The sequence below is a fragment of the Ensifer sp. LC384 genome (assembly GCF_001695865.1).
GTDB lineage: Bacteria > Pseudomonadota > Alphaproteobacteria > Rhizobiales > Rhizobiaceae > Ensifer.
Genome location: NZ_MBST01000003.1, coordinates 171,835 through 214,762, shown reverse-complemented (window position 1 = coordinate 214,762; position 42,928 = coordinate 171,835). Strand labels below are relative to the sequence as shown.

General features: G+C 62.0%; 42 protein-coding genes and 2 pseudogenes (1 of these 44 cut by a window edge). 26 read left to right on the top strand and 18 right to left on the bottom strand.

Annotated elements, in window-relative coordinates:
• Nucleotides 1-182: aldehyde dehydrogenase family protein (locus BC363_RS05195; RefSeq protein WP_141690221.1), on the bottom strand; the 182-nt coding region annotated here is incomplete at its 3' end.
• A 271-nt stretch (nt 183-453) separates the two neighbouring features.
• On the opposite strand from BC363_RS05195, the gene BC363_RS05190 reads away from it, so the two are divergent.
• The 8 genes from BC363_RS05190 to BC363_RS05155 all read left to right on the top strand — a co-directional run bounded on the left by BC363_RS05190 (nt 454) and on the right by BC363_RS05155 (nt 8,896).
• Nucleotides 454-1,488: an ABC transporter substrate-binding protein gene (locus tag BC363_RS05190; protein ID WP_065785862.1), complete on the top strand. Its 1,035-nt coding sequence runs from the start codon at nt 454-456 to the stop codon at nt 1,486-1,488.
• Nucleotides 1,489-1,492: 4 nt separating this feature from the next.
• Nucleotides 1,493-2,305, top strand: coding sequence for an ABC transporter ATP-binding protein (locus BC363_RS05185; protein WP_065785838.1), 813 nt, complete (start codon nt 1,493-1,495; stop codon nt 2,303-2,305).
• Complete coding sequence (locus tag BC363_RS05180; protein WP_065785837.1) at nt 2,305-3,141, top strand: ABC transporter permease; 837 nt, start codon at nt 2,305-2,307, stop codon at nt 3,139-3,141. Before BC363_RS05185 ends, BC363_RS05180 begins: the two co-directional genes overlap by 1 nt.
• 112 nt (nt 3,142-3,253) lie before the next feature.
• Nucleotides 3,254-4,609 (top strand): FAD-dependent oxidoreductase, encoded by a 1,356-nt coding sequence (locus tag BC363_RS05175; protein ID WP_202618539.1) that lies wholly within the window; start codon nt 3,254-3,256, stop codon nt 4,607-4,609.
• Complete coding sequence (locus tag BC363_RS05170) at nt 4,606-5,763, top strand: CoA transferase (protein ID WP_065785835.1); 1,158 nt, start codon at nt 4,606-4,608, stop codon at nt 5,761-5,763. Before BC363_RS05175 ends, BC363_RS05170 begins: the two co-directional genes overlap by 4 nt.
• A complete protein-coding gene (locus BC363_RS05165) occupies nt 5,760-6,533 on the top strand; it encodes an enoyl-CoA hydratase-related protein (protein ID WP_065785834.1) in 774 nt (257 codons plus the stop codon). Before BC363_RS05170 ends, BC363_RS05165 begins: the two co-directional genes overlap by 4 nt.
• Nucleotides 6,534-6,578: 45 nt before the next feature.
• A complete protein-coding gene (locus tag BC363_RS05160) occupies nt 6,579-7,502 on the top strand; it encodes a LysR family transcriptional regulator (RefSeq protein WP_065785833.1) in 924 nt (307 codons plus the stop codon).
• Nucleotides 7,499-8,896, top strand: a complete 1,398-nt coding sequence (locus tag BC363_RS05155; RefSeq protein ID WP_065785832.1) for an amidohydrolase family protein — start codon at nt 7,499-7,501, stop codon at nt 8,894-8,896. The genes BC363_RS05160 and BC363_RS05155 overlap by 4 nt, the downstream gene beginning before the upstream one ends.
• On the opposite strand, the gene BC363_RS05150 is transcribed toward BC363_RS05155, so the two are convergent.
• Nucleotides 8,881-9,768: a dihydrodipicolinate synthase family protein gene (locus BC363_RS05150; protein ID WP_065785831.1), complete on the bottom strand. Its 888-nt coding sequence runs from the start codon at nt 9,766-9,768 to the stop codon at nt 8,881-8,883. The two genes, BC363_RS05155 and BC363_RS05150, sit on opposite strands and share 16 nt — an antisense overlap.
• A gap of 26 nt (nt 9,769-9,794) precedes the next feature.
• Nucleotides 9,795-10,133, bottom strand: a complete 339-nt coding sequence (gene fdxA / locus BC363_RS05145) for a ferredoxin (RefSeq protein WP_065785830.1) — start codon at nt 10,131-10,133, stop codon at nt 9,795-9,797.
• A 34-nt stretch (nt 10,134-10,167) separates the two neighbouring features.
• On the opposite strand from fdxA, the gene BC363_RS35045 reads away from it, so the two are divergent.
• Complete coding sequence (locus BC363_RS35045) at nt 10,168-10,335, top strand: hypothetical protein (RefSeq protein WP_161952437.1); 168 nt, start codon at nt 10,168-10,170, stop codon at nt 10,333-10,335.
• 131 nt (nt 10,336-10,466) lie between these two features.
• Here BC363_RS35045 and BC363_RS05135 read toward each other — a convergent pair whose 3' ends face one another.
• From BC363_RS05135 to BC363_RS05120, 4 genes are all read right to left on the bottom strand, one after another.
• The gene (locus BC363_RS05135; protein WP_065785828.1) at nt 10,467-11,498 is read right to left on the bottom strand and encodes a 2Fe-2S iron-sulfur cluster-binding protein; all 1,032 of its coding nucleotides are present in this window, start codon (nt 11,496-11,498) and stop codon (nt 10,467-10,469) included.
• A 13-nt stretch (nt 11,499-11,511) separates the two neighbouring features.
• Nucleotides 11,512-11,778 (bottom strand): glutaredoxin family protein, encoded by a 267-nt coding sequence (locus tag BC363_RS05130; protein ID WP_065785827.1) that lies wholly within the window; start codon nt 11,776-11,778, stop codon nt 11,512-11,514.
• Nucleotides 11,779-11,939: 161 nt separating this feature from the next.
• Nucleotides 11,940-12,389, bottom strand: coding sequence for a Cu(I)-responsive transcriptional regulator (gene cueR / locus BC363_RS05125; RefSeq protein ID WP_065785826.1), 450 nt, complete (start codon nt 12,387-12,389; stop codon nt 11,940-11,942).
• A gap of 62 nt (nt 12,390-12,451) precedes the next feature.
• Complete coding sequence (locus tag BC363_RS05120) at nt 12,452-14,956, bottom strand: heavy metal translocating P-type ATPase (RefSeq protein WP_065785825.1); 2,505 nt, start codon at nt 14,954-14,956, stop codon at nt 12,452-12,454.
• Nucleotides 14,957-15,118: 162 nt separating this feature from the next.
• Here BC363_RS05120 and BC363_RS05115 point away from each other — a divergent pair, with 162 nt between their 5' ends.
• From BC363_RS05115 to BC363_RS05075, 8 genes are all read left to right on the top strand, one after another.
• Complete coding sequence (locus BC363_RS05115; RefSeq protein WP_065785824.1) at nt 15,119-15,328, top strand: heavy-metal-associated domain-containing protein; 210 nt, start codon at nt 15,119-15,121, stop codon at nt 15,326-15,328.
• Nucleotides 15,328-15,732 carry a DUF305 domain-containing protein gene (locus tag BC363_RS05110; protein WP_065785823.1) on the top strand — a complete coding sequence of 135 codons (405 nt, stop codon included), beginning with the start codon at nt 15,328-15,330 and terminating at the stop codon, nt 15,730-15,732. The genes BC363_RS05115 and BC363_RS05110 overlap by 1 nt, the downstream gene beginning before the upstream one ends.
• 101 nt (nt 15,733-15,833) lie before the next feature.
• Complete coding sequence (locus BC363_RS05105) at nt 15,834-17,375, top strand: multicopper oxidase family protein (RefSeq protein WP_065785822.1); 1,542 nt, start codon at nt 15,834-15,836, stop codon at nt 17,373-17,375.
• Nucleotides 17,376-17,835: 460 nt separating this feature from the next.
• Nucleotides 17,836-18,231 (top strand): metalloregulator ArsR/SmtB family transcription factor, encoded by a 396-nt coding sequence (locus BC363_RS05100; protein WP_083223657.1) that lies wholly within the window; start codon nt 17,836-17,838, stop codon nt 18,229-18,231.
• Between the two features lie 228 nt (nt 18,232-18,459).
• Nucleotides 18,460-21,108: a heavy metal translocating P-type ATPase gene (locus BC363_RS05095; protein ID WP_083223656.1), complete on the top strand. Its 2,649-nt coding sequence runs from the start codon at nt 18,460-18,462 to the stop codon at nt 21,106-21,108.
• A gap of 294 nt (nt 21,109-21,402) precedes the next feature.
• Nucleotides 21,403-22,665: an efflux RND transporter periplasmic adaptor subunit gene (locus BC363_RS05085; RefSeq protein WP_065785819.1), complete on the top strand. Its 1,263-nt coding sequence runs from the start codon at nt 21,403-21,405 to the stop codon at nt 22,663-22,665.
• Nucleotides 22,662-25,838 carry an efflux RND transporter permease subunit gene (locus tag BC363_RS05080; protein ID WP_065785818.1) on the top strand — a complete coding sequence of 1,059 codons (3,177 nt, stop codon included), beginning with the start codon at nt 22,662-22,664 and terminating at the stop codon, nt 25,836-25,838. The genes BC363_RS05085 and BC363_RS05080 overlap by 4 nt, the downstream gene beginning before the upstream one ends.
• 291 nt (nt 25,839-26,129) lie before the next feature.
• Nucleotides 26,130-26,339 (top strand): heavy-metal-associated domain-containing protein, encoded by a 210-nt coding sequence (locus BC363_RS05075; protein ID WP_065785817.1) that lies wholly within the window; start codon nt 26,130-26,132, stop codon nt 26,337-26,339.
• Nucleotides 26,340-26,459: 120 nt separating this feature from the next.
• Here the strand turns inward: BC363_RS05075 and BC363_RS05070 are convergent, their stop codons facing one another.
• The 6 genes and pseudogenes from BC363_RS05070 to BC363_RS05050 form a co-directional block, all read right to left on the bottom strand.
• Nucleotides 26,460-27,770 carry an adenylate/guanylate cyclase domain-containing protein gene (locus BC363_RS05070; RefSeq protein WP_065785816.1) on the bottom strand — a complete coding sequence of 437 codons (1,311 nt, stop codon included), beginning with the start codon at nt 27,768-27,770 and terminating at the stop codon, nt 26,460-26,462.
• Nucleotides 27,771-27,890: 120 nt separating this feature from the next.
• Nucleotides 27,891-28,175, bottom strand: a complete 285-nt coding sequence (locus tag BC363_RS05065; RefSeq protein ID WP_065785815.1) for a copper-binding protein — start codon at nt 28,173-28,175, stop codon at nt 27,891-27,893.
• 305 nt (nt 28,176-28,480) lie between these two features.
• A pseudogene (locus BC363_RS33245) lies at nt 28,481-28,875 on the bottom strand (hypothetical protein); the annotation flags it as partial.
• Nucleotides 28,876-28,954: 79 nt separating this feature from the next.
• Nucleotides 28,955-29,194, bottom strand: a complete 240-nt coding sequence (locus BC363_RS05060) for a 4-oxalocrotonate tautomerase family protein (protein ID WP_065785814.1) — start codon at nt 29,192-29,194, stop codon at nt 28,955-28,957.
• A gap of 84 nt (nt 29,195-29,278) precedes the next feature.
• Nucleotides 29,279-29,992 carry an SDR family oxidoreductase gene (locus tag BC363_RS05055; protein ID WP_065785813.1) on the bottom strand — a complete coding sequence of 238 codons (714 nt, stop codon included), beginning with the start codon at nt 29,990-29,992 and terminating at the stop codon, nt 29,279-29,281.
• Nucleotides 29,993-30,133: 141 nt separating this feature from the next.
• Nucleotides 30,134-31,066, bottom strand: a complete 933-nt coding sequence (locus BC363_RS05050) for a LysR family transcriptional regulator (RefSeq protein WP_065785812.1) — start codon at nt 31,064-31,066, stop codon at nt 30,134-30,136.
• 140 nt (nt 31,067-31,206) lie between these two features.
• Here BC363_RS05050 and BC363_RS05045 point away from each other — a divergent pair, with 140 nt between their 5' ends.
• The 3 genes and pseudogenes from BC363_RS05045 (at nt 31,207) to BC363_RS05035 (ending at nt 34,966) form a co-directional block, all read left to right on the top strand.
• Nucleotides 31,207-32,163 carry an enoyl-CoA hydratase/isomerase family protein gene (locus BC363_RS05045; protein ID WP_244519803.1) on the top strand — a complete coding sequence of 319 codons (957 nt, stop codon included), beginning with the start codon at nt 31,207-31,209 and terminating at the stop codon, nt 32,161-32,163.
• Between the two features lie 366 nt (nt 32,164-32,529).
• Nucleotides 32,530-32,721, top strand: a pseudogene (locus BC363_RS05040) (glyoxalase); the annotation flags it as partial.
• Between the two features lie 133 nt (nt 32,722-32,854).
• On the top strand, nt 32,855-34,966 hold the full coding sequence (locus BC363_RS05035; RefSeq protein WP_244519802.1) for a methyl-accepting chemotaxis protein: 2,112 nt from the start codon (nt 32,855-32,857) through the stop codon (nt 34,964-34,966).
• 119 nt (nt 34,967-35,085) lie between these two features.
• On the opposite strand, the gene BC363_RS05030 is transcribed toward BC363_RS05035, so the two are convergent.
• Nucleotides 35,086-35,514: a helix-turn-helix domain-containing protein gene (locus BC363_RS05030; RefSeq protein WP_065785859.1), complete on the bottom strand. Its 429-nt coding sequence runs from the start codon at nt 35,512-35,514 to the stop codon at nt 35,086-35,088.
• A gap of 85 nt (nt 35,515-35,599) precedes the next feature.
• On the opposite strand from BC363_RS05030, the gene BC363_RS05025 reads away from it, so the two are divergent.
• The 5 genes from BC363_RS05025 (at nt 35,600) to BC363_RS35040 (ending at nt 39,014) form a co-directional block, all read left to right on the top strand.
• A complete protein-coding gene (locus tag BC363_RS05025) occupies nt 35,600-36,013 on the top strand; it encodes a mercuric transporter MerT family protein (RefSeq protein WP_065785809.1) in 414 nt (137 codons plus the stop codon).
• Nucleotides 36,014-36,034: 21 nt separating this feature from the next.
• On the top strand, nt 36,035-36,328 hold the full coding sequence (gene merP, locus BC363_RS05020; protein ID WP_065785808.1) for a mercury resistance system periplasmic binding protein MerP: 294 nt from the start codon (nt 36,035-36,037) through the stop codon (nt 36,326-36,328).
• 1 nt (nt 36,329) lies between these two features.
• Nucleotides 36,330-36,494: a hypothetical protein gene (locus BC363_RS05015; protein ID WP_244512950.1), complete on the top strand. Its 165-nt coding sequence runs from the start codon at nt 36,330-36,332 to the stop codon at nt 36,492-36,494.
• 68 nt (nt 36,495-36,562) lie between these two features.
• Nucleotides 36,563-38,839 carry a bifunctional organomercurial lyase/mercury(II) reductase MerBA gene (merBA, locus tag BC363_RS05010; RefSeq protein WP_065785807.1) on the top strand — a complete coding sequence of 759 codons (2,277 nt, stop codon included), beginning with the start codon at nt 36,563-36,565 and terminating at the stop codon, nt 38,837-38,839.
• 10 nt (nt 38,840-38,849) lie between these two features.
• Nucleotides 38,850-39,014 (top strand): hypothetical protein, encoded by a 165-nt coding sequence (locus tag BC363_RS35040; RefSeq protein WP_161952436.1) that lies wholly within the window; start codon nt 38,850-38,852, stop codon nt 39,012-39,014.
• 108 nt (nt 39,015-39,122) lie between these two features.
• On the opposite strand, the gene BC363_RS05005 is transcribed toward BC363_RS35040, so the two are convergent.
• The 4 genes from BC363_RS05005 to BC363_RS04990 form a co-directional block, all read right to left on the bottom strand.
• Complete coding sequence (locus tag BC363_RS05005; protein WP_244519807.1) at nt 39,123-39,560, bottom strand: DoxX family protein; 438 nt, start codon at nt 39,558-39,560, stop codon at nt 39,123-39,125.
• Nucleotides 39,561-39,642: 82 nt separating this feature from the next.
• On the bottom strand, nt 39,643-40,437 hold the full coding sequence (locus BC363_RS05000; protein ID WP_065785806.1) for a DNA-binding domain-containing protein: 795 nt from the start codon (nt 40,435-40,437) through the stop codon (nt 39,643-39,645).
• Nucleotides 40,430-41,356, bottom strand: coding sequence for a DUF692 domain-containing protein (locus tag BC363_RS04995; protein WP_083223654.1), 927 nt, complete (start codon nt 41,354-41,356; stop codon nt 40,430-40,432). The genes BC363_RS05000 and BC363_RS04995 overlap by 8 nt, the downstream gene beginning before the upstream one ends.
• Nucleotides 41,357-41,496: 140 nt before the next feature.
• On the bottom strand, nt 41,497-41,820 hold the full coding sequence (locus BC363_RS04990; RefSeq protein ID WP_065785805.1) for a DUF2282 domain-containing protein: 324 nt from the start codon (nt 41,818-41,820) through the stop codon (nt 41,497-41,499).
• Nucleotides 41,821-42,265: 445 nt separating this feature from the next.
• On the opposite strand from BC363_RS04990, the gene BC363_RS04985 reads away from it, so the two are divergent.
• Nucleotides 42,266-42,928: the beginning of an extracellular solute-binding protein gene (locus BC363_RS04985; protein WP_065785804.1), read on the top strand. The gene runs 684 nt beyond the window's last position; only the first 663 of its 1,347 coding nucleotides appear in the window; it begins with the start codon at nt 42,266-42,268; the stop codon falls past the right edge of the window.

Here is a 42,928-nt window from a genome sequence, read left to right as displayed (position 1 = left end):
TCGAGAATGCCGGAGCGCGACCAGGCCGGAAACGCTGCCTTGGCGGCGGCAATCGCCGCCTTGGCATCCTCGGCCGAGGCGCGGGCATAGTCCCCGATCACGTCGTTGGTGTCGGACGGGTTGATGTTGTGGACCACTTCGCTGCCGGTGATCCATTCCCCATCGATCAGGTTCCTGTGCATGATATCTGTCCTCCGCGGCGATGAGCGCTTGAAATCTGTATTGGCTTATCCGACGGGAGAGGGCGCGAACAAAGAACAATCTTTCGAGCCCACAATTGCCGAAACGGCAAACCTCGGCGAAACCTGGGCGTTGCCATATCGGCAATGCCAACCGCTAAAAATTGTGCTTTATGAGATGCCGAATTCCATCATCATCGGTCCCGGCGATGAGGCGGCATCTAACCCTGAGCAGCAAGATCTCATCGCTCCCATAACAAGCAAGGGGAACGATATGTCTCATTTCATCATGAACCGCCGGGGTTTCCTTTCAAATGCCGCTGCGATAGGTGCGATTGCCGCGACCCACAGCCTTGTCAATGTTTCGGTCGGCCGGGCTGCCGATCCCGCCACGATTCGAATGCAGCTCGGTTGGCTGCCCTCAAACGGGCTTCTCGGAGAACTCGTCGCTCGCAAGAAGGGCTACTACACCGAGAACGGTGTCGAGCTGGAAATCGTACCCGGCGGACCGAATGTCGACGGCGTCGCCGGCGTCGCGGTCGGCCAGTCGACGATCGGCCAGATTTCCTCCAGCCCGTCGGTCATGCTGGCCCGTTCGGCCGGCGCGCCGATCAAGGCATTCGCGGCCGGCTACCAGAAGCATCCCTTCGCCTATTTCTCCCGCAAGGCAAATCCCATCGCCAAGCCCGAGGACATGATCGGCAAGACAATCGCTGCGATCCCTACCTCGGTTATCCTTCTGCGCGCACTTCTCGCCAAGAACGGCATACGGGAAGACCAGGTCAAGATCGTCAACATGGGTTCGGACATGAACCAGCTGGTGACCGGTCAGGCCGATGCGGTCTGTGGCTGGCTCACCAATGTCAATGCCCTGAAGGTTCTGGGGGACGACCGGGTCGACCTGACGCTTTGGGACGGCGGCATCCGGCTCTATGCCAACGTCTATTATACGACGGACGATCAGCTGGAAAATCACGCCGACCATCTTGCAGCATTCGTATCAGGTGCGGCACGCGGATGGGGGTATGCGCGCGACCACCAGGAGGAGGCCGTCGACATCCTGCTCGAAGCCTATCCGAACCTCGACAAGGCAAGCGAACTCGAGGCAATCGGGCCGCTGATGAAGTTCGTATTCAACGACACCACCGCTGCCGTCGGCTGGGGCGGCATGGAGCGGGCGAACTGGGAGGAGCAGATCAAGACCTATGCGGACCTCGGCCAGTTCAAGGGCCCGGTCCCCAATGCGGACGATGTCTACACGATGGCAATCCTCGATGCCACGGCCGATGTCCGCAAGAGCGTAGGGTAAGGCGATGCTGGAAACGCTTAGCAGATCCAAGCAGGCGTCGGTCGGTGCCGCCAGTGGCTCGGCGGTATCAGTGACGAACCTTCATATTCGCTTCGGCGCGAATGATTCCAGCTTTACCGCACTCTCCGACGTTTCGGTCGAGATACCGGCCGGTTCGCTCGTAACCATGCTCGGCCCTTCCGGTTGCGGTAAGTCGACGTTGTTGCGAACGGTCGCTGACCTCGTGCATATCAGCGATGGGTCGGTATCCGTGCATGGACAGACGCCGCGCAAGGCACGCGAGGGCCGCGACTTCGCCTTCGTCTTCCAGGAAGCGACGTTGCTGCCATGGCGCAATGTGATCGACAACGTGCGCCTGCCGCTGCTGGTGGGAAAGCGCGAGGCAGGCGCGACCTACGCCGATCCGGAAGAATTGATCGCCCTCGTCGGACTGAAGGGGCGCGAAAAGGCGATGCCGCACGAACTGTCGGGCGGTCAGCGCCAGCGCGTGGCGATCGCCCGCGCGCTGGTCACCCGCCCCCGTATCCTGTTGATGGATGAACCGTTCGGAGCGCTCGACGAGATTACGCGCGACAAGCTGAATGAGGAATTGCTGCGCCTCTGGCAAGAAACAGGGACCACGATCCTGTTCGTTACGCATTCGATCCCGGAGGCAGTCTTTCTCGGTCAACACGTCCTGATGCTTGCGGCCCATCCCGGCCGCGTCAAGGAGTTCATGACGGTCGACCTGCCCTATCCGCGATCCCTTGTGATGCGCGACACGGTCGAGTTCATTCGCGTTACCGCCCACCTGCGCACACTTTTGGGAGAATGCTGATGGCAAATGTGCTTCCTTCGCAAGCGGAAGGCCGCGCTTTGGTAGACGGCAACAGGTTTAAGATGCTCGATGCCGCCGCTGGTGCAGCCCTGCGTCACCTGCCGGCCACGCTCGCGATCCTCGGCTGCATCCTGCTGTGGCAACTCGTTGTTTGGGGCTTTTCGGTGCCAACGTTCATGGCGCCCGGTCCGCTCGACGTGATCAAGGCGTTCGGCGAAAACGCCGGCGTACTGTGGGCGAATTTCTGGCCGACGTTGATGGAGGCAGTTCTCGGTTTCGTGTTCGGTAACGTCGTTGCCGTCCTGCTGGCGGTCTGGTTCGTCCACAGCCCGCTCGCCGAGCGAGCGTTCTATCCGATCGCCGTGATCATCAAGTCGATACCGATCATCGCGCTTGCGCCGATCCTGGTGTTGCTCGTCGGTAACGGCATTGCGCCGAAGATCATCATCGCGGGCCTGATCTGCTTCTTCCCGACGCTCGTCAACATGGTGCAGGGACTGAAGTCGGTGAGCCCGGTAATGCTCGATCTCATGCGCATCCTGTCCGCCAGCAACTCCGAGATTTTCTGGAAGGTTCGTCTCCCAAGCTCGCTGCCCTTTCTTTTCGCGGCGCTGAAGATCGCGGCAACCAGCAGCGTGATGGGTGCTATCGTCGCGGAGTGGATCGGATCCAGCTACGGCCTTGGCGCTCTGATCATCGAGGCGACCTATAATTTCCGCTCGCCGCTGCTTTATGCGACCGTGGTGATCGCCGCCTCGCTTGCCGTGGTTCTCTTCTTCGCCGTTTCGTTTGCGGAATCGAAGATCGTCCGCTGGAAGCCGACGACGGACCACTGACCCCCAAACACTCGCTGCCGGACCTGGATATTCAGGTCCGGCCAACCGACGAAGTCACTGGCTGTGAACTCCTTCACATTTCGCCGGATACTTCCCCTATGGAGGAACGATAATGGAAACAATCAGGGAACCTTCGCGCAACGCCAGGATCGTAGACCGCTCGGACGTGGTCGTCGTCGGCGGTGGCCCGGCAGGGATCTCCGCCGCCGTGTCGGCGGCGCGCACCGGGGCCAGCGTCACTCTTCTTGAGCGTTATCCCTATGTCGGCGGACTTGCCTCAGGCGGCATGGTTCTGGTGCTCGACGATATGGTCAATGGGGTTGAAATCACCGTGCGCGGCATCTGCATGGAGATGATCGAACGGATGAAGACGCTCGGTCTCTGCGTCACGCCGACGGATGGTGACCGCCAGCTCGACCTTCGCGATACGCCGGAGGCCTGGCGCCGGTGGGCACGCTGGGGGTTGTTCGATTTCCACACGCCGACCGCGCCGCATCCGATCTGCTACGCGGCCGCATTCGATCCCGATGCTTTCAAGCGCGTCGCCTATGACGTCCTGCGCGAATCCGGTGTGAAACTCAGGACGCACAGCTGGTTCTCGTCGGCGATCGTCGAGAACGGTGCGATCAAGGGCGTGGTCTGCCAGACGAAATCAGGCCGGGAGGCGATCATGGGTGACGTGGTGATCGACGCGTCGGGCGACCTCGACGTCGCCGCCGATGCCGGCGCTCAGCATACGGACGGCAACTTCATCCTGACCACGGTTTCCCGCTGGGGTGGTATCGACACCGACGCGGCCGAGCGGTTCGAATTCGAGGAACCGGAAAAGTTCAAGGCGCTCGATCATGAGGCCAAGCGCCTGATCGGCGGTTGCTGGTCGTTTTGGTGGCTGAAGACGCCGCTGCCGGGCATCATCTGGCTGAACTGCCCGCATATGCCGAAGCTCTCCGGTCTGAGCGTCGAGGACCTGACCTATGCGGAACTCGAGGGCCGCGCCCGTATCGCCCGCCTGCTCGAATTCGCTCGGGTGAACTTGCCGGGCTTCGAAAATGCCCATGTCATCGATTTCGCGCCACAGACGGGCGTGCGCCAGTCGCGACTGCTCCAGGGCGAGTATGTCGTCACCAAGGACGACGTGATGAACCGCCGTCACTTCGCCGATACGGTCTGCCGTGGCCGTGACTACTACACGCCCTACCGGGCCATGCTGCCGAAGGAGGTAGACCAGCTGATCGTCGCGGGCAGGCATTACTCTGCGACGATCCAGGCGCAGAAGTCGAGCCGCGAGATACCGCCGTGCATGGCGATGGGCGAGGCGGCCGGCGTCGCTGCCACCGTGGCGCTCAACGCCGGCGTGAAGGTGCGGGACGCCGATGTCAGGGCGATCCAGAAGCAGCTGCGGGCCCAGGGAGCCGATCCCGGGGACGTACCATCCGAAAACGCAACCTATCTGGAGGCTGCAGAATGACATCACTTCCCCTCGACGGTATCCGCGTCGTCGATTTCACCCAGGTCATGCTTGGTCCCTGCTGCACGCAAATGCTGGCCGACTATGGCGCAGAGGTCATCAAAGTCGAAAAGGCAAAGATCGGCGATCTCTCACGCTGGTCGCTCGGGTCGGACCCGGACGGCCTCAACAATCCGGTCTTCTCGTCGCTCAACCGCAACAAGAAGAGCCTGGCGCTCGACCTCAAGCAGGACGAGGCGCGGGCAGCGGTGCGCGCCCTGATCGACACGGCCGACGTGGTCGTCAACAATTTTCGTCCCGATGTCATGGAGCGCATGGGCTTCGGTTACGAGGAGCTTCGAAAGACCAATCCGCGGCTGATCTACGCCGTCGGTACCGGCTTCGGCCTGGAAGGCCCCTATCGGCATAAGGGTGGGCAGGACATTCTCGCGCAGGCGCTTTCGGGCGTCATGCGGCGAAAGTCGGACGCGAGCCACCCGCTGTCGATCTATGCGACGCCGCTTGCCGACTACTCCGCCGGCATGCACCTCGTGCAGGGCATCCTGCTTGCGTTGCTGCACCGAGAGAAGACCGGTGAAGGCCAGCAGGTCGCGGTCAGCCTCTACAGCTCCATGCTCGCCATGCAGATGCAGGAAGGCACCACGCATATGATGCGGGAGAAGGACCTGAACTGGGGTGCTTTCCCTCTGACGGGCGTGTTCGAGACCACGGACGGCGCGATCGTCATGGTCGGTGCCTTCAAGCAGAACCCGTTGCGGGATATTTGCACCGCTCTGGAGATCGAGGACCTGTCCCTGCAGCCGCAATTTGCCGACTTCGACGCTCAGATGCAGCGCCGCCCGGAATTGCAGCAGCTCTTTCGCGAGGCGTTCGCCAGGAACAGCAGTGCGCATTGGCTCGCCCGCCTGGAGCAGGTGGACATTCTCTGCGCGCCGGTGCGTTCGCTGCCCGAAGCCCTCGACGACGAGCAGACGGCGATCAACGGCATGATCCTGGACGCTGGCGAAACGAAAGCCGGTCCGGTGCGTCTGGTTGGCTCGCCGATCGACATGTCTGCGGCGTCTGTGACGGTGCGCATCGCCCCGCCGAAGCTCGGTGAGCATAACGACGAGATCCTCTCGGCGCTGGCCGTCCGCCAGGGAGATGCGGCATGAGCGTCGAATTTCTCGTAGAGGACCGCGTTGCCACCATCACGCTCAGCCGTCCGGAACGGATGAATGCGGTGGACGTGGCAACCGAACGCGAGCTCGAAGCGATCTGGGAAGAGATCGAAGCTCGCGACGACATCAGCTGTGTCGTCCTGACGGGCGCCGGCGAACGGGCTTTCTGCGCCGGAGCCGACCTGAAGGGGGCTGAGACAACCGGCCTCGAATATTGGAGCGAAAGCCGGCCGAACGGTTTTGGTGGGCTGGCCTTTCGCCGCTCGCTGGATGTTCCCGTCATCGCCAAGGTCAACGGTTATGCGCTCGGCGGCGGGTTCGAGATGGTGCTCGGCTGCGATATCGTCGTTGCCTCGACGACGGCGGCGTTCGGCCTGCCGGAGGCCCGTGTCGGACGCCTGCCGCTCGATGGCGGCATGGTCCTTCTGCAACGCAGGATCCCCCACAATCTTGCGATGGGCGTGCTGCTGACGGGCCGGAGGTTTTCCGCAGCCGAGATGCAAGGGTTTGGCATCGTCAACGAGGTGGCCGAACCGGAGGAACTCGACGCTGCCGTTGCGCGCTGGGTCAGTGAAATCGTCGCCTGTGCGCCGCTTTCGCTCCGGGCGATCAAGCAGACCGTCAATCGCACCGGGCATCTTTCGCCCGCCGAGGCTCAGGGCCTGCGAACGCCCGCGCTCGTCAAGGCGCTCAAAAGCGAGGACGCCCTGGAAGGTGTCAACGCTTTCCAACAGAAGCGTGCGCCCGTTTGGAGGGGACGGTGAGCGTGCTATAAGTCCGTGCCCAAGGGGAGGGAAGGTTCGAATTGCATGCACGCCAGCATCCTGAAATATTTTGTCTCGGTCGCGCGGTCCGGTTCCATTCGCAAGGCCTCCGAGGAGCTTCATGTGGCGTCCTCGGCGGTCAGCCGGCAAATCAAGAAACTGGAGGACGAGCTCGGCATCGCTTTGTTCGAGCGACTCTCGAATGGCTTGAGGCTGACCGTTGCCGGGGAGAACGTGCTGCGCCACGCCCGGGCCACGCTCGAGAATTTCGAGCTTCTGCGCAGTGACCTCGGCGCATTGCAGGGAAAGAAGACGGGCCGCGTGCAGATGTCCTGTCTCGACAGTCTGGCCATCCAGTTTTTGCCGGACATGGTCAACGCCTTCCACAGCATCCATCCCGGGGTGAGTTTCCATATCCACACGGCCGGTCACGGCAACATCAGTAGCCTGGTGGCCGAAGGCGACGTCGACATGGGGTTGACCTTCGATCTGGCCCGGCCGGACGACACGGAGATGCTCTTTCGCGTACCGATGCCACTGATGGCTTTCGTCGGGCGTGGGCACCCCCTGGCCAGACAGCGGCAGGTCTCGCTCGCCGAGTGCGCCCAGTACGATCTTCTGCTGCAACTCGACACGCAACCTATCCGTTCGCTCATCGAAATCGAACTGTCCGTCTTCGAGCGGACCGGACGACCTTTTGTGTCGTCGAACAGTCAGATGATGCTCAAGCCGTTCATCATCTCCGGCCAGGGCGTGGCCTTCTTCACGCCGATCGGTTTCCTCGCGGAGATCAAGGCGGGTGACCTCGTCGCCATACCGCTTTCCGGGTCGCGTCTTCAAAACCTGCACGTCGGAATTCTCGTGCAGCGCCGTCGCCAGCGCACGCACGCGGCCGAGGCCGTCATCGAGTTCGTCGGCGCGGAATTGCTGAGGTTCAGCGACCAGATCATGGAGGCAATCCGTCCATGAACGCAGAACCGATCCCGGGGCGACTGCTCTCGCGTCCCGGTCATGAGGCTGCACGGCGCGAGACAAACCTCCTGCGTCGTTTGCCCGATGGTGTCTCACCGGCAACGATCCCGGCCAATGCCCTCCTCATGCCGCCGCCCGTCAACGCTCATGACCACGGCTACGGCATCCGCACGCTCGATTTCGGCAACATCGACGATGCCCTGGAAGTTTGGATCCCGGGCCTCCGGCTCAGACCGCGGACCGACCCTTACCTGGAAGCGCTCGTGGCGTTCTCTCGGCTGGCGCAAACGGGCGTCGGTGCGACCATGCATTGCCACAACTCGTTGAATATCGACAGGCTGGTGGAAGAGGCTGGCGCCGTGATGCGCGCCGCTCGTGACGTGGGCATAAGGCTTGCGCTCTCCTGTCCGCTGCTTGACTACGACCCCTGGGCCTATGATGGCGGGCCGCAGCGACTGCGGCCGTTTCTCGCCACGGCAGACTGGGACGAGCTCAGTGCCTCGATCCCGAAATATGCGCCGCCACCGGTTCAGATTTCGGCGGCCGACGCGGTCGCCGCCGCAAACAACAGCCCGCTGATCGACGTCCAATACGGCCCGATCGGGCCGCAGTGGTGTTCCAACACGTTGCTCGAAAGCATCGCAGAAGCCTCTGCGGCAACGGGCCGGCGCATCCATATGCATCTGCTTGAAAGCCCAAGGCAGAGGCAGTGGCTGGACCGGCGCTTCCCGCAAGGGGTCGTGCGATATCTCGACGATATCGGTTTCCTCTCGTCTCGCCTCGCGGTTGCCCACGGCGTCCAGCTGCGGCCGGATGAGCTGGAGCTGCTGGCTGCGCGCGGTGTGCAGCTCGTTTCCAATCCGTCGGCAAATTTGCGCCTGCGTTCCGGCGTGGCGCCGGTCGCCGCCATTTCGGAAAGCGGGCCGGCTTTCGCCTTCGGTCTCGACGGGACAGGGTTCGACGACGATCAGGATCTCTGGCGGGAACTGCGCCTTGCGCATCTGCTGCATGGCGGCCAAGATATGGCGCGGACCTTTACGGCGGCACAGGTGTTCGACGCGGCGATCCATGTCGGCGCCAAGGTCGTGAATGCGGCGGTGAACGAAGATCTGGTGCTCATCGACTACGGCGCGTTGATCGCCGACAGTCTGACGGACGATCTGGACGAGGCGGAGGTTCTGCTCACCCGGATGATTGCGGCCCACGCGAAGGGTCTCTACGTCGGCGGACAGGAGATTGTGCGCGATGGAAGGCTGACCCGGGTCGACTACGAAGGCGCCCGCGCCGAACTCCTGCAGCAGGCACGCGCCGACCTTCCCAGGTTGACCGGCGAGCGTGAGCGCGTGACCAAGCTCGCCGCTGCGACACGGGCCTTTTACTCCGGCTGGTGAACCTGAGCTGCGAGAAGGTCAAGTGACGATCGATGCGCTGCGGCAAGCAGCGGCTGCGGCGGCGCGGCATTGTACCAGACCGGATTTCCTGACCTCTTTGCGACCAGGTATTTGACGGCTGGGATCAGCGGGTTGGCGGAAATCGCCTGACGCAACCGGAGCACGCGATCCTGCAAAGGAGCATCGGCCTGGTCTTTCCAGAGCCTGGCCGACAGGACCGGAGCGACATTGACCGTCGCGGAAATCGTGCCGGCGTAGTTGTCTGCGCCGGCAGCGGCGAGTGTCGCCTCGTTGCTGGGGAAGACGGCGAAGTTCGGTATCTCGGCCAGCTGACGGGTATAGTCGAGCTCGCCTGAGCTGTCCTTGGCGCCCTTGATGCGGTCCGGAAACGCTTCGGCAAGCCTCGCGGCAAAGGCCGGGCTGAAGGTGATGCCGGTCATCTGCGGAAAATTGTAGAGATAGATCGGGATCGGGCTTTTCGCGGTGCCTTGGACGAGCCGCGCAAACCAGGCGAAAAGCCCGTCGTCCAAAGCTGGCTTATAGTAATAGGGTGGCAAGACCAGCGCTGCCGTATAGCCGAGGCGATCGGCAAGTGTCGTCAGGGCGATCGTCGTCTCGAGATCCGGCGTTCCCGTGCCGACCATCAGCCTTTTCGTATCCAGCGCCTCGGCGGCGGCAACCATGACGGCACGGCGCTGCTCGAAGGAAAGCGAGTTGGCTTCGCCGGTCGTCCCAAGCACATTCAGGCCATCACAGCCATTGTTCAGGCACCAGCTGGCATGTTCGACAAAGGCTGCGGTATCGATCCGGCCCTTATCGTCGAACGGCGTCGGCACGGCGGCAACGACGCCACCGAATTCTGTCACAGACATGTCTCGTTCCTGTTGCTGAAGTGTTGCTAGGCTACGGTTGCTGCTTTCTCGAAGGCGGCAACGAACGGGTGGTCCAGCGCTGTGGAGCATCCCTTGCTCCAACCGCCCGGCGATCCCATTCCAGTGACGTCGGAGCCGAAGAACTCTTTGTTGACGGCGATGAAACGGCGCTGGCTGTCAGGGATTTCTTGGTCCCAGACAATGGCGTCGACAGGACAGATCGACAGACAAAGGCCGCAATTTATGCATTCTTCGGGGTGGATGTAGAAGGTACGACCACCTTCGTAGATGCAGTCCACGGGGCAGGCCGCGGTGCAGTCGCCGTCCTTCACGTCGATGCAGGGCTCTGTAATGACATAGGCCATGTTGCTTGCCTCTGAGGAGTTGCTTGCAAGACCAATGTTTCAGAGTTTCTCCTGGCGAAGAAGCATAGATATTCGCAACAGCGGTTGCCAAAAAGGCAACGTTTGGCGGCTGGCGGCGTTCTGCCGCAATCAGCTCAAAGTCTCGTTGGCGCGTGACGACATCATCGACATTGCCCGGTCGCTGGCCGGGGCGGGCAGGTGAGGGAGTCCCGGATCTGCTATGGCGATCGATCGCACGCAAAGCGATGCCCGCCACGAAGATGTTCGCGGCGGGCCGTTTTCATTGGAGGCGTCGTGCGACGGTGCCTTATTGGCGGATCGCTGGTTGCGGCGTCACTCACCTGTAACCGGCACGGGCCGCTCTTCGGCGGTGAAGAACACGTCGGCGTGCATGTCTTCCTTACGCAATCCGCGCGCAAAAGTCGTATCCATCGCCGCATCGACCATCGGTGGCGGGCCGGCCACATACGCTTTCCAGCCGTCCAAGTCCGAAAGGTCCTTTCCTACGGCCTGGGTCACGAAACCGGTGCGATACTGCCCGGACTGCGCTTCCGACAGCACCGGGACGAAGGTGAGATTAGGATGCCGTTTAGCGAGCGCCTGAAAGTGCTCGACCAGATAGAGGTCGCGTTCGCCCCGGACACCGAAGTAGACATGGATCGGTTGCTTCACGCCGTGGGCGAGAGCGGTTTCGACAATTGCCTTGATTGGTGCCAGCCCAGAGCCGCCTGCGATGCACAGGATCGGGCCGGAATGGTGCTGGCGCAGGTAGGAGGACCCTAGTGGAAATTCGAGCGTTGCCTTGTCGCCGGACTTCAGCCTGCTGTGCACATGCTGCGATGTGACGCCCCCCGGAACGCGGCGAATGTGGAACTCAAGGCCGTCATCGCCATCCCGATTGGCCATGGAGTAGCTGCGGGCAGGCGCTCCATCAAAGCTGAGCTGCGCATATTGCCCCGCGGCAAACCGCAAACAGGGCCCGTCCTCCATCGTAATCCGGACGAACTTGATGTCGTGGGTGAGGTCATCGAGATTGGTCACGATGCCCTTAAGCCGTCGCGGTGGCTGGACGGCATCGTTGTCGTCGCTGCCAAGCCATGCCACGGCCGTACTCGTTATGGGAAGCGCCCGGCATGCGAGGATCAGGCCATCGGCTTTCTCTTCATCGGTAAGCGCGAAGCGCGAATGCTGGAGCTGTTCCACCTCCCCCTCGACCAGCCGAGACTTGCAGGAGCCGCAGCGCCCGGACTTGCAGCCATGAGGGTAAGGAATTCCGGCAGCGAGTGCCGCGTCGAGGATGGTCTGCCCGACCTGGACCTCAAGGCTCGTCCGGGCCGGCCGGATGTCGACGAGTTTGGCTGTCATATCAAAGCTTCCCTCAAACGTCTTTCGACAGACGAAGCGCCGTTATCAGCGCTGGCTTCTGGCTTTCGAAGGTGCCGTAGAAAACCTCGTCGTTGATGATCGTGATGGGCGCTACCCGCACCCCTGTGCGTGCTTTCGCCTCCTCGGTGATCTCCGGATCGGAAAGGTCACGCTCGTCAAACGCGAGGTCCTCCCTAAGAAGCCAATTCTTCAGCGCGCGGCAATCCGGGCAGTTCGGCGCGGTGTAGATGAGGATATGCGGTGTGCTGGCTTCGGTCATGTTTTGCCTTTCTGTGAATTCCACATGATTTCGCTTGCAGCCGGTCGCCCTGGAACGGCCGGACTGAGGAAGATGGCCGTCAGGGTGCGGCTTCCAGCGCTTGTAAGGTCAAGGAGTGTTTTTGCATTAGTCGCGGCGTGGCGCGCCGGCGCTGTCTTCCATCACCTCAACGGGCGTGCGACTGCGCCGAGGCGAGGCTGGATCGACAGATCCTCATCCTCCGGATCAGTCTCGAGGCCTTGCAGGATTGGGCAATGGGGGCGGTGGTCGCCGTGGCAGGCGTTGACCAGCATTGTGAGCGTATGGGCCATGTCCTGAAGACCCTTGATCTTCTTTTCCAGTTCGTCGATGTGGCCCTGCGCCAGGCGCTTGATCTCGGCGCTCTGCCGGGTCTCGTCACGCCACAGGCCGAGAAGATCGCTGATCTCGGCAACCGAAAAACCGAGATCGCGCGCGCGGCGGATGAAGCGCAGCATATGCACGTCGGTGTCCGAATAATCGCGGTAGCCAGACGACTTTCGGTCAGCAGCCGGAATGAGGCCGGTCTGCTCGTAGTAACGAATCATCTTGGCCGAAACGCCCGATGCTTTTGATGCCTGTCCAATGTTCATCAGTATTCTCCCTAAAATGGTGCAGCAGCCGACCCGGATATTGGGTTGGCTGCTGCGGTTCGTCAGTTCGCCACTTTGAACGTGCGCAACCGCAGCGCATTGCCGAGCACGAACACACTCGATAGTGCCATGGCGCCCGCGGCAAAGACTGGCGACAGCAAGATGCCGTAGGCCGGGTGGAGAACGCCCGCCGCGACCGGGATCAGAGCCGTGTTGTAGGAAAACGCCCAGAACAGATTTTGCCGGATGTTGCCGATCGTCGCCTTTGACAGAGCGATCGCGTTCGGTACGCCCTGCAGGCTGCCGGACATCAGGACCACGTCCGCCGCCTCGATTGCGATGTCCGTACCTGTGCCGATGGCGAGACCCACATCCGCCTCCGCCAGCGCCGGGGCGTCGTTAATGCCGTCGCCGACGAAGGCGACCTTGCCGAACTTGGCCCTGAGGCGGCGAACCGCATCGACCTTGCCGTCCGGCAGCACTTCCGCCACCACCTCGTCGATCCCCAGCCGAGCCGCTATGGCCTTGGCCGTGCGGGCATTGTCGCCGGTGATCATCGCGACCTTGAGGCCGAGATCGTGCAGGGCCTTGATTGCCGCAGGCGTGGTGTCCTTGATCGGGTCGGCCACGGCGATGATCGCCGCGAGCTTGCCGTCGATCGCGGCATAGAGGGGCGACTTGCCCTCGTTGCCCAGACGCTCGGCAACCCTGGAGAACGCTGCCACGTCATGGCCGAGTTCGACCATGTACCGGTCTGCGCCGATTTCAACGCGCTTGCCGTCCACCATGGCCTTGACGCCGAAACCCGTCACCGATTCGAAGTCCGACACGGCCGGCAGCGAGATGCCTTCCCCGGTGGCCGCGTCCACGATCGCACGGGCAATTGGGTGTTCCGATTTGGTCTCGACGGCGGCGACAAGACCGAGCACGTTCGACCGGTCGAAACCAGCAGCCAGTTCCAGATCGGTCAGGGCCGGCTTGCCCTCGGTCAGAGTACCAGTCTTGTCAAGCGCCACGACCTTGGCGTCCTTCAACAACTGGAGCGCTTCCCCCTTACGGAAGAGCACACCGAGTTCGGCGCCGCGACCGGTGCCAACCATGATGGAGGTCGGCGTCGCCAGACCCATGGCGCACGGGCAGGCGATGATCAGGACGGCGACGGCATTGACCAGCGCGAAGGTAAGCGCGGGCGACGGGCCGAAGTAGAGCCAGGCCGCATAGGTCAGCGCCGCTACGGCGAAGACTGCCGGTACGAACCACATGGTGACCTTGTCGACCAGCGCTTGGATTGGCAGCTTGGAGCCCTGAGCCTCTTCAACCATGCGGATGATCTGCGAAAGCACCGTATTGCCGCCGACCGCCGTCGCGCGGAACGCGAACGCGCCCTTCTGGTTGACCGTGCCGCCGACGACCTCGCTACCCACCGACTTCGAAACCGGGATCGGCTCGCCTGTAATCATCGACTCGTCTACATAACTGGCACCTTCGACCACCTCGCCATCGACGGGCAGACGTTCGCCGGGACGAACCTCGACGATATCGCCGGAAACGACCGAGCCGATAGGCAGATCGACAGCCTTGCCGTCCCTGCGGACGCGCGCCGTCTTGGCTTGAAGTCCAGCCAGGCGCTTGATCGCTTCGGATGTCCGGCCCTTCGCGCGGGCCTCGAGCAGGCGACCGAGCAGAATAAGCGTCACGATGACCGCGGCTGCTTCAAAATAGACGTTGATCGTTCCGGGCGGCAGGAAGCCGGGTGCGAAGGTCGCGACCAGCGAATACCCATAGGCTGCTAGCGAACCGACCGCCACAAGCGAGTTCATGTCCGGGGTAAGACGCCAAAGTGCCGGGAGCCCCTTGTCATAGAAACGAATACCCGGAATGAAGAGCACAAGCGTTGTCAGTGCGAACTGGATGTACCAGCTCCACTGCATGCCAATCGTCGATTCGATGAGGCCGTGCACACCCGGAATGAGGTGCGATCCCATCTCGATGAGAAAGATGGGCGCGGTAAGCACCGCCGCGACGGTGAAGTCACGGGTCAGTTCGTGTCGCTCTGCTTCCTTCTTCTCTGTTCGCTCGGCGTTCTCATCCTCACTGCCATTGCCGGCGGCCGCGCCGATCATCTTTGCCTCGTAACCGGCATCTTCGATCGCCGCAATCAGGGTCGCCGCATCGGCGTTTCCGTGGATCGTGGCCCGCTCTGTCGCCAGATTGACGACCGCTTCCGTCACGCCGGGGATTGCCTTCAGAGCGCGCTCGACGCGGCCGACGCAGGATGCGCAGGTCATACCCTCGATCGATAGTTCCGTGGGACCAGCCGAACCGGCAGATTTCGCCGGCACGGAATAACCGACGTTTTCGATGGCCTCGACAAGCTTTTCTCGGCCGACGGCCGATTTGGTCGTGATGCTCGCCCGTTCCGTCGCCAAGTTGACCGACGCGGTCTCAACACCTGGTACGGCCTTCAGGGCTCTTTCGACACGCCCAACGCAGGACGCGCAGGTCATACCCTCGATGGGCAGCGATATTGTTCCAGACAAGTCTGTTGCTCGAACGGGGGCATTCATAGCCGCTCCTTTTCTCGTTCCGAAATTCAAGTTCGGACGGAAGGTGAGGCTTCCAACAATGGGAAGGTCAATAGCAAATTTTCCATTTCTGCACCTCTTGACCTTGCCATTGTTGGAAGCCTCACCTTGAGCGTCATGAGACCCAAACCAAGGAGAATTCTCATGGAACTCAGAATCGAGAACATGACCTGCGGCGGCTGCGCCAAATCCGTGACAAGGGCGATCCAGTCAGTCGATCCCAACGCCAAGATCGAGACCAATCCTGCCGCCCGCACGGTCAAGGTCGAGACGACCGCGACCTCGGCGGCCCTTCAAAGGGTTCTCGGGGAAGCCGGCTATCCGGCAACCGCGAACGGAACGGGAGCGATATGATGAACAAGCTCACCCCGATCTTCATCGCAGGTGCGATCGCCATCAGTGCGGGCCTTGCGATCGCGCAGAGCCAAATGAACAAGGACGATCCCATGCAAGGTCACGATATGTCGGGAATGAACATGTCGGATTTGGAGGTGCCGGCCTCCGACAACCCGTCCACGAAAGCTTACAGAGCCGCCAACGACAGCATGCATGAGATGATGGTCGAGTTCACCGGCGATGCCGACATCGACTTCATGCGCGGCATGATCCCGCACCATCAAGGCGCGATCGAAATGGCGAAAGTCGTGCTTGAATACGGCAAGGACCCGGAGGTCCGCAACCTCGCCGAAGAGGTGATCAAGGCCCAGGAAGGCGAGATCGCCATGATGAAGAAGTGGCTCGCCGACCGCGGCAAGTAGCAACCGGAGGGTGGCTCTCAGGAGCCGCCTAAGAAAAAAACTCAAGACATAGTTGAGCGGCCTCGCCGTTGACTGTGAAATGACAGAGAGGAAGACGATCAATGCACCGGCGGACTTTTCTGGCGAGCCTTGCGGGTCTCGTCGTTGCCGGGCCCGCGGCAGCCCAGATGAAGCACGATATGGCCGGCATGAGCGGCCACGGTAATCACAACATGCCCGCGACGGGCACCAATCCGGTTTTGCCGGAAGGCCAGCCGCTCAAGGAGTTGCCACGGCTGTCCAACCAGTCGGCCGTGCCGGGCGTATTCAAAGCAGAGCTGGCAGCAGAACCAGGCGTCGTACGGTTCGCCGAAGGGCTCGATACGCCTGTGCTTCTTTACAACGGCACCAACCCCGTGATCGAGGCAAGTGAGGGCGACAAAGTCGAGATCAGCTTCAAGAACAAGATTCCAGGCGAACCCACGACGGTCCATTGGCATGGCATGCCAGTGCCGGCCGACCAGGATGGCAATCCGATGGACCCCGTAACCTCGGGTGGCGAGCGCATCTATGCGTTCGAACTGCCGGAAGGCAGTGCGGCATCTTACTGGTTTCATCCCCATCCCCACGGCTTGACCGCAGAGCAGGTCTATCGCGGACTCGCGGGTATCTTTCTGGTCAAACCGAAGGACGATCCCATCCCGCCGGAATATGGCGACACGATCCTGATGCTCACCGATCTCAGAATTGCCGCCGACGGGAAGATACCGCAAAGCACGATGACCGATCTTATGAACGGCCGCGTCGGGGATCATGTGCTCGTCAATGGGCAGAAGAACCCGGCGATGGCCGTAGCGCTTGGCGAAAGGCGCCGTCTACGTCTCTACAACGCGACGAATGCGCGCTTCCTGCGGCTGAAGTTCGAGAATGCCAGCATGACCGTGATCGGAACGGACGGCGGTCTGATCGAAGCGCCCGTCGCCGTCGATGAACTGCTGCTCACGCCGGCCGAGCGCGTTGAATTGATTGTTTCCTTCGACAAGCCGGGAGCGGCCAGGCTCACGACGCTCGAATATGAGCGCGGTTGGATGGGGCCGGGCAAGCCGAACGAGGCCGGCATGGTCCTGCTGACGGCAAACGTATCGGATGAGGCGGTGGCTGCGATGCCGCCCCTGCCGGCAAAGCTGCGCTCCATTGAATCTCTTGGGAATCCGGTTGTCACGCGCCGGTTTGTGCTCACGGAATCCATGGGCGGAATGGACCACGGCAACATGTCGATGCAGGGCATGGATCACTCCAACATGTCCATGCCCTCCGACAGCATGGAGATGAAGTTCCTGATCAACGGTGCCAGTTTCGACATGAACCGCATCGACGAAGTCTCGAAAGTCCGACAGGTCGAGCTTTGGGAGGTCGTCAACGAGGCCGATATGGATCATCCGTTCCATGTGCATGGGACGCAGTTTCAGATCGCAGAGCACGAGAAGGACGGGAAGGTAACCACGCCATCCTATCGCGCGTGGAAAGATACCGTGAACATCGTGGCCGGCGAGACGGTCCGGATTTTGCTGCGCCAGGATCTGCCGGGGTCGCGCATGTATCACTGCCACATCCTCGAGCACGAACAACTCGGTATGATGGGTACGGTCGACGTTCGAGCCTAGTCTGGATCAGCGAATGAAACAAAGGCCCGCCGCGAAGATGTTCGCGGCGGGCCTTTGTCATTGGGGGGCGAACGACGGGACCTCATGCAGGCGGGCCGACCACATCAGGGGGGGCTGCATTCCAATGACCTTTTCGGACCAGGGATCTCAGCCCGTCGCCAAATGTCAGAATATGGTGTTGGAAGGCGGTGTCTCTGCTGATCGAACACGCTTGCGCTCCGCCGTAGCTAATTTATGTGCCGGGCTCATCGGTCTTTTCCTTAAGCGGGCGGCGGTGGATTCACTCCGTCATGACTGAATCGCGGGCTGGGCCGATGCATCTGGCCGTTGGGTCGCGACATTGTCGTGTGTTGTGATTGCTCACTCTTTGGGTAGATTGGGGCTCGACATATCAATGTGGACTAATTCTCGCTCTGAATGAGACTGCGAGCTTCGTCCCGTCTCCAGGTAGTTCAAGTACATGACCTCTCGTACGCCGAAAGCCAACGTTGCAAAGCAGGACGACCTCGCAAAACGAGTTAGTCCAGCGGTATCCGACCAGCCCTTGGATCATTCCTCTCTGTCGCACAACGAGATCACAATTCTAGCGGAAACCTTCCGCCTGCTCGGCGATCCGTCCCGACTGAAGATCCTCCTAAGCTGTCTGGCCGGGCCCATATCGGTGGGCGACATCGCCGAAAGACTGGATCTGTCGCTGTCCCTTGTCAGCCATCACCTGCGCCTTTTGCGAGGAGCGCGTCTCGTCAAGGGCGTGCGTCAGGCCAAGCAGATATTCTACGAGATCGCCGACCAGCACGTCAGCCAAGTGCTGCAGGACATGGCAACGCACATCTCGGAAGACCATGCGGACGAGTGAACTCGGCCAGCACAGCGGCGCCTCAGTCGACGTATTGCCGGCAGAGTCTGCGGACGTCGATGGCGCCCACCCGGCCGTCGTCCCAAATGCCAACACGGATAGGCGCCAGGGATTTTAATCGACTAACACTTGAATAGATGTTCAATTGTGATATCGACTTCTTTCGAAGCCACGCAGCTGACTAAGGGCGAACACGCCCCAGCTGCGCCGGCGAGAAAGGAGATCGGAATGACAACAGCACTTTCAACGTCGAGCGTAGGTGAACGGCTCGGCTTCCGCGTCGACGGCATGGATTGCGCAAGCTGCGTGGGCAAGATCGAGACTGCGTTGGGCCGTTTGGGGGGAATCTCCGACGTCGCCGTCAACTTCGCCAACGAGACATTGGCGCTTTCGCGCGACCCCTCCAGCAAGACGACAGCGAAGGACATCGCCAGGAAGATCCGTTCGCTGGGATTTGATGTCACGGAGCTGTCGGCATCCGCAGTCCCTTCGGCGCCAGCCGAGCGCTCGGGCTCTCATACCGGGCATGACCACAGCGGCTGCTCCGGCACCGACGATCACAAGCAAGATCACGGGCATGGTCATCATGATCATGATCACGGAAGTTGCGGCGGACATGATCACGCGGCACATGCTTCCACCCCACGCGCCGCGCCAAGCTCCCCGCCCAACGTTTCGATGCGGGTCGAGGGTATGGATTGCGCGAGCTGCGTCGGCAAGATCGAGGTCGCGCTGGCCCGCATGAGCGACGTCTCGGATGTGCGCGTAAACTTCACGACAGAAACGCTTGAGCTCACGCTTGCCGCCGGCTCGATCGCCAAGGTCGGCGACATTGAGAGGATGATCAAGAGTCTCGGCTTCGGGGTGTCTGACACACGCCAGATGTCGTCTTTATCCGACGCTGCTGTCGAGGCCGTACCGGTGCCGGCGATACGCAATCAGCGCTGGTGGCAGACCCGCAAGGGCAAGCATGTTCTCGGTCTCGGCCTACTAATGGGCTCGGCTTATGCCATCGCCCAATTCATCCCGCTCTACGCGGAGTGGATCTTTGCCGCTGCCGTCGTGGCAGGGGTTATCCCGTTCGCCCGCAAGGCCTTCGCACTTGCAATGTCCGGGTCTGCGTTCTCGATTGAGACGCTGATGTCGGTGGCCGCAATCGGCGCCCTTGTCATCGGAGAGGCGGAAGAAGCCGCTGCGGTCGTATTTTTGTTCGCTGTCGGCGAGCTCCTTGAAAGCGTGGCCGCAGGGCGAGCGAGGGCCGGCATCAAGGCGCTTGCGTCACTCGTGCCGAAGACGGCGGTTCTGATTGATCCCAATGGCGGCCAGCGTAGCGTTCCTGCAGCTGCCCTGCGCGTGAACGATCGTGTGCTGGTGCGTCCGGGTGACCGCGTACCGGCTGACGGGCAAATCGTCCAGGGGGCCTCCAGCCTGGACGAGTCTCCCGTCACCGGCGAATCCATGCCGCGCGCAAAGGCAAGGGGGGACAGCATTTTTGCCGGTTCGATCAACGTCGACGGTGTTCTTCAGGTTTGCGTCAAGAAAACGGCCGCCGACAACACCATCTCGCGCATCATCCATCTCGTTGAGCAGGCTCAGTCCTCCAAGGCGCCGACCGCGCGCTTCATCGAGAAGTTCAGCCGCTACTACACCCCTGCCGTGATGCTCATCGCTGCCCTGATTATCATGGTGCCCCCCCTGGCCATGGGCGCGGACTGGGATACGTGGCTATACCGCGGCCTCGCGCTGCTGCTGATCGCTTGCCCCTGCGCGCTGGTACTGTCCACCCCCGCCGCGATTGCCTCGGGCCTGGCTGTCGGCACACGCCGCGGCCTGCTGATCAAGGGAGGCAACGCGCTCGAAACCATAGGCAAGGTAAACGCCATCGCCTTCGACAAGACGGGCACATTGACCGAGGGCAAGCCGCGCGTCACTGAAGTCTTCGCTTGTGGGAAGAATGAAGAGAACGACGTTCTTGCACTTGCCGCGGCAGTGGAAAGTGGTTCGAACCACCCGCTCGCGCAGGCGATCGTAGGGCATGCGGGAGCCGCCGGGATCGCTATCCCGCCCGCAAACGACGCATCCGCGACGGCCGGCAAGGCGGTACATGCCACGGTCGGCGGCCGTCGCCTGGCTATCAGCTCTCCGACACATGCCGCACAGGCAGTAACCCTCGGGGTCTTGGAGCAAAAGGCCATCGAGAAGCTTGAGGAGGGCGGCAATACCGTCGCGGTTCTCTTCGACGAGCAGGCGAGGGAAGTCCTTGGTCTTGTCGGCCTGCGCGATGAGCCGCGACGTGATGCGCGCGAGGGTGTCGCCCAACTCAAGGCAATGGGTATTCGCTCTGTCATGCTGACCGGCGACAATCGGCGCACCGCCCAAGCGATCGCCAAGGACCTCGGGATCGAATGGAAGGCCGAGCTTCTACCCCAAGATAAGCTCAATCTCGTCAACGAGTTGAAGCAGAAGTCCAGGGTGGCGATGGTCGGCGATGGCATCAACGATGCCCCGGCTCTGGCGACGGCCGATGTCGGCATCGCCATGGGTGGCGGCACCGACGTGGCGATCGAGACAGCGGATGCCGCCCTTCTGAAGAGCCGTGTCACCGACGTCGCCCATCTCGTGGCACTTTCGCGCGCTACCATGGCCAATATTCACCAGAATGTGGTCTTTGCCCTGGCGCTGAAGAGCCTCTTCCTGGTCACCAGCATCCTCGGCATCACGGGTCTCTGGATCGCTGTTCTCGCCGACACTGGCGCCACCGCGATCGTGACACTGAACGCGCTGCGGCTTCTGCGCTTCAAGGGCGCGAAATCGGCCGATGGTGGCCGGGACGAAGGCTTGCCTTCGCGCCCACTGGTCCCGGCCGAGAGCCGTTGACTGATCGCGTCAGGCAAGCCGCCGATCATACGTGATTGGCGGCTTCCCACCTGCTGGACCACTTCGCAGCAAAGCCGATCCACGGCGCCCATCCGAAGACGAACTCCTCTCATCCAAACTATGTCGGCGAAGTAAAGCATGCCGTTGGCCGCGACGGATGCGTCACGGGCCTCTTCGGAAATAACTTTCTAGGGGCCTTGACCTTTCCATCGTTGGAAACCGCACCTTCGTCAAAGAATCGTCCGCTGCCGTCGCCTGCCGGCCGGGCGCGTGCACAAATGAAGGTGAACGAGCATGAGTAAAAAAGCCGCCATCCTGTTCTTAGCCGGTGTCGCCGTCGCCGGGGGCACTTTTGCCCTTGTCTATGGCGATGAAGCGGGAACCTACACCAGTCGCCTCTTTGAGCTTGCCTCGTCGGCCAGTGCGTCCGAGGCAGTCGCGGCCGGAACCGGGGGAACGCCCACGCCCCAGGTTCCGGTCGCCGAGGTTATCACACGCGAGGTTGCGCCTTCGGTGGAGTTCACCGGCCACCTCGAAGCGGCCAGGGCGGTTGACCTGCGCCCGCGTGTCGGCGGCGCCATCGACGTCGTAAGTGTTCCCGAAGGCGGTCTCGTGCGCCCGGGTCAGCTCCTGTTCCAGATCGACCCCAGGCCGTTCCAGGTTGCCCTGGATGCCGCCAAGGCTCAGTTGAAACAGGCGACCGTTCTGCTTGATCATGCAGACATCGCTTTCGGGCGAGCCGAATCGTTGGCGCCGAACGGCACGGTGTCGCGCAAGACCTTTGACGATGCTGAGGCCACCCGCCGCCAGCGCCAGGCACAGGTCGAAATCGCCAAGGCAGCCGTGGCCGCCGCCGATCTCGATCTGTCTTTCACGCGCGTCACGGCTCCGATTGGCGGGCGGGTCGACCGGGTGCTTGTCACCGAAGGCAACCTGGTTACCGGCGGCAATGCGGGAGCTTCTACGCTTCTCACCACGATTGTCTCGACGGACCCCGTCCACGTCTATTTCGATATAGACGAGGCCACCTTTCTCGATTTCGTTGCTCGGGCCCGCCCAAACGAGAGCGAAGATGCAACCGAGAAACTACCAGTGCAGGTCGGTCTTATGACCGATGCCGGTTTCCCCCATGCCGGCGTCCTCGACTTCATCGGCAACCGTGTCGAACGGAGCACCGGCACGATCCGAGCCCGGGCCATCGTCCAGAACCCGGATGGTCGGCTAGCTCCCGGTCTCTTTGCGCGGGTGAACCTGGTTACGGCGGAGCCGGCTCACACCGTGCTGATCGACGATCAGGCGATCGGTATCGATCAGGGCCGCCGCTATGTGCTGGCGCTTGGGCTCGAGAACAAGGCCGAGTACCGCCCGGTTGAACTCGGACCGATGATCGACGGTTTGCGCGTTGTCTCTAGCGGCCTCAAGCCGGGCGAGAAGATCATTATCAAGGGGCTCGTTCGTCCCGGAATGGAAGTGGACCCGCAGATGATTTCGATGCTGCCAGGCCAATCCGCCGATGGCGACCGGGCGGCGGCTGAAACCCAGGAGGCACGTCGATGAATATCCCTCGCTTCTTCGTCGATCGCCCGATCTTCGCGGTCGTTCTGTCTGTCTTGATGCTGATCGCCGGTGGCCTGACGCTCCTGAAGCTGCCATTGAGCGAGTACCCCCAGGTGACCCCGCCCACCGTGCAGGTCACCGCAAGCTATCCGGGCGCCAATCCCGAGGTGATCGCCGAAACGGTTGCCGCACCGCTGGAACAGGTGATCAACGGCGTCGAGAACATGCTCTATATGAGCTCGCAGGCCGCGACCGACGGACGCATGACGCTGACGGTGACTTTTCAGCAGGGCACCGATCCCGACATGGCGCAGATCCAGGTGCAAAACCGCGTCTCCCGCGCGCTTCCGCGTCTGCCGCAGGAAGTGCAGCGGATCGGCGTCGTGACGCAGAAGACCTCGCCCGACATCCTGATGGTCGTGCATCTCGTCTCGCCCGACGACCGCTATGATCCTCTCTACCTCTCGAACTTCGCCACTTTGCAGGTGCGTGACCAGCTTGCGCGCCTGTCAGGTGTGGGTGACGTTCTGGTCTGGGGTGCTGGCGAATATTCGATGCGGATCTGGCTCGATCCGGCCAAGGTGGCGGCGCGCGGCCTGACTGCCTCCGACGTGGTGGCGGCAATCCAGGAGCAGAACGTCCAGGTGGCAGCCGGCTCGGTCGGCCAGCAGCCGGACGCCTCGGCGGCGCTCCAGGTCACGGTCAATACCCTTGGCAGGCTTTCGAACGAGGAGCAGTTCGGCGACATCGTCGTCAAGACGGGTGTCGACGGCCAGATCACCCGTCTGCGGGATGTTGCCCGTATTGAACTTGGTGCGGACTCCTACGCGCTGCGCAGTCTTCTTGACGGCAAGCCGGCGCTGGCGCTGCAGATCATCCAGAGCCCCGGCGCCAACGCGCTCGACGTGTCGAGCGCCATTCGCGGCACCATGGAAGAACTACAGAAAGGTTTTCCTGAGGGTATAGAGTATCGCATCGCTTACGACCCTACCGTCTTCGTCAAGTCTTCTCTGGAAGCCGTGGTGATGACACTGCTCGAAGCCACCGCGCTGGTCGTGATCGTGGTCGTGCTCTTCCTTCAGACTTGGCGCGCCTCGATCATCCCGCTGGTTGCCGTGCCGGTATCGTTGGTCGGCACATTCGCCTTTATGTACATGTTCGGCTTCTCGCTGAACACGCTGTCGCTGTTCGGGCTCGTACTGTCGATCGGGATCGTGGTCGACGACGCCATCGTCGTCGTCGAGAACGTCGAGCGTCACATCGCGTTGGGCGAAACGCCGAAGGAGGCAGCGTGCAAGGCCATGGACGAAGTGACCGGACCGATTATTGCCATTACTTCGGTGCTGTCGGCCGTGTTCATTCCGTCAGCATTCCTGTCCGGCCTGCAAGGGGAGTTCTATCGACAGTTCGCTCTCACGATCGCAATCTCGACGATCCTGTCGGCGGTCAACTCTCTCACGCTTTCTCCTGCGCTCGCAGGCGTGCTCCTGAGGCCGCACCACGGCGACGTGAAGCGCGACCGGCTGACGATCATAATCGACACCCTGTTCGGGCGGTTCTTCCGGTCGTTCAACCGCTTCTTCGACAGCGCCTCGAATGCCTATGTCTGGTCGGTGCGCCGCGCCGTGAGGCTCAGCGCGCTCGTCCTGCTGGTTTACGCCGGTTTGGTCGGAATGACATGGATGGGGTTCCAGACTGTGCCCAACGGGTTCGTGCCGGCACAGGACAAGTATTACCTTGTCGGCATCGCCCAGCTTCCGACCGGAGCCTCGCTCGATCGGACCGAGGCGGTCGTCAAGAAAATGTCGGAGATCGCGCTTGCCGAACCGGGTGTTGAAAGCGTCGTCGCGTTTCCGGGTCTTTCGGTCAATGGCATGGTCAATATTCCGAACGCCGCGGTGATATTCACGATGCTCAAGCCCTTTGACCAGCGCAAGGATCCATCCCTGTCGGCGTTTGCCATAGCTGGTCGCCTGATGGGCAAGTTCAGTCAGATACCCGATGGTTTTGCCGGCATCTTCCCGCCACCACCTGTTCCGGGCCTCGGCTCGACCGGCGGTTTCAAGATCCAGATCGAGGATCGGGCGGGACTTGGCTTCGAGGCGCTGGCGCAAGCGCAGGGCGCGATCATGGGCGGAGCGATGCAAACACCTGAGCTGGCTGGCATGCTCGCGAGCTTCCAGGTGAATGCGCCGCAGGTGCAGGTGGACATCGACCGGGTGAAGGCGAAGTCGCAGGGGGTGCCGCTCAACACGATCTTCGAGACGTTGCAGGTCAACCTTGGCTCGCTCTACGCGAACGACTTCAATCGCTTTGGCCGCACCTACCGCGTGATGGTCCAGGCGGACGCACCATTCCGTATGCAGCCGGAGGACATCGGCCGATTGAAGGTGCGGAACGCGGCGGGGGAAATGATCCCGTTGTCGGCCCTGCTGACCATCAAGCACAGCTCCGGGCCGGATCGCGTCATGCATTACAATGGGTTCCCGTCGGCCGATATCAGCGGTAGCCCGGCGCCCGGATATTCGTTCGGGCAAGCGACCGCGGCCATAGAACGGGTCGCATCGGAAACGCTGCCACCCGGCATGGCCTTTGAGTGGACGGACCTCGCCTATCAGGAGAAACAAGCCGGTAACACGGCTCTGTACGTCTTCCCACTGTCTGTTTTGCTCGCGTTTCTGATTCTGGCGGCGCAGTACAACAGTTGGTCATTGCCGTTCGCCGTGTTGCTGATCGCCCCGATGGCGTTGCTTTCCGCGATCGCAGGCGTCTGGTTTACCGGCGGCGACAACAACATCTTCACGCAGATCGGCTTCGTCGTTCTCGTGGGTCTCGCTGCCAAGAATGCCATCCTGATCGTCGAGTTCGCTCGAGCGAAGGAAGACGAAGGCGTCGATCCCCTAAACGCCGTGCTGGAAGCGGCCCGGCTTCGCTTGCGGCCAATCCTGATGACCTCACTCGCCTTCATCGCCGGTGTCGTGCCACTCGTGATCGCGACGGGGGCGGGTGCCGAGATGCGTCACGTCATGGGCATCGCCGTCTTCGCCGGCATGCTCGGCGTCACCCTGTTCGGCCTCGTCCTGACACCGGTGTTCTACGTCGTCGTGCGCCGCATGGCGATCAGCCGCGAGGCGCGAAGGAGCTCCGGTCCGGTCCTGGAAACGCACGTCTAGGCGATTCGGTGTCTGAAGCTGCACAGAGGGCCTGTCGCTGCCCCTGTGCAGCTTGACATGCCCAAGGCGCCGCCAGTTCCTAGGGTTGCGCATGATGAAACGAAGCCCCATGACGTTGAGCATTGGTGAATTGTCTGCCGCGACTGGCGTCACTTCCTATTCGCTGCTCGGAATGTCAGCGTGCAAATTCCAACCGTGGCAGCGTCAAGCCTCAATTTCTTCATCTCAAGGACTTGACCTTGCAACGGTAGGAAGCCCCATTTGTCGTGGAGGCAAAACAAGGAGGCCTCCATGTATCTCTTTACTGTTCCCAACATGACGTGTGGCGGTTGCGCCAAATCGGTGACCAGAGCGCTGCAGAGCGTCGATGCCGACGCGAAAATCGAGACCGATCCGCCGAAGCGGGAAGTCCGAATCCAGACCTCCGTGCGTGAAGCGGATCTGCGCGCGATTCTGTTTGAAGCTGGCTATCCGGTCGAGGATGAGACGGAAGCCGCCTGACGCTTCTGGCTTGTGTCATTGCAGGCTTGCGCTGGTGATGCAGGCGGCGACGGTGCCTTTGGCAATCTAAGCAAGAGGGCAGCTTTCCGGCTGCCCTCTGTGTTTGTGTCCGGATCCTGGTTACCTTCGCAAGCCAGCCAGAAGCGGCATTGGAGGTAATGCGGCTTCTTCCGAAGGGACAGTGCCGTCCGCTTCATGCTGTAAATACCAGATATCAATCGGCAAGCGCCGTCCAGCGAGCGCTACTTCATTCTGTACCGTCCACAGCGCCCGCGGTGCAGGTTTGCGCAACTGGTTGATCAGCGCCGATGAGACAACAAGCGGCGAACTCAGAGCCTTCGTAAGTGCCTCAAGTCGCTGGGCGACATTGACCGCATCTCCAATGACTGTGAATTCGCTATGGCATCCGCTGTCCAGGATGCCGCCGACAACTGACCCATAGTGCAACCCTATGCCAGCGCTCAGGGCGGGAAACCCGCTTACTAAACTCTGGTGCTTCCAGTCGCGCAATGCATGGACCAGGTCCAGAGCACAAGCCAGCGCACGGTCCGCATCATCCTTCATTGCTGTAGGTTGCCCGAACACCGCCATGACGCCGTCGCCGATGAACTTGTCGACGGTTCCGCCGTGCTCGAAAATAACTCCGGATACGAGATGACGGTATTGTGCCAGGACTGTTGCGAGTTCTCGAGCGGGTGCTGTCTCAGCAAAACTGGTGAAGTCGCGCAGGTCGACGAACATGATCACGGCATTGCGACGTTCGAGTTCGAGGGCCGAACTTCCCTCCTGAAGATCGGCGACGACGAGTGGCGAGAAGAACCGGGAAAGATTCAGGCGTCGCCTGTCTGCCAACAGCGCCTCCTTTCGCGTTCTGTCGTGATCCCTAGCCAAGAGGTAGATGGCAAAGGCGGTGAAGCCATAGCTCACCGTGAGGCCAAGGTCTTGATTGAAAAAGGAAGCAGTAAACGAAACTGCGTTAGCCGTTTGATGCTTGGCCGCGGTAACCGCAAGCATCACGACCCAGGCAACAAGGACGATGCCTGAAAAGACAAGGACCAGCCGACGGTCGAGCTTCAGACCAACATGATTGAGGAGAATGAACGCGACAACGAGACCGGTGGTTGTAACATTGTGGTTCTCGGTGGTTGGACCGCCAAGAATGTGGGCGTAGAGGATCAGCGCGACCAGCAGCGCATCAAGAACGACAAAAACCGTTATTAGCCAGGATCGGCCGGGCAGGAAGCGGGCACGCGTCACAGATGCGATGCTGATGATCAGGTAGCAGATGACGACGGCGAAATGTGTTCCTTCGGCCCCCGCATCCCCACCAAGCAGGAAATTGGCGAGAAGGATGATGAAGGCGACGAACCGCAGAAGTATTGAGCGGATTTCCCGCTCGAAATCCCAGTCGGCGCTGAGTGAGGACGTCATGTTCTTCTCTGAACGGGCGGGTCGGTTTTGGAGCCTCTCACGGTCAGCCAAGCCCGCTTGCTCTAGGCATCATGAGGGACAAGCCGCGGCCATATTTGAGGCCGCGCTCTCGTTTGTTTCCTATTTGGCCTGCGTGACCGTCAACGTGCCATCGACGCGCTCGGCGATGAACTCGACGCTCGCGCCTTCCCAAAGCTTGTCCATAAGTGTGCCATCCTGAACGCGGAAGACCATTGTCATCGCTGGCATCTCAAGGTCTTTCAGTTCCTCATGAATGAGTGTGACTTTCTTCGCGTTCACGTCCACATTCTTGACGGTTCCCTCGCTGAACTCCGCTGCGAATGCTCCGTCGACTGAGCCGAGCGCGACGGTGGAGGCAAGCGCAAGTTTGATGAGTGCTCTCATTGTTCAGTTCCTTTCAACGTGAATACTTGGCAGCGACGCGGACGTCGCCGTGCATTCCGGCGTCCAATGGTCGAGCGCGACGCGCGTCGATTCTTCGGCGCAGCTCGACCTGCCCGCTTGTCGAAACAGCGCCTGGGACTCTTGTAGGGCTTCCAACGATAGTAAGGTCAAGAGGTTGCACCGCGAACGCCCAGAGGCCCGCGAAAGGAACAGACTTGGATGAATTTACGCCATTTGCCGTGCTTCTTGGATGGTAGCGTCGCCTTAGATTATTGAATGACGCAAGACGCGATATCAAGCCCGCGTCAGGCGGCCATCGACAAAGCGATTTCGTTCCACACCGACCTGGCTGAAGCACGCAGTTCGCGGCGATCATTGGCTGTGAGGTGTTTGCGCTGGAGATGGAAGAGATTGGAAATCGGACCGTGGATGGAGACGAAACGCCGGTATTGCGCCGGTGACTGGAACCGGATCATACCCCGCTCCCGTCGTCATACGGCCAGACGCGAATTCTCTGCCCGATTGTTGAGGCCCTTGCGCGAACGATGCTCGATACCGGGCATCAACTGGGTTTGCCCTTTGACCACCGCCACAGTGAACGCGCAAATTCCGGGCCGAATTTCAAAGCCCATTCCGAGACGGTCTGGAACGAGACCTCGATACCGCGCTCGGCCAGCAGATTCTCGACATGGCGCAGTGATTGCCAGGCTTCGGCATCTGCCCCGAAACGTACCGATGCCCGCCGCCGCCAATGCGGCGGCGGGCGGATGTTGCCGGCTTCAGGATTGTGCTGCCTTAGCTCGTTGCTGGCGATACTGTACGGTCGGGAGGCCGCCCCAGCCCCAGTTGTCGAGATCAACCTCTTCGATCACCACGTAGGTCGATTCAAGTGGCTTGTTCAGGACGTTGAGGAGCACCTCGCTGACACCCTTGATGATCGCGGCCTTCTCTTCTGCGGTGACCGAATTGCGGCTAGGTGCGCTTCCCTCGCGGGTAACCTGTACGGTGACGATAGGCATTGCAGTCTCCTTTTCGAGAGTGATTTGGCATTGTTTCACGGCGACCGCGCGCGTAACTGCGGCGCGGTGCCTTTGACGTACTGATTACCAGCGCCCGGCGTTCTGGCCGCCGTCGACGTGGAGGATCTCGCCGGTCACGAAGCCCGCGTTCTCCAGGTAGAGGACGGCGTCGACAATATCGCGCGTTTCGCCCATCCGGCCGACGGGATGCAGGGTCGAGAGCGCCGCGTGCGTTTCAGGCGGATGCATCGGGGTCTTGATGATGCCCGGGGAGACCGCGTTGACGCGCACGCCGCTCTTGGCGAATTCGATGGCCAGTGCCTGGGTGACGGAGTTCAGGCCACCCTTGGTCAGCGAAGCGAGCGCGGCCGGCACGCCGGCGATGGGCTGATTGACGAGGCTCGTGGTGATGCTGACGATGTGGCCCGAGCCCTGCTTCAGCATCTCGGCGGCAGCGCGCTGAGTGATGTGAAAGAAGCCGGCGACGTTCACGCTAAGGTTCTGATCATAGTCTTCCTGGGTGAAGTCAATGAACGGCTTGGCGGTGAAGACGCCGGCATTGTTGACGAGCGAGTCGATGCGGCCGAATCGCTCCAACCCCTCGCGGACGACACGCTCGGCGGTTTCCGGCTTGCCGATGTCGCCTGCGACGGTGTGGATGCCGGCGTCGGCACTTTCCTTGATCGACCGGGATGTGGCGATGACGCGGTAGTTGCGGTCGCGATAGGCGCGAACCAGAGCGGCGCCGATGCCTTGCGACGCGCCGGTGATAATGACGACCTTCTGTTCGGTGCTCATGTCGTGATCCTCTTTCGATTGCAGCGGCGCCTCTTTTGCGTCCGCCCGACGCCCTCGGCGTTGGTGCAATAGATTTAGATCCATCCGGTATTTGGGAGAATTGCCGATGGTTGAAGGACACTCAACCGTATATCGGCATAATTATCTGAGCGGGCCGGCTTCGGCTGCCAAGCGTGCGAACTCGGCGCGCAGGCGCGGCGTGGCGAAGTCGACGAAGGCGCGAACCTTCGGCACAGACATGCGGCCCTGCGGCACGATCAGATGAACCGGTAGCGGTGGGTGCTCGGCATCGGCGAGCACGATCGTCAGCCGCCCGTCTCTCACATATTCCGCCACGTGATAGGAATAGAGCCTGGTGAGACCGCGGCCGGCGGCCGCCGAAGCGGCCGCGGCGCGCACGCTGTTGACGATGCATCTCGGGGTGAATTGGACCGTCCGCGGAATGGACGAGCCCTCAGCCGGCGTGAAGTTCCAGGAGTCGAAGCCGAAATTGGTGAAGGCGACGATCTGGTGTTTTGCGAGGTCCGCCGGCGTTTCGATGCGGGGATGCGTGGCGAGATAACGTGGCGAAGCGACCACGACACGCCGGACATCGCCACCGAGCCGGGTGGAGATATGGGATGAATCGGCGAGATGGCCGATGCGCAGGGCGATATCGACGCCTTCGTCCACCAGGTTGACGAAGCGATCGAAGAGCAGGAGCTGGGCGGAAACCGCCGGGTGCAGATCAAGAAAGTCGTCGAGGATGGGCCGCAGCACCTCTTCGCCCACGATTGGCGGTGCCGAGACCGTTAACATTCCGCGCGGAGCCAAGCGTTCGCCGCCGGCAAGCATGTCCGCTTCCTCGATATCGACGAGCACCCGTCGGCAGGCGGCGGCATAGCGCTGGCCGGCCTCGCTCAGTTTGAGTGTGCGGGTCGTGCGATGCAGCAGTTCGACGCCCACATGCGCCTCCAGGAAGCTCAGCGCCCGGCTGACCGCTGTCGGCGAGCGCCTCAACCGGCGGGCGGCGCCAGCCAGGCTGCCTTCGTCGATTGCCGTGATGAACACTTTCATTGCATCGATGCGATCCATTATTCTGCCGATCTTCGGGATAGTGACTGCCGATTGACGAGTATTCACCCGAAATTGGCCATAAGTAAATATGGCTGCAGACCCAACCGCGTGTACGCCAACAGATCCAGACCCGCACGCTCAACGAAGGAGACGCGACGATGAAAACCTTCAGCTTCCGGAAACGAGCCGTTCTGCTCGCCACCTCGGTGATGCTCTACTCGTCCACGCCAGTTTTCGTGCCACCCGCGACGGCAACGGACCGCGTCAAAGCACAAGTGGCGGCGGTCGAGGAAACGGCGAAGATCCAGCTAACCCGTAAGAGCGCCGCCTACTGGCAAGTCACCTTTAACAACCCGCCGCTCAACATCATCGGGCCTACCGAAGTGCGCGAGTTGGTGAAAATTCTCGAGCAGGCCGAAGCGGACCCGAACGTCAAGGTCATCGTCTTCGACAGTGCGGTACCGGGCTATTTCATCGCGCATTACGACCTGCTGAAACCGCTCGAAGCGTCCACCGGGATGGAGCCGGGGCCGACGGGCATGCATCCGGTGCCCGACCTGATGGTCCGCCTCAGCCGTCTCAAGGCGGTGACGATCGTATCCATTCGTGGTCGAGCCAGTGGCATCGGCAGCGAACTCGCTCTCGCGGCAGACATGCGTTTCGCCAGCCGTGAGAATGCCGTGCTGTCGCAATTCGAAGTCGGCGCGGGGTTCGTCCCGGGTGGCGGCCCGATGGCCTACCTGCCTCGCCTGGTCGGTCGGGGCCGCGCACTCGAGATCCTGATTGGCGCCGATGACTTCAACGGCGAACTGGCCGAGCGTTACGGCTATGTCAACCGCGCCCTGCCAGACGTCGAACTCGATGGTTTCGTCGACGCCCTGGCAAGGCGCATTGCGTCGTTCGAGCAGCACGCAATTGTCGAGACGAAGAAACTGGTCGATCTCGCCAGCATGCCTCCCGAAGATGAAATGCAGCCAGGATGGGATGCATTCATCACCTCTGTTCAGCGTCCTGCTGCACAAGCGCGGGTCAAGGCCCTTGTTGAACAGGGGCTTCAGCAGCCCGGCGACGTCGAGAAAAGTCTCGGCGCATACACGGCCAAGTACCGGGACTAGAGACCCGACCGACAACCATGAACCGGCGCCGCCGTCCTGCAATTGCATTTTATCGCGGACCCGCAAGTTGTTCGCGCAATGAGTTAACGCGTCCATTCGGTAGTGGTCGATAAAAAGGCTGCCTTGCGAGAAACCCCTTAGTGAATTGCCCGGTGATGGTGCCAGTTTCGCGCTGCACCCCCAGTACAAAGGTATCGACGATACCTTTGTACAATGGATTTGCCGCCGCTGACAGTCGATCTGTACTGCATTCGATCAGCCCGAAAAATAGAGGAGGATGTTCATGTCGGTAATCGCACTTTCCCCGACACGGCGGGACCTGCTTGAGGGGCGCAGACACGCAATGACTTAGGAAGGACGACTGTCATGGGCCAACCCAACACCACACTTGAAGCAAACGTCGAACCCACCGCAGCGGCGGTCGATCTGAAGCTCGAAGTTGTCGGCATTCCGGTTTCGGAAGTCGATCGCGCCAAGCGCTTCTACGGCGGCCTGGGCTGGAGGCTCGATGCAGACTTTGCTGTCGGGGACGCGTTCCGAGTGGTTCAGTTCACGCCGTAGGGCATCAAGGCGGTCGTTCCGCCGTGGACCGCGCTGTCACAAAACCTTCATGCAATCTTCATCTTCGATTGGACTTTGATTAACCCAGGGTAGCTAAACGGCAAGGATCACGTGAAGCCGGAGTATGGCAGTGTCATTCGTATCCAAACCTAAGATCGCTCACCGTGTTTTTCTGCTCGCATGCGTGGCTCTCGCTGGGCTTCTGACGATTTCGGGCATACTCCTCGCCCAACGAACGATCGAGGCGGGCTACCGCGCCACGGCTGAGCGACTGTCGCAGCGCGAAACCGAGATCGCCCGAACGATGGGCCATTTCCGCGATACGCTTCTTTGGGAGCAGGACTTCCTGCTGCACCGGCAAGCCACCTCGGTGGAAAAATTCGACCGAGCGCTTTCCGACGCGACCACCATTGTCGAGGCGCTGAAGGCAACGGCGCCTTCGCAGGACGCCGTCGACCTGGACGCGCTGCAGTCCGGCCTGAGGAAGTACGCCACGGCATTCTCACACCTGGTCACCAAGAACAAGGACCTCGGATTGGACGCATCGAGTGGACTGGAGGGCGCCATGCGTGAGGCCGTCCATTCGATCGAGCAGCAGTTGGAGGCGACAGCCGACTTGGAACTGAGGGCCAGCATGCTGATGCTGCGCCGCCATGAGAAAGACTTTATCCTTCGCCGTCAGTCTCAATACATTGAAACGCACTCCGCCGAGATCGAGACTTTCTCAAAGCTGACCAAGAAGGCGTTTCGTCCGGGTGCGCAGCGCATGCGCATTTCGGAGGCGCTCAAGGTTTACGCCGATGCGTTCAGACTCTATGCCAGCGGCACGCTCGAGGAAGCGGCAGCGCGCGCGGCCGTGACGTCGGCCTATGGCGAAGTCGAGCCGATCGTCACGCGCATCCTGGATCGATACTCGGAGGAAAAGGCCGCCACTCTGTCGGAGAATGCCGCCGTCGCTGAGCGAAATATTACGCTCGCAATCGGCCTCATCGTCCTTGCACTCGTCATCATCCTGTCGAGCGTGTGGTTGATTGGCCGATCGATAAGCCGCCCCGTATTGGTCCTTGCCGCATCCATGCGCTATCTGGCCAAGGGCGATACGATGCGGACTGTTCCAGGTCTCGGGCGGCGAGACGAATTGGGCGAGATGGCAATGGCATTGGAAGTTTTCCGCCAGTCGGCCATTGAAAGAACCAAGCTCGAGCATGAGGCAGAGCGGCTGCGTGCCCAAGCCGAAACAGAACGGGTGCGGATGCAGGAAGAAGCGGATGCCCGCGCGCAGGAGCGGCTGGCACAGGCAACAGCCGACCTGGCCGACGCTCTCAGACGGCTGGCCGCCGGCGATCTTTCGTTCCAGCTCACAAATCCGTTCGCTCCCGATTTTGAGCCATTGCGCCACGATCTGAACGCGACGCTTGCACAACTGTGCGATGTCATGGCGCGGATTGCACACGCAAGCCGATCGATCGACAAGCGGAGTTCCGACATCAGCAGCAGCGCGAACGAGCTCGCGCTCCGCACCGAAGGCCAAGCCGCGTCGCTCGAGGAAACCGCAGCCGCGCTCGATCAGATCGCGGCCAATGCCGCCATCGCATCAACAAGGCTTCAAGAAGCCCATGCGGCTTCACAGCAAACAAACCAGCGCGCTTGCGAAAGCACGGACCTCGTCGACCAGGCCATCGACGCGATGCAGCGCATCGAAGAGTCCTCCGCTCGCATATCGAGCATCATCGGCGTCATCGACGAGATCGCATTCCAGACCAATCTGCTTGCCCTGAACGCGGGCGTTGAGGCCGCCCGCGCCGGCTCCGCGGGCAAAGGCTTTGCCGTTGTCGCCCACGAGGTACGGGAACTCGCGCAGCGATCGGCACGGGCCGCCAAAGAGATCAAGGAACTCATCCTGAGTTCCGCGTGCGAGATCGAGAAAGGCACGGCGACGGTGCGCAAAACCGGCGAAGCGCTCAACGATATCAGCAGGCAGGTCAATGCCGTCGGTCGGCATGTGGAGGCAGTGGCCCTTTCCTCCAGCGAGCAGTCAGCCGGCCTGTCCCAGATCAATTCCGCGGTCAATCAGATGGACCAGTCGACACAGCAGAACACGGCGATGGTGGAGCAAAGTACCGTCGCAAGCACCGCTCTCGCAACTGAAGCCGCACGGCTTCGCCAACTATTGTCGGTTTTCCAGCTTGGGCAGGCGACGACCGACGAGAGGAGCGATATCAACATACGCACTGCCGCCTGATAACAGCAACCCGGACGTAGCGACTTGCTTCCCGACTAAAGGTGGCCGAGTGCTCGTCGAGCTCGCTCCCCATCAGAAACGCCACAGATCCTGTAGGTCTTGCGAAGAACCTGTCGGCGTTAATTGGCCCGCCGCTCCCGGAACAGCGTCTCGATCAGCGGACATTCCGGGAGTGCGCCGTCGCCGCACTGGGCAACGACGTCTTTGAGCACCCGCTCCATGCGCCTGAGGTCGGCGATCTTCGCCTGCACGTCGGCAAGGTGGACGGCGGCGACGTCTCGTGCCTCGACACACGGCCGGTCACGCTCGTCAACGAGACGGAGGAGCTCGCGGATTTCATCAAGGGAGAAGCCAAGCTCGCGCGCCCGCAAGACGAAGCGGAGCCGCCGCTCATGCGTCGTGTCGTAGCTGCGATAGCCCGCCATTGTGCGCGGTGGTTCGGGCAGAAGACCAACCTTCTCATAATAACGCACTGTCTCCAGATTGCAGCCCGTCCGCTGAGCGAGCTCGGCCCGCTGCAGACCCTTCACCATGGTGCGATCGCGCATCGCAAAAAACCTCTTGACCATGTAGTCACTACAGACTGCATGCTACGATGCAATGAGGATTTCGGCAAGGAAAGAGAGCGCGGATATGGTTGCATGGCGATCAGCAACGGCAGAGACGGTGCCGGTCGCGGTGGCCGGGCGGAGCGAGATCCGCCGGCAGCGACTGGTCGCTGTCGGCGGCGTTCTCGGCGCGCTCGCGGCTTCCTCCTGCTGCATCATTCCCCTCATCCTGTTCAGCCTTGGCATCGGCGGCGCCTGGATCGGCAACCTGACGGCTCTGGCGCCTTACAAGCCGCTCTTTGTCACCGGAACGGCGGCCGTCCTCGGGTATGGCTTCTACCTCGTCTACCGGAAGCCACGGCGAGCCTGCGTCGACGGCGCTGTCTGCGCCCGCCCAATCCCCAACCGCGTCGTTCAGATCGGGCTCTGGCTCGCGACGGTGCTTGTCGCGGCCGCCTTTGCCTTCGATTACGTCGCGCCGCTGTTGCTCGCGGCCTGAGACCAGGAGGAGATCCAACCCATGAAGAAGAGCTTGAGCGTCATCGCCCTGATCGTCCCGATGCTGACGGCATCCGCCGCGTTCGCCGCCGAGCGGACCGTCACCTTTGCTGTCGACAACATGACCTGCGCCGCGTGCCCCTACATCGTGAAGACCTCGATGGCGGCAGTCCGGGGCGTTTCGAAGGTGGCCGTCTCGTTCGAAGCCAAGACAGCGACCGTGACCTTTGACGATGCGAAGACCAACGCTGATGCTGTCGCTGCCGCCAGCATGAATGCGGGCTATCCGGCGCATCCGACACGGCAAGGCAGTTGAGATGGGCCTGATCCGCGCGGGAGCGGCCGGCGCCATCCTCGCGATCTGCTGCGCAACGCCGCTGCTTGTGGTGTTCCTCCCGCTGGCGAGCCTTGGCGTTTGGTTCGCCCGTCCGGACCTGATGGCGGCTTCACTGCTGGCGGCCAGTATCGGCCTCGTAATGTGAGGTCTCTCTCGCCGCCGCGCCAAAGCCACCTGCTGCGAGACCGATATTCATAAGAAAGGCGAGAAGCCATGAACGATTGCTGTGCATCCTCCACATCCCCGACGCCACCGAGTTTTTCCGTGCGCCCGGGCGTGACGTTTCCGGACTGGTCGGTGGTCACATCGCCTGTGGTGAAGGACGGGCTTCTTGCAATGGTCGGGTCCGGTCATGTGCTCAATCGCTGGAGCGGCTATTCGCCGTCTGCCGATCGTGTCCGCACCGCACTGCTGCGGCTCTATAGCGAACACGGCCGAGCCCCGACGCTCGCCGTCCTGGCAGGACAAGCAGGGCTGTCCGAAGCCGATGTTCGGCCGCTCCTGAACGATCTGCGGCGGCGTGACCTCGCGGTCCTCGACGGCGAGCGGATCATCGGCGCCTATCCGTTCACTGACGGGGACACCGGCCATCAGGTTAGACTGAATGCTCGCACCGTCAACGCCATGTGTGCCGTCGATGCGCTCGGCATCGGCGCCATGCTGGATCGCGACGCCGCGATAACCTCCCGCTGCCGCCGCTGCGCTGCGCCCATCCGGATCATGACACGAGAGCAAGGCCGAGCCCTTGCAGACATAGCGCCACGCACGGCTGTTGTCTGGCTCAGCGTGTGCTACGAAGACGGGTGCGCCGCGAACTCGCTCCGCGCGACGACGGCCTTCTTCTGTTCGGATGAGCATCTCTCGGCTTGGCGCCGCGAGCGTCGCGCCGACGAGCCGGGGTTTCGGCTGTCGATCGAGGAAGCCCTCGAAGCCGGCCGGGCGATCTTCGGATCGAGCCTAGCCGGTCTGGATGCCGCTTCCGGCGAGGGGGACGGAACGAAGGAGGCGCGCAGCGCGGCGCCGCTGTCGATCCAGACCGTATCGAAGGACACGCCGGTCGTAGCTCGGCGCTCGGCCATCAATGGCCGGAACGGTGTTTCCTATGATCTCGCGGTGATCGGCGCCGGGTCGGCTGGCTTTTCGGCCGCCATCACGGCCGCCGAACAGGGTGCGCAAGTGGCCCTCATTGGCAGCGGCACCATCGGCGGCACCTGCGTCAACATCGGCTGCGTGCCGTCGAAGACCCTGATCCGCGCCGCCGAGACGCTTCACAATGCCCGGGTCGCGGCGCGTTTTGCCGGTATCGCGGCGGACGCCGAAGTGAGAGATTGGCGAGCGACGGTTCGCCAGAAGGACACACTCGTTTCCGAACTGCGCCAGGCCAAGTACATTGACCTGTTGCCGGCCTATAACGGCGTCGCTTACCACGACGGGCCGGCGCGGCTCATCGAAGGCGGGGTCGAGGTCAACGGCACGCAGCTTCCCGCCGGCAAGATCATCATCGCGACCGGCGCGCGGCCGGCGGTGCCCGCAATTCCCGGCATCGAGACCGTCCCTTACCTGACCAGCACGACGGCACTCGACCTCCAGGAACTTCCGACATCGCTGCTTGTGATCGGCGGCGGCTACATCGGGGCGGAGCTTGCGCAGATGTTCGCCCGCGCCGGCGTCAAGGTGACGCTCGTCTGCCGCTCGCGTCTCCTGCCCGAAGCCGAGCCCGAGATCGGCGCGGCGCTGACGGGGTATTTTAAGGACGAGGGCACTACCGTGGTGTCCGGTATCGCCTATCGTTCGATCCGAAGGACCGAAGGCGGTGTTTCGCTCACCGTTGAGCGCGACGGCGAGGAGATGGCGATCGATGCGGGCGAGGTGCTGCTGACCACTGGGCGTACCCCCAACATCGACGGTCTCGGTCTCTCCGAACACGGGGTCGCTATCTCGCCGTCGGGTGCCGTTGTCGTCGATGACCGCATGCGCACGACAAGATCCGGCGTCTATGCCGCCGGCGACGTCACCGGTCGCGACCAATTCGTCTACATGGCCGCCTACGGCGCCAGGCTTGCGGCAAAGAACGCCCTCAACGGCGACAGCCTGCACTACGACAACAGCGCCATGCCGGCCATCGTGTTCACCGACCCGCAGGTGGCGAGCGTCGGCCTGACCGAGGCCGCCGCACGTGCGGCCGGGCACGCCGTCCGCGTTTCAACGATCGGCCTCGACCAGGTGCCGCGCGCGCTCGCCGCCCGCGACACGCGTGGGCTCATCAAGCTTGTCGCCGATGCTGGCACTGGCCGGTTGCTCGGGGCGCACATCCTGGCGCCGGAAGGTGCCGACAGCATCCAGACGGCGGCGCTTGCCATCCGCCAAGGCCTCAGCGTCGACGACCTCGCCAATACGATCTTTCCGTATCTCACCACCGTGGAAGGCCTCAAGCTTGCCGCGCTCGCTTTCGACAAGGATGTGGCGAAGCTTTCTTGCTGCGCCGGATGAGTACAGACCGGTGTCAGCGGCGTTTTCGGCCCGTGATCGCTATGATGACGGCGGCGCGGCTCTGGCGCCGCCGTTCCTGAAGCTGATCCAGCGCGCGAACTTGATGATGCTGGGCGAGCAGGTTTTCGACGGCACGTTTGTGGCTTTTACTTCCCGATTTCGATTGATGCCGTAAGCTGAAGACTGACAGCGTGATTTTGACGTTACCGTTTCACCCCGGGCAGGGCAGGGGCATTCTCAAAGCCCTGATGCCTTGGTGAGATTGACGCGGAACCGATCGCGCTCAATTCATGCCCGCAAGGCGGGCTCTTGCGCACAGCCAGTGGTCGAGCGAAAGCGTGCCTGGCCCCGAGGCCATGATCGCGAGCGCCATCGCCGCCCAGGTGATGTGAATGGGCCAGCCGTCGGGGACCGTTAGCTGGATGACCAGCGTCATGGCGAGGAGGCCGAGCGCGGCAAAGCGCGTGGTGAGCCCAAGGACGAGCAGAACGGGAAGCATCGTCTCAGCCGACGCGGCCGCAAACGCCACCAGGGCCGGTGCGGGGTAGGCGTAGGGACCGCCCGGCAGGTGTAGCTGAAACTCGGAGCTGAAGAGCAGGACGGCGACGTCGTTCAACTGCAGGAAGCCGTCCCACTTGCTCATGCCGGAGCGATAGAACGGTGTGGCAAGGCCGAAGCGCAGGACGAGTTGCGCGAGCCAGAGGGGCGCGACCGTCTTGATTGCCCGGCTGGCGCGGCCGGTCCAGAGGAAGAGGCCGGACTGCCAGTGTTCGATGAGAAATTTTCGTGCCGAAGCCAAAGTCCTATCCTCCTTGATGAATGGCCGTAAACGCCCCGGCCTCGAGCATGACGGCGATGCCAGCCGCTAGGTCGAATGTTGGGCACTGCGTGGCCGCGCTCTCCGCTGCTTCCGCGAGTGGTCTGCCGCGGAGAAGTGCGTCGAGCAGGATGTCTGTACCGGTCGACAACCTGCGGACGATGACGTCCAGTTCCGGGCGGGTGACAAGTGCGCTTTCCGGCGCCGCGTTATCGACGCGGCCGACCGGCCCCTCGGCCCGGTTCGCGGCAAAGATCGTCACTGCGGGGTATACGGAGCGGACGAGGCGGGTCGCCGGATGCGGCTTGAAGACGATCCCTCCCAGCCGCTCCGCAGGAATGGCGGCGATCGCGTCGGCGGCGAGCACCTTCGCGTCGGCGGCGTGGTAGGCATCGAGCCACGCCCGCTCGATCCGGGCGACATCTGCCAACCAGGGCATCGACCGAGCATATTCGTAGCGCGCGATGAAATCGGGGAAGTCGCGGCCATATTCGAAGAGAAGCGGCGAGGTCGGCGGGCTCTCGCGCACATGGAAGCGGGCCATGGCGCGGAAGAACACTTCTCCGGTGACCCGTTGAACCGCCGGAAACGTCGCCGCCAGCGCCTCGATCAGGCTGACCGTCACGTTGTTGCGGTAGACGTTGAAGCGTTTATCCGCCCGCTTGTTGTTCGGTCCAGCGACAAACGCGGGCGTCGCGCACGCGGGATCGAGGAGCGGCGCCGCGAAGCGGGCGGCATAGTCGCCAGCTTCCGGGGGAGCACGGGAAGGAGTGTCAGCCATGAGTTATCACTCTCTCGTCGAGGGTTGCGGCCGCCTCGCGGTCGAGAATGGCCTGGGCGGCTTCAGCCTCGGCCTTCAGGATCGGCCAGTCGGGTATCGCGCTGTCCCATTCGATCAAGGTCGGGATCGGTCCGGCTCGGCGAATGACGCGCTGATAGAGCGTCCAGACCGCATCGGCCACCGGGCCGTCATGGCTGTCGATCAGCAGCCGCTCGCCCTCGTCGTCCTCCTGTTCCTTGTGCCCGGCGAGATGGATCTCGCCAACATGCTCGAGCGGGAAGTCGGCCAGATACTCAAGGGCGGAATAGCCGTGGTTGATCGCCGAGACGAAGACGTTGTTGACGTCGAGCAGCAGCCCGCAACCGGTGCGTTTCGCCAGCGTCCGGATGAAGCTCGTCTCGCTCATCGTAGATTCCGTGAACACGACGTAGGTCGACGGATTTTCAAGGAGCAATGGCCGGCCGATCGTTTCCTGCACCTCGTCGATGTGGTCGCTGACGCGCGCCAGGGTCGCCGCGGTATAGGGGAGCGGCAGGAGGTCGTTGTAGTAGGTGGTCCGATGCGTGGACCAGGCGAGATGCTCTGAAACGAGCGCCGGCTCGTAGCGTTCCACGAGACCGCGAAACCGCTCAAGGTGGGCCTTGTCCAAGCGCTCAGGCCCGCCGATCGACATGCACACGCCGTGGAGCGAGACCGGGTAGTCCTGGCGCAGGCGGGTAAGCGCTGCATGCGGAGGGCCGCCGGCGCCCATGTAGTTTTCCGCGTGAACCTCGAAAAAGCCGCGCGGCTCCCCGTCCTCGAGGATCGCGAGCAGGTGCTGGGGCTTGAAGCTGGTGCCCGCCAATCCGCCGATATCATAGGCGGGAAAATGGGCGGTCGCGGGAGCAAGCTCAGGCGCCGCCCTTGTCGAGATGGTCATCATTGTCTCCCCTTCATGCAGATGTCGTCCGATCACAGTAGCCGACGAAGGTGCGCCTGAAGGCGTGGCGCTGCCGGCCGTTGAGCCTTCAGGCGGGACGAGAGTGACGAGGCCGTCGCTCCCGCCCCCGCTCAAGATGCTTAGGACGGCAGGTCGCGCGTCAACTCTTCCGGCGAACCCTTGCGGTCGCCCGGCAGCTCCATCGTCGCGCAGGTGCCGCCATCGACGAATTTCCAGGCATTGCCCTGATAGTCGACCGTGGAGGTTGCCTGGCAGGTCGTGCCCGGGCCCGCCTTGCAATCGTTCTGGCCCTTGAGTGCCACGCCGAAGCACTTCTCCTTGCCGGCATCCATGGCCGCCTTGACTTGCGCTTCGGTCAGGGGTGCGGCGAGTGCCAGCGACGACAAGGCGGTCGCTACCGCACCGGCAAGCATGGCCGCGCTGATCTTGGATTTCGTAGACATGGTGTTTCTCCGTTCTGGATTGTCCCGTGCGTTTTTCTCAAGCGCACGAAGGGTTATTCGCAACGGAGGGAGGGTGCGTTACATGACGCGGCATACACGCTTTCGTGATCGCGTCGGCGGAGACGATCCGCTTCCCGTTCAAGTTCGTGGTGACGGTCGCGTTGGCCGTGGTTGCATTTACTGCCCTGCGGGTGGCGGCCCGTCCCGAGGCCGAACTTTTCGCGCTGCCACCGGAAGCCTGGAGGGCGAGCCTTGTCGGGACGAACAGCATGGTCTCACACCCTCAGGGGCCGCTTTTAAATTTTGTACACGCGTACATTTTGTCATCTGCCTGTTATCGGGCGCCTCTACACCGACCCACGTTGAGCACCTGCTCAACGCTTCCGCGGTCGCGCACGGCGGATCGCAGGATGCGGGAAGCCAGTTCCAATCTCCGGGGTTAGCCATGACCATTGTTTCGATATTGAGATCCGCGACGCTCGCAGCCGCCCTGCTTGCCTCGACGGCAGTTATCGCATCCGCAAAGGACGTCACCATTTCGGTCTGGTCGGGCGGTTCCGGCCCGAACGACAACTACCGCGTCGATGCAATCGAGATCGCCGCCGATCTGCTTGAACGCGAAGCGGCGATCCGAGGCGAGGAACTCAACATCACCGTCCAGAAGACGCCCTATTCGGGATGGGAAGAGTTCAAGCAGGCGTTGACGCTTGCGGCCGAAGCGAAGAAGGCGCCGAACATCGTTGCCACCGGTCATGAGGACATTGGCCCCTGGGCCCAGGCTGGCCTCATCGTACCCGTCGAAAACTATATCGACCTCGACGGCTGGCCGATCAGCGACATCTATCCGAACCTTATGAGCGTCGCCTCCTTCAACGGTACGGTCTACGGCATCCCACAGGACGCCGAATCCCGCCCGTTCTTCTTCTGGAGGCCGCATATGAAGGCGATCGGTTACACCGATGCCGACCTCGATGCGTTGCCGGCGAAGGTCGAAAAGGGCGAATACACGCTGAAGAACGTGCTCGAAGACGCCAAGAAGATGCAGGACAAGGGTCTCGTCCAGCCCGGCTACGGCTTTTATCCACGCACGAACAACGGTCCGGATTAC

Bases quoted from the DNA above. Each gene is read 5' to 3' on its own strand.
- BC363_RS05100 (WP_083223657.1), top strand. From the start codon at position 17,836: ATGACCTCTCGTACGCCGAAAGCCAACGTTGCAAAGCAGGACGACCTC.
- BC363_RS05115 (WP_065785824.1), top strand. From the start codon at position 15,119: ATGGAACTCAGAATCGAGAACATGACCTGCGGCGGCTGCGCCAAATCC.
- BC363_RS05110 (WP_065785823.1), top strand. From the start codon at position 15,328: ATGAACAAGCTCACCCCGATCTTCATCGCAGGTGCGATCGCCATCAGT.
- BC363_RS05150 (WP_065785831.1), bottom strand. From the start codon at position 9,768: ATGTCTGTGACAGAATTCGGTGGCGTCGTTGCCGCCGTGCCGACGCCG.
- BC363_RS05080 (WP_065785818.1), top strand. From the start codon at position 22,662: ATGAATATCCCTCGCTTCTTCGTCGATCGCCCGATCTTCGCGGTCGTT.
- BC363_RS05185 (WP_065785838.1), top strand. From the start codon at position 1,493: ATGCTGGAAACGCTTAGCAGATCCAAGCAGGCGTCGGTCGGTGCCGCC.
- BC363_RS05065 (WP_065785815.1), bottom strand. From the start codon at position 28,175: ATGAGAGCACTCATCAAACTTGCGCTTGCCTCCACCGTCGCGCTCGGC.
- BC363_RS05075 (WP_065785817.1), top strand. From the start codon at position 26,130: ATGTATCTCTTTACTGTTCCCAACATGACGTGTGGCGGTTGCGCCAAA.
- BC363_RS05160 (WP_065785833.1), top strand. From the start codon at position 6,579: ATGCACGCCAGCATCCTGAAATATTTTGTCTCGGTCGCGCGGTCCGGT.
- BC363_RS05050 (WP_065785812.1), bottom strand. From the start codon at position 31,066: ATGGATCGCATCGATGCAATGAAAGTGTTCATCACGGCAATCGACGAA.
- BC363_RS05025 (WP_065785809.1), top strand. From the start codon at position 35,600: ATGGTTGCATGGCGATCAGCAACGGCAGAGACGGTGCCGGTCGCGGTG.
- BC363_RS05120 (WP_065785825.1), bottom strand. From the start codon at position 14,956: ATGAATGCCCCCGTTCGAGCAACAGACTTGTCTGGAACAATATCGCTG.
- fdxA (WP_065785830.1), bottom strand. From the start codon at position 10,133: ATGGCCTATGTCATTACAGAGCCCTGCATCGACGTGAAGGACGGCGAC.
- merP (WP_065785808.1), top strand. From the start codon at position 36,035: ATGAAGAAGAGCTTGAGCGTCATCGCCCTGATCGTCCCGATGCTGACG.
- BC363_RS05030 (WP_065785859.1), bottom strand. From the start codon at position 35,514: ATGCGCGATCGCACCATGGTGAAGGGTCTGCAGCGGGCCGAGCTCGCT.
- BC363_RS04995 (WP_083223654.1), bottom strand. From the start codon at position 41,356: ATGACCATCTCGACAAGGGCGGCGCCTGAGCTTGCTCCCGCGACCGCC.
- BC363_RS05190 (WP_065785862.1), top strand. From the start codon at position 454: ATGTCTCATTTCATCATGAACCGCCGGGGTTTCCTTTCAAATGCCGCT.
- BC363_RS05015 (WP_244512950.1), top strand. From the start codon at position 36,330: ATGGGCCTGATCCGCGCGGGAGCGGCCGGCGCCATCCTCGCGATCTGC.
- BC363_RS05180 (WP_065785837.1), top strand. From the start codon at position 2,305: ATGGCAAATGTGCTTCCTTCGCAAGCGGAAGGCCGCGCTTTGGTAGAC.
- merBA (WP_065785807.1), top strand. From the start codon at position 36,563: ATGAACGATTGCTGTGCATCCTCCACATCCCCGACGCCACCGAGTTTT.
- BC363_RS05060 (WP_065785814.1), bottom strand. From the start codon at position 29,194: ATGCCTATCGTCACCGTACAGGTTACCCGCGAGGGAAGCGCACCTAGC.
- BC363_RS05055 (WP_065785813.1), bottom strand. From the start codon at position 29,992: ATGAGCACCGAACAGAAGGTCGTCATTATCACCGGCGCGTCGCAAGGC.
- BC363_RS05165 (WP_065785834.1), top strand. From the start codon at position 5,760: ATGAGCGTCGAATTTCTCGTAGAGGACCGCGTTGCCACCATCACGCTC.
- BC363_RS05085 (WP_065785819.1), top strand. From the start codon at position 21,403: ATGAGTAAAAAAGCCGCCATCCTGTTCTTAGCCGGTGTCGCCGTCGCC.
- BC363_RS05170 (WP_065785835.1), top strand. From the start codon at position 4,606: ATGACATCACTTCCCCTCGACGGTATCCGCGTCGTCGATTTCACCCAG.
- BC363_RS05135 (WP_065785828.1), bottom strand. From the start codon at position 11,498: ATGACAGCCAAACTCGTCGACATCCGGCCGGCCCGGACGAGCCTTGAG.
- BC363_RS05105 (WP_065785822.1), top strand. From the start codon at position 15,834: ATGCACCGGCGGACTTTTCTGGCGAGCCTTGCGGGTCTCGTCGTTGCC.
- BC363_RS05175 (WP_202618539.1), top strand. From the start codon at position 3,254: ATGGAAACAATCAGGGAACCTTCGCGCAACGCCAGGATCGTAGACCGC.
- BC363_RS05095 (WP_083223656.1), top strand. From the start codon at position 18,460: ATGACAACAGCACTTTCAACGTCGAGCGTAGGTGAACGGCTCGGCTTC.
- BC363_RS05130 (WP_065785827.1), bottom strand. From the start codon at position 11,778: ATGACCGAAGCCAGCACACCGCATATCCTCATCTACACCGCGCCGAAC.
- BC363_RS05000 (WP_065785806.1), bottom strand. From the start codon at position 40,437: ATGGCTGACACTCCTTCCCGTGCTCCCCCGGAAGCTGGCGACTATGCC.
- BC363_RS05155 (WP_065785832.1), top strand. From the start codon at position 7,499: ATGAACGCAGAACCGATCCCGGGGCGACTGCTCTCGCGTCCCGGTCAT.
- BC363_RS05070 (WP_065785816.1), bottom strand. From the start codon at position 27,770: ATGACGTCCTCACTCAGCGCCGACTGGGATTTCGAGCGGGAAATCCGC.
- BC363_RS35045 (WP_161952437.1), top strand. From the start codon at position 10,168: ATGTTTCAGAGTTTCTCCTGGCGAAGAAGCATAGATATTCGCAACAGC.
- cueR (WP_065785826.1), bottom strand. From the start codon at position 12,389: ATGAACATTGGACAGGCATCAAAAGCATCGGGCGTTTCGGCCAAGATG.
- BC363_RS04990 (WP_065785805.1), bottom strand. From the start codon at position 41,820: ATGTCTACGAAATCCAAGATCAGCGCGGCCATGCTTGCCGGTGCGGTA.
- BC363_RS05045 (WP_244519803.1), top strand. From the start codon at position 31,207: ATGAAAACCTTCAGCTTCCGGAAACGAGCCGTTCTGCTCGCCACCTCG.